This is a genomic window from Neobacillus sp. Fa239, from assembly GCF_055395235.1.
This window is the reverse complement of sequence record NZ_AP041612.1, coordinates 57,672-115,342: the sequence shown is the minus strand read 5'-3', so window position 1 is coordinate 115,342 and position 57,671 is coordinate 57,672. Positions and strand designations below refer to the sequence as shown.

General features: G+C 38.2%; 51 protein-coding genes and 4 pseudogenes (1 of these 55 only partly in view). 48 read left to right on the top strand and 7 right to left on the bottom strand.

Features of this window, described 5'->3' with window-relative positions; genetic code table 11:
- Window positions 1-179 precede the first annotated feature (179 nt).
- The 5 genes from ACZ5XR_RS28860 (at window position 180) to ACZ5XR_RS28840 (ending at window position 4,949) form a co-directional block, all read left to right on the top strand.
- Window positions 180-1,670, top strand: coding sequence for an MFS transporter (locus ACZ5XR_RS28860; protein ID WP_464502747.1), 1,491 nt, complete (start codon window positions 180-182; stop codon window positions 1,668-1,670).
- An 89-nt stretch (window positions 1,671-1,759) separates the two neighbouring features.
- Window positions 1,760-2,308, top strand: a complete 549-nt coding sequence (locus tag ACZ5XR_RS28855) for an NAD(P)H-dependent oxidoreductase (protein ID WP_464502746.1) — start codon at window positions 1,760-1,762, stop codon at window positions 2,306-2,308.
- Between the two features lie 55 nt (window positions 2,309-2,363).
- Window positions 2,364-2,786, top strand: coding sequence for a universal stress protein (locus ACZ5XR_RS28850; protein ID WP_464502745.1), 423 nt, complete (start codon window positions 2,364-2,366; stop codon window positions 2,784-2,786).
- A 67-nt stretch (window positions 2,787-2,853) separates the two neighbouring features.
- Complete coding sequence (locus ACZ5XR_RS28845; protein WP_464502744.1) at window positions 2,854-3,405, top strand: TetR/AcrR family transcriptional regulator; 552 nt, start codon at window positions 2,854-2,856, stop codon at window positions 3,403-3,405.
- Between the two features lie 611 nt (window positions 3,406-4,016).
- On the top strand, window positions 4,017-4,949 hold the full coding sequence (locus tag ACZ5XR_RS28840) for a LysR family transcriptional regulator (protein WP_464502743.1): 933 nt from the start codon (window positions 4,017-4,019) through the stop codon (window positions 4,947-4,949).
- 92 nt (window positions 4,950-5,041) lie between these two features.
- Here the strand turns inward: ACZ5XR_RS28840 and ACZ5XR_RS28835 are convergent, their stop codons facing one another.
- Window positions 5,042-9,424 (bottom strand): S8 family serine peptidase, encoded by a 4,383-nt coding sequence (locus ACZ5XR_RS28835; protein WP_464502742.1) that lies wholly within the window; start codon window positions 9,422-9,424, stop codon window positions 5,042-5,044.
- Between the two features lie 482 nt (window positions 9,425-9,906).
- Here ACZ5XR_RS28835 and ACZ5XR_RS28830 point away from each other — a divergent pair, with 482 nt between their 5' ends.
- The 4 genes and pseudogenes from ACZ5XR_RS28830 to ACZ5XR_RS28815 all read left to right on the top strand — a co-directional run bounded on the left by ACZ5XR_RS28830 (window position 9,907) and on the right by ACZ5XR_RS28815 (window position 12,988).
- Window positions 9,907-10,164, top strand: a complete 258-nt coding sequence (locus ACZ5XR_RS28830; protein WP_464502840.1) for a PaaI family thioesterase — start codon at window positions 9,907-9,909, stop codon at window positions 10,162-10,164.
- A gap of 520 nt (window positions 10,165-10,684) precedes the next feature.
- Window positions 10,685-10,909: a hypothetical protein gene (locus ACZ5XR_RS28825; protein ID WP_464502741.1), complete on the top strand. Its 225-nt coding sequence runs from the start codon at window positions 10,685-10,687 to the stop codon at window positions 10,907-10,909.
- A 1,045-nt stretch (window positions 10,910-11,954) separates the two neighbouring features.
- Window positions 11,955-12,083, top strand: a pseudogene (locus tag ACZ5XR_RS28820) (ketopantoate reductase family protein); the annotation flags it as partial.
- Between the two features lie 131 nt (window positions 12,084-12,214).
- Window positions 12,215-12,988, top strand: a complete 774-nt coding sequence (locus ACZ5XR_RS28815; protein WP_464502740.1) for a M15 family metallopeptidase — start codon at window positions 12,215-12,217, stop codon at window positions 12,986-12,988.
- Window positions 12,989-13,432: 444 nt separating this feature from the next.
- Here ACZ5XR_RS28815 and ACZ5XR_RS28810 read toward each other — a convergent pair.
- Window positions 13,433-14,348: pseudogene (locus ACZ5XR_RS28810) on the bottom strand (transposase); the annotation flags it as partial.
- A 1,023-nt stretch (window positions 14,349-15,371) separates the two neighbouring features.
- Between ACZ5XR_RS28810 and ACZ5XR_RS28805 the strand changes: the two are divergent.
- The 13 genes from ACZ5XR_RS28805 to ACZ5XR_RS28745 all read left to right on the top strand — a co-directional run bounded on the left by ACZ5XR_RS28805 (window position 15,372) and on the right by ACZ5XR_RS28745 (window position 31,466).
- Window positions 15,372-16,796 (top strand): aldehyde dehydrogenase family protein, encoded by a 1,425-nt coding sequence (locus tag ACZ5XR_RS28805; RefSeq protein ID WP_464502739.1) that lies wholly within the window; start codon window positions 15,372-15,374, stop codon window positions 16,794-16,796.
- A gap of 39 nt (window positions 16,797-16,835) precedes the next feature.
- Window positions 16,836-18,566, top strand: a complete 1,731-nt coding sequence (locus tag ACZ5XR_RS28800; RefSeq protein ID WP_464502738.1) for an acetolactate synthase catalytic subunit — start codon at window positions 16,836-16,838, stop codon at window positions 18,564-18,566.
- A gap of 18 nt (window positions 18,567-18,584) precedes the next feature.
- The gene (locus ACZ5XR_RS28795) at window positions 18,585-19,385 is read left to right on the top strand and encodes an SDR family NAD(P)-dependent oxidoreductase (protein ID WP_464502737.1); all 801 of its coding nucleotides are present in this window, start codon (window positions 18,585-18,587) and stop codon (window positions 19,383-19,385) included.
- Between the two features lie 588 nt (window positions 19,386-19,973).
- Window positions 19,974-21,383 (top strand): MFS transporter, encoded by a 1,410-nt coding sequence (locus ACZ5XR_RS28790; RefSeq protein WP_464502736.1) that lies wholly within the window; start codon window positions 19,974-19,976, stop codon window positions 21,381-21,383.
- Window positions 21,384-21,432: 49 nt separating this feature from the next.
- Window positions 21,433-22,371 (top strand): phosphotriesterase family protein, encoded by a 939-nt coding sequence (locus tag ACZ5XR_RS28785; protein WP_464502735.1) that lies wholly within the window; start codon window positions 21,433-21,435, stop codon window positions 22,369-22,371.
- A 203-nt stretch (window positions 22,372-22,574) separates the two neighbouring features.
- Window positions 22,575-23,348, top strand: a complete 774-nt coding sequence (locus ACZ5XR_RS28780; RefSeq protein WP_464502734.1) for an IclR family transcriptional regulator — start codon at window positions 22,575-22,577, stop codon at window positions 23,346-23,348.
- Between the two features lie 1,523 nt (window positions 23,349-24,871).
- The gene (locus ACZ5XR_RS28775) at window positions 24,872-25,060 is read left to right on the top strand and encodes a hypothetical protein (protein WP_464502733.1); all 189 of its coding nucleotides are present in this window, start codon (window positions 24,872-24,874) and stop codon (window positions 25,058-25,060) included.
- Window positions 25,061-25,578: 518 nt separating this feature from the next.
- Window positions 25,579-26,355, top strand: coding sequence for a sugar phosphate isomerase/epimerase family protein (locus ACZ5XR_RS28770; protein ID WP_464502732.1), 777 nt, complete (start codon window positions 25,579-25,581; stop codon window positions 26,353-26,355).
- Entirely contained in the window at window positions 26,352-27,311 is a 960-nt protein-coding gene (locus ACZ5XR_RS28765; RefSeq protein ID WP_464502731.1) for a sugar kinase, read from the top strand. The genes ACZ5XR_RS28770 and ACZ5XR_RS28765 overlap by 4 nt, the downstream gene beginning before the upstream one ends.
- Window positions 27,312-27,347: 36 nt before the next feature.
- Entirely contained in the window at window positions 27,348-27,824 is a 477-nt protein-coding gene (locus tag ACZ5XR_RS28760; protein ID WP_464502730.1) for a NanQ anomerase/TabA/YiaL family protein, read from the top strand.
- Between the two features lie 42 nt (window positions 27,825-27,866).
- Window positions 27,867-29,177: an MFS transporter gene (locus tag ACZ5XR_RS28755; protein WP_464502839.1), complete on the top strand. Its 1,311-nt coding sequence runs from the start codon at window positions 27,867-27,869 to the stop codon at window positions 29,175-29,177.
- Between the two features lie 41 nt (window positions 29,178-29,218).
- The gene (locus tag ACZ5XR_RS28750; RefSeq protein WP_464502729.1) at window positions 29,219-30,190 is read left to right on the top strand and encodes a Gfo/Idh/MocA family protein; all 972 of its coding nucleotides are present in this window, start codon (window positions 29,219-29,221) and stop codon (window positions 30,188-30,190) included.
- 298 nt (window positions 30,191-30,488) lie between these two features.
- Window positions 30,489-31,466 (top strand): LacI family DNA-binding transcriptional regulator, encoded by a 978-nt coding sequence (locus tag ACZ5XR_RS28745; RefSeq protein ID WP_464502728.1) that lies wholly within the window; start codon window positions 30,489-30,491, stop codon window positions 31,464-31,466.
- A 723-nt stretch (window positions 31,467-32,189) separates the two neighbouring features.
- Here the strand turns inward: ACZ5XR_RS28745 and ACZ5XR_RS28740 are convergent.
- Window positions 32,190-32,369: a hypothetical protein gene (locus ACZ5XR_RS28740; RefSeq protein WP_464502727.1), complete on the bottom strand. Its 180-nt coding sequence runs from the start codon at window positions 32,367-32,369 to the stop codon at window positions 32,190-32,192.
- A 110-nt stretch (window positions 32,370-32,479) separates the two neighbouring features.
- Window positions 32,480-32,692, bottom strand: coding sequence for a YolD-like family protein (locus tag ACZ5XR_RS28735; protein ID WP_464502726.1), 213 nt, complete (start codon window positions 32,690-32,692; stop codon window positions 32,480-32,482).
- Window positions 32,693-33,597: 905 nt separating this feature from the next.
- On the opposite strand from ACZ5XR_RS28735, the gene ACZ5XR_RS28730 reads away from it, so the two are divergent.
- From ACZ5XR_RS28730 to ACZ5XR_RS28710, 5 genes and pseudogenes are all read left to right on the top strand, one after another.
- Window positions 33,598-34,050 (top strand): JAB domain-containing protein, encoded by a 453-nt coding sequence (locus tag ACZ5XR_RS28730; RefSeq protein ID WP_464502725.1) that lies wholly within the window; start codon window positions 33,598-33,600, stop codon window positions 34,048-34,050.
- 845 nt (window positions 34,051-34,895) lie between these two features.
- Window positions 34,896-35,168, top strand: a complete 273-nt coding sequence (locus ACZ5XR_RS28725; RefSeq protein ID WP_464502724.1) for a hypothetical protein — start codon at window positions 34,896-34,898, stop codon at window positions 35,166-35,168.
- A 562-nt stretch (window positions 35,169-35,730) separates the two neighbouring features.
- Window positions 35,731-35,877, top strand: a complete 147-nt coding sequence (locus tag ACZ5XR_RS28720) for a universal stress protein (protein ID WP_464502723.1) — start codon at window positions 35,731-35,733, stop codon at window positions 35,875-35,877.
- Between the two features lie 238 nt (window positions 35,878-36,115).
- Window positions 36,116-36,793, top strand: coding sequence for a ribose-5-phosphate isomerase RpiA (rpiA, locus tag ACZ5XR_RS28715; protein ID WP_464502722.1), 678 nt, complete (start codon window positions 36,116-36,118; stop codon window positions 36,791-36,793).
- A 50-nt stretch (window positions 36,794-36,843) separates the two neighbouring features.
- Window positions 36,844-36,936 (top strand): annotated as a pseudogene (locus tag ACZ5XR_RS28710) (fructose-6-phosphate aldolase); the annotation flags it as partial.
- Between the two features lie 199 nt (window positions 36,937-37,135).
- Here ACZ5XR_RS28710 and ACZ5XR_RS28705 read toward each other — a convergent pair.
- Window positions 37,136-37,615: a hypothetical protein gene (locus ACZ5XR_RS28705; RefSeq protein WP_464502721.1), complete on the bottom strand. Its 480-nt coding sequence runs from the start codon at window positions 37,613-37,615 to the stop codon at window positions 37,136-37,138.
- A 244-nt stretch (window positions 37,616-37,859) separates the two neighbouring features.
- Between ACZ5XR_RS28705 and ACZ5XR_RS28700 the strand changes: the two genes are divergently transcribed.
- A complete protein-coding gene (locus tag ACZ5XR_RS28700) occupies window positions 37,860-39,185 on the top strand; it encodes a glycosyl hydrolase family 18 protein (protein ID WP_464502720.1) in 1,326 nt (441 codons plus the stop codon).
- Window positions 39,186-39,438: 253 nt separating this feature from the next.
- Here ACZ5XR_RS28700 and ACZ5XR_RS28695 read toward each other — a convergent pair whose 3' ends face one another.
- Window positions 39,439-39,933: a hypothetical protein gene (locus ACZ5XR_RS28695; protein WP_464502719.1), complete on the bottom strand. Its 495-nt coding sequence runs from the start codon at window positions 39,931-39,933 to the stop codon at window positions 39,439-39,441.
- Between the two features lie 250 nt (window positions 39,934-40,183).
- Here ACZ5XR_RS28695 and cdaS point away from each other — a divergent pair, with 250 nt between their 5' ends.
- From cdaS to ACZ5XR_RS28645, 10 genes and pseudogenes are all read left to right on the top strand, one after another.
- Window positions 40,184-40,810, top strand: coding sequence for a sporulation-specific diadenylate cyclase CdaS (gene cdaS, locus ACZ5XR_RS28690; protein WP_464502718.1), 627 nt, complete (start codon window positions 40,184-40,186; stop codon window positions 40,808-40,810).
- Between the two features lie 286 nt (window positions 40,811-41,096).
- Window positions 41,097-41,498, top strand: a complete 402-nt coding sequence (gene spxA / locus ACZ5XR_RS28685; protein WP_464502717.1) for a transcriptional regulator SpxA — start codon at window positions 41,097-41,099, stop codon at window positions 41,496-41,498.
- Window positions 41,499-41,774: 276 nt separating this feature from the next.
- Window positions 41,775-42,383 carry a flavin reductase family protein gene (locus ACZ5XR_RS28680; RefSeq protein WP_464502716.1) on the top strand — a complete coding sequence of 203 codons (609 nt, stop codon included), beginning with the start codon at window positions 41,775-41,777 and terminating at the stop codon, window positions 42,381-42,383.
- Between the two features lie 31 nt (window positions 42,384-42,414).
- Window positions 42,415-42,732 (top strand): annotated as a pseudogene (locus ACZ5XR_RS28675) (nitroreductase family protein); the annotation flags it as partial.
- Between the two features lie 527 nt (window positions 42,733-43,259).
- On the top strand, window positions 43,260-43,655 hold the full coding sequence (spxA, locus tag ACZ5XR_RS28670) for a transcriptional regulator SpxA (protein ID WP_464502715.1): 396 nt from the start codon (window positions 43,260-43,262) through the stop codon (window positions 43,653-43,655).
- Between the two features lie 439 nt (window positions 43,656-44,094).
- The gene (locus tag ACZ5XR_RS28665; protein WP_464502714.1) at window positions 44,095-45,033 is read left to right on the top strand and encodes a ring-cleaving dioxygenase; all 939 of its coding nucleotides are present in this window, start codon (window positions 44,095-44,097) and stop codon (window positions 45,031-45,033) included.
- Window positions 45,034-45,134: 101 nt separating this feature from the next.
- Entirely contained in the window at window positions 45,135-46,079 is a 945-nt protein-coding gene (locus tag ACZ5XR_RS28660; protein ID WP_464502713.1) for a ring-cleaving dioxygenase, read from the top strand.
- Window positions 46,076-46,681, top strand: coding sequence for an alpha/beta hydrolase (locus tag ACZ5XR_RS28655; protein ID WP_464502712.1), 606 nt, complete (start codon window positions 46,076-46,078; stop codon window positions 46,679-46,681). The genes ACZ5XR_RS28660 and ACZ5XR_RS28655 overlap by 4 nt, the downstream gene beginning before the upstream one ends.
- Before the next feature lie 109 nt (window positions 46,682-46,790).
- Window positions 46,791-47,456 carry an NAD(P)H:quinone oxidoreductase gene (wrbA, locus tag ACZ5XR_RS28650; protein WP_464502711.1) on the top strand — a complete coding sequence of 222 codons (666 nt, stop codon included), beginning with the start codon at window positions 46,791-46,793 and terminating at the stop codon, window positions 47,454-47,456.
- A gap of 132 nt (window positions 47,457-47,588) precedes the next feature.
- Entirely contained in the window at window positions 47,589-48,014 is a 426-nt protein-coding gene (locus ACZ5XR_RS28645) for an organic hydroperoxide resistance protein (RefSeq protein WP_464502710.1), read from the top strand.
- A gap of 191 nt (window positions 48,015-48,205) precedes the next feature.
- Here the strand turns inward: ACZ5XR_RS28645 and ACZ5XR_RS28640 are convergent, their stop codons facing one another.
- A complete protein-coding gene (locus ACZ5XR_RS28640; RefSeq protein WP_464502709.1) occupies window positions 48,206-48,799 on the bottom strand; it encodes a TetR/AcrR family transcriptional regulator in 594 nt (197 codons plus the stop codon).
- Between the two features lie 181 nt (window positions 48,800-48,980).
- On the opposite strand from ACZ5XR_RS28640, the gene ACZ5XR_RS28635 reads away from it, so the two are divergent.
- The 10 genes from ACZ5XR_RS28635 to ACZ5XR_RS28590 all read left to right on the top strand — a co-directional run.
- Entirely contained in the window at window positions 48,981-49,421 is a 441-nt protein-coding gene (locus tag ACZ5XR_RS28635; RefSeq protein ID WP_464502708.1) for a PaaI family thioesterase, read from the top strand.
- Between the two features lie 74 nt (window positions 49,422-49,495).
- Window positions 49,496-50,680 carry an acetyl-CoA C-acetyltransferase gene (locus tag ACZ5XR_RS28630; RefSeq protein WP_464502707.1) on the top strand — a complete coding sequence of 395 codons (1,185 nt, stop codon included), beginning with the start codon at window positions 49,496-49,498 and terminating at the stop codon, window positions 50,678-50,680.
- 272 nt (window positions 50,681-50,952) lie between these two features.
- Window positions 50,953-52,443 (top strand): MFS transporter, encoded by a 1,491-nt coding sequence (locus ACZ5XR_RS28625; protein ID WP_464502706.1) that lies wholly within the window; start codon window positions 50,953-50,955, stop codon window positions 52,441-52,443.
- Window positions 52,444-52,532: 89 nt separating this feature from the next.
- The gene (locus ACZ5XR_RS28620) at window positions 52,533-53,081 is read left to right on the top strand and encodes an NAD(P)H-dependent oxidoreductase (RefSeq protein WP_464502705.1); all 549 of its coding nucleotides are present in this window, start codon (window positions 52,533-52,535) and stop codon (window positions 53,079-53,081) included.
- A 56-nt stretch (window positions 53,082-53,137) separates the two neighbouring features.
- Window positions 53,138-53,560 (top strand): universal stress protein, encoded by a 423-nt coding sequence (locus ACZ5XR_RS28615; protein ID WP_464502704.1) that lies wholly within the window; start codon window positions 53,138-53,140, stop codon window positions 53,558-53,560.
- A 140-nt stretch (window positions 53,561-53,700) separates the two neighbouring features.
- The gene (locus tag ACZ5XR_RS28610) at window positions 53,701-54,513 is read left to right on the top strand and encodes an SDR family NAD(P)-dependent oxidoreductase (RefSeq protein ID WP_464502703.1); all 813 of its coding nucleotides are present in this window, start codon (window positions 53,701-53,703) and stop codon (window positions 54,511-54,513) included.
- 161 nt (window positions 54,514-54,674) lie between these two features.
- Window positions 54,675-55,514: an MBL fold metallo-hydrolase gene (locus ACZ5XR_RS28605; RefSeq protein WP_464502702.1), complete on the top strand. Its 840-nt coding sequence runs from the start codon at window positions 54,675-54,677 to the stop codon at window positions 55,512-55,514.
- Window positions 55,515-56,055: 541 nt separating this feature from the next.
- Window positions 56,056-56,772, top strand: a complete 717-nt coding sequence (locus ACZ5XR_RS28600) for a flavin reductase family protein (RefSeq protein ID WP_464502701.1) — start codon at window positions 56,056-56,058, stop codon at window positions 56,770-56,772.
- Between the two features lie 351 nt (window positions 56,773-57,123).
- Window positions 57,124-57,246: a hypothetical protein gene (locus ACZ5XR_RS28595; protein ID WP_464502700.1), complete on the top strand. Its 123-nt coding sequence runs from the start codon at window positions 57,124-57,126 to the stop codon at window positions 57,244-57,246.
- Window positions 57,230-57,671, top strand: the 5' portion of a protein-coding gene (locus ACZ5XR_RS28590; RefSeq protein ID WP_464502699.1) for an alpha/beta fold hydrolase. 341 nt of this gene lie beyond the right edge of the window; only the first 442 of its 783 coding nucleotides appear in the window; its start codon is at window positions 57,230-57,232; its stop codon lies beyond the right edge, outside the window. Before ACZ5XR_RS28595 ends, ACZ5XR_RS28590 begins: the two co-directional genes overlap by 17 nt.

The window sequence follows — 57,671 nt, the reverse complement described above, 5'->3', positions numbered from 1 at the left end:
CATGAGTTGGACCATGTATAAGAGGTACTTTGCAATATAAACGTATATTGGGAAAGAATGTATTCCCAAGTTCTGAATCAAATAAACAGTCTTTTTAAAAATTAAAACGCGGTTTTTCTAGGAATACAACTTACCAATTAGTAAGTAAAATAAAATTGAGAAAGTAGGAATTTTCTAAAATGAAAAGAATGCTTTGGGTTTATCTTATAATGTCCTGCTGTGCAACATTTATTACACCGTTATTTCCTTTGTACAGTGAACATTATCAATTGAATAGTCTGCAAATTACGATTTTGTTTGCCGTGTATGCCGCTATCCTACTGCCGACCTTGTTAGTTGTAGGAGCCAAAGGGAGCGCCTGGGGATTGAAGAGGGTGCTTCGCAGCAGTATATGGATTTCTATTGCCTCTACGTTGCTCTTTATTGCCCCTACGTTGCTCTTTCTAGGCAGTTTTGATGTTTGGATGCTCTATGCTGCAAGAATTTTGGAAGGTATTGCCTATGGTTCTTTTACAGGTACTGCCGCTGCCTTTTTAATAAAACAAATCTCTCCTAATAAAGTAAGTACAGCTATCAAGTTATCAGGAGCAACGATACTCATCGGATTTGGCCTGGGTCCAGCTATTGCTGGTTTAATATTGCAATATTTACATCTGCAGCCGCTTAGAGTACCATTCTGGTTTTTACTTGTAATGTTAATTACTTCTTTAATAATTCTGGAAACTCTTCCTAAGCATGAGGATTCCCTCATGCAGAAACCGTCTAAGACTAAGATATCACTTGGAGTGCCTAATAGTATTCGTTCACATTTTTGGTCATTTGTTGCACTGCCGATCTTTACAGTTTTCACAATTCAAGGAATTGCGTTGTCCCTAATACCTTCTTTCGTCAGAAATGTCATTCACACTTCAAATCTTGCCTTTTCAGGGATTATAGTCTTGTTGCTTCTTGGAGGAGGGGCTTTGGTTCAGTTCGTTCCTTGGCCGAGTCATCCAGTCTCACGGATGCGCTTTGGAATCTTACTACTTGCTATTGGATCATGGGGCATTGTATTTTCTGGTCTGACAGCGAATTTATTTTTGGTATGGGCCAGCATATTCATTCAAGCAATTGGCGGTGGGTGGACGTTTCAAGTTGCTTTAAGGTTTGCCAGCCAGTTGCCGAAACCGGAAGAACGTCCGCGAGTCATTTCGGCATTTTATTTATGCGCCTACTCCGGATTCATAATTCCGCCTATTGGAGTCGGAGTGCTGACTCAATTTTTTAGCTTGAACTTCTCATTGATTATTCTAAATTTGTTTGCTGCGCTAATCGTTATCTATGTATTGATTTATTCAGTCAGATTTAATCGTTATTATTCTAAAGTTACGGTTGAGGAAATCCAGGCAAAAAATGAAAAAACGCTTTCAAGTAAGGAAGCTGCTCCAAGTTTTGAAACAGTACCTGGTACTGAAACGTCTAACCAACGGAAAACTTTAAGCTATGCTGAAAAGAATGCTGATTTTGATTTCCGCAAGGCTATCCAAGAAATCAAACGAGGGACTTTACTTCCAAAAGCTTCGCTGGAACATGGAGACAGAATTATTAACGATGGGGAATTTCGTGAGGTTCTTAGAGCGTTAATCAAAAATGGAAAAATCCCAGAGGCAGATGAGCCCATGGATGATTAAATTTATCGGGATGCTATTCGAAGGTTCCAGCACAATTCCTAAATGAATTACTAAAATCAATTACTCAATTTAACGGAGGAGATACAATAATGAAAATATCTGTAGTATTTGACAGTGATAACGGACATACCCAAGCATTAGCGGAGGCCATTTCCGAAGGGGCAAAAAGTGTCAACGGTACGGAAGTATATATAAATCATGTCAATGATGCAAACGTAAATGACCTTGAAGATATGGACGCCATTATTTGGGGATGCCCGGGACACTTTGGAACGATAAGTGCAGGTTTAAAAACCTGGATAGATAAATTAGGTTATCTGTGGGCCCACGGGAAATTAGTAGGGAAAATAGGCGCTGTATTTTGTACCACGGCTACCACTCATGGCGGAGTCGAAGCCACCATGTTAAACTTGATTACTCCGATGCTGCATCAAGGAATGATCATTGTCGGATTACCCGGAAACATTCCGGAAAATGCCACCTATGGCTCCTATTATGGGGTTGGAATTACATGTCCGGTTGATGAATCTGACAACATCCTTAATCAAAATGATCTTGCTTTAGGAAGGGCCCTTGGAAAACGTGTGGCCGAAACAACCAAAAAGTTTGTTGGAAATTCTAAAGTTTCTTCACAATAATCACCGTCATGGGTTTTATTATAAAAATAGGATTTTATAAAAGGAGAGTGAGAACATGTATGAACGGTTTTTGGTTCCAGTTGACGGGTCCGAACACTCCAAACATGCATTGAAATCGGCTAATTGGTTGGCGCAAAACGTTGGGATAAATGCCCGTATAACGCTTCTTCATATCATTCCTAGTAAAAATATCAATACAGTTGCTTACGGAGTGGATAGTGAACAATTGCAAGTAGAGGAAGTTAGAAGGATTTTAGAGGAATCCGCACAAGTCCTTTCAGGGTCATCTATACAATATGATAGCGAATACCATATTGGAGATCCTGCAGAAATGATATGCAAGAAGGCAAAAGAAGGTGATTACGACCTGATCGTAATGGGCAGCAGGGGACTTAGCCTGTTTTCAGAACTGCTCGTGGGAAGTGTAAGTCATAAAGTGGTCCAGCATGCGCATTGTGGTGTAATGATTGTAAAGTAAATATGAGGTGATTTATTAAAACTCATTTTCATTATCGAATCATCTTTCAACCTAAGGAGGAGATAATATGATGGGAAACAGGAAAACACAAATTATCGATCTGGCACTGAAACTAATTCGTGAAAAAGGTTATGTAGCCATTAGCTATGATGATTTATCCAAAATATTTGGTGTGACGAAAGCAAGCATCCATTATCATTTTGAAAAAAAGGAGGATTTGGGAGTTGCCGTTACCGAACGGGTGCTTCAAAATTTGCAGGACTTTTCCTCGTTCATTACAAATTCTAACCTGACTGTTGAAGAAAAAATCAAGAATTTTTATGAGAGACAAATTGTTTTATGTGACGGTGGGATATGCGCCGTATCATCTCTTCAGTCTGATTATGAATCCCTTCCTGAAATGGTAAGGCAAAAAGTACGAGAAATCAGTCAGTTAGAAATAACGATTATTAAAAATATTCTTAAGGTAACACTGGAAAATAGGGCAGCCAAAGAAATTGAATCATTAGCTTTTGCCATCGTGTCTTGTATGAAAGGAGCAATACAATACGAAAGGGTACTGGGAAAGCAGATATTGACGCAAGCAATGAATGAAATATCCCGCCTTTTAAAAGATTGAAAGGTGGTTTTTAACTGATTTATTTTTTGAGGTATACTTACCTATTAATAAGTAATAAAGGCTGCTTTGCTTCATTGCAATTTCTGTGATGGGGCTTGCTTTATACGACGACGCTTGATAAGTGCTTTGTCTCATTTCAAGCATCAAAGGCGGTTTACAATGTAAACGAGTATTAAGAGTTTCCTTCATGTTTAAAATATTGGAACAACTTAAAGATCTTTTGAATTAGTTATGCGAGAAAGGAACCCTACACCCATTTGCCTGTGTCTAATGGGAGTTGTTCAATAAATCAGTTCGGTGGTTGGATCTAATTTATTTATTAATATCTAGGATAGGAGTCTCTAATGTAAGGTTAGTCTTACATTTTTAAAACTAAAAATTAATAATAAGACTCATAATAAAACGCCTCAGAACAAAATTCTGAGGCGTTTTAGACATAAATGCTTATCATAACTGGGGTATATCTGTGTGATTTGAACTAAGAAAACTAGACTTTAAAAGTCGTTCTTCCACGTATTTAAAGACAATATTTTGAGAACGTTGCCTTTTGCTTTTTGGTTTTTACCAACTGCGAATAGGAGTTGAAATAGGCGATAGAGAGAAGGGGAATTATGGAATTAAGGGAATTGGAATACTTTATGGCTATTTGTGAGGAATTACATTTCACACGAGCAGCAGAAAAATTAGGGATTTCACAACCTGCTTTGAGCCGACAAATGAGAGCCCTTGAAGATAAATTAGGAGTCCGTTTATTCGATCGATATAGTTTAGGAAAAATAGTCTGCATTACGGAAGCTGGTGAAATTCTACGAGAACAATCTGGAAAAATATTCTCCAATATTAAAAGTGTTTATGAACAAATAGATGAGCTTCGAAAAATAAAAAAGGGAAAGCTTATCATTGGGGCAATGTCAGAAGAGTTAAGCCAGCTTGCATCCGTCGTTTTCTTAGAATTTCATCGCAAGTGGCCCCAAGTGCAAACGAAGATCATAATGTCAGATAATATTGAAGAAAAGGTTATTCGAAATGAAATTGATATTGCTTTGACAGTCATGCCTATAGAGAGTGAAAAGCTAACGAATATCCCTTTATATATGGAAGAATATTATTTAGCAGTTTCATATGACCATCCATTGGTGGATAGGGATATAGTGGAGTTGGAAGAGATAAGGGACCTGTCTCTTGTATTATGTCCAATAAACCACAAGTGCCGAAAGTTAATTGATGCTGCTTTTGCCTCTGTGGGATTTGCCATCCAGCCAATCATCGAATTAACAGAGGTAAAATCTATATTGAGTTTAGTGAAAGCAGGTATGGGAGCAACGATTTTTCCCAGTACACTTCTCGATTCGGAGAAGGATGAGACTCTAAAGGTAATTAAAATAGAAAACCCAACAATTTGTAATGAAATTGCCATTGTACATCATAAAGAAAAGTATATTGGATCTGCTGCGAGAAGTTTTATAGAATTGCTGGTTACTTATGTGAAAAAAACAAAACTGAATGAGAGTGTGCATTCTGAAAATACTTTACTTTCATTCTGAAGAATTTTCCCTTATTAAAAAACCTTCCCCATTTATGAAGCGGAATGGGGAAGGAATAGAAGAGATTTCTATTAATTTGATGTGCTTTAACGTTATTTATTATGCAATTTCATACGATAGACACTGCCGCCCTGTGTGCCGACAAACAAATATTCTTCGTCTGGTGATAGTGCAAGGGCAGTTGCATTTTTGTTATCAAGGCCATCGGATATATTCTTCCATGTTTCCCCGCCATCCACACTCATTAACACACCGCGACCTCCCTTAAGGAGACCTCCTTGTCCCCCTTGATAAAAGGAACCAGTGGCTGCAAAGACGACCTTAGGGTTAGTAGGGGAAACAATGATATCATTGACATAAATGTTGAGCTCAGATTCAGCATACTTTGCTTTATCTAATGTTTTCCCACCGTCTGTGCTGACATATAAATGGTTACCTCCGACCACTAAATGGTCCGGATTGTGTGAGTCGATCGCTATCCTGCTTACAGGAAGGTCTTGAACTTTTTGGAATGATTGGCCCATGTCTTGGGACAGGAATAGCCCGTCATTTCCGCCAGCCCAAATCCGGTTAGGATCTTTGGGATCACCGGCTATGGCTGTAAACTGGTGTTCTTGCTTAATCTTTTTCCAATTATCCCCACCATCTTGGCTGACCCACACACCTATTTCGCTAGTGCCTGGGATATCATATGGGATCACGATTTCATTCGGGTTGGCTGGATGAACCAGAAGGGCAAGAGGGACTGAAGAATCTTCAAATTTCAAATCCCAGTTTTCTCCTCCATCATTGCTTCGGTACACATTCATCGTCCCAATCGCACTAAAGCGTATCTTGTAGACGACATTCGGTTCTGTTGGGGACGTTGCAACCTGCAACACTTGTTCTCCTGTCATTCCTTCCCCTTCAGCCGCTCCCCATTCGAGAGTGGAGGAATCAACTTTATTTTGATCTGGTAACATTGTCCGATACGTGTTAGAATCAGTTCCGGCAAGTAACTGGTATCCTTGGGCGTTACGAGAAATAGCCAAGCCATAAACCGTTGCTCCAGGAATACCGACCCGTTTATATGTTTCACCTTTATCCTGTGTTTCATATATTCCTGCCTGATCTGAAGAGACATAAACTGGGCGATTCCCGTTAGGGGAAGATTTTGCTCCTAAGGCAAAATCGATATCAAGGGACCTAGACCCTGGAAGCGGTTGTTTCCAAGATTCCCATGTTTTTCCGTAATCGTGACTTACCCAAATTCCATCATAACCCGTTCCTACATAAATACCCCCATCGAGAATCTTAACGCAAAATACATCATGAAATGGTACTTGATTATGGGTAACTTCATTCCAATCTTTACCTTGGTTATAGGACGCGTATAATCCACCGCCAAAAGTACTTGCAACAAGGATATCCTGATTGCCTACTATATCTTGTATCCCTCTAAAACGCGGCTGAAACAATTTCACAGATGTTGCCGAACCAGAAAATACATCTTTAACAGCGTAAACACCATCGTAGCCTGCTGAAAGGTATAGGTCGTTATTCAGAAGATGTGCTTTATTAAGATATGGCCAATTCCCAGACAATTTTTCCCAGCTCATCCCTCTGTTTAAGCTTATAAATACTTCATTACTGGAAATGGCAACCAATTTCTGCCCGCTCTCATCAGTGACTAAGTCAGATACTTCTATGTTAGGGAAAGGTAGTGTGCTCCATGTTATTCCACCGTCTTTGCTGGCGAATATCTTACCTAAATACGTTGGATCATTATACCTCGATCTAACAGGAACATATATATTTTTTTCATTAGTAGGATCAACGACGATTGCAGTTGGCGCTCCTCCTGCAACAGGAAAATTTCGAAACTCATGCCAAGTTTTCGCCCCATCCTCCGTCCGGAAAATGGAAGGTGACTGTGTTGATAATACTGTCATGACTTTAGGATTTTTTGGGTCAACATGCATCAGCCCTGCATTAGAGTAAGGTCCGACAGCTTTCCAGGTGGAAGAGTGTTCCTTATCGGCTGGTAATTTTTCCACGTAACCAGAGCCTATTATCGTAGATTCCTCACTAGAGGAATTTTTGACTGTAGAGCTAGCATCAATCCGATATATTCCCACTTCGCTAGTCTGAACGGGCACGTGCCACCAATGACCATGATCTAAGACAGAAGTCACTTGATTTGTCTTTCCGCTTGGAGTTCGTACTGTGACGATTGGAGCTTGTGACAAATCAACCGGACTGTAAATGAAGGCTTCCGTTTCACTTACTGTGGATGCAACTGGATCGGGAGATGCAGTGATTTGGAGATGCCGTACAGTCAACTGGTATGGCTCACGCAAATGCTGCGATTCTGTTCCGGATTGGATATTTCCTTCTATCCATCCGGAAATAACTGTATCCTGATCCGGCCGATTCATGTTGATGTTCACATCCACTTTGACTTGCTGACCTGGTTCAATATGAATATGGGATGGAGTTACTGTAACGGCTGCCCCGGATTTTGTATCGTCTTTTACAGTGAAATCCATATCAACCGGTTTTTCGCCGTGATTGTTTAAAGATAACGAAGCGCTTCTATGAATCTCTGAATCTTTTAAATCAGCTATTCCAAAATTTAAGCCATTAGGTGAGGCGACGACATTGGTTTCCGCTGCAGCCTTTACATCCAGTCTTCCTGCCCCTTGTGTAAGCACATCATATGATGCCAGCGGCTTCGCGGATTCTTTTAAAATACTGGCAATCTCGCTAGCTTTCCAGGAAGGGTGTAGTTGTTTTATGAGGGCAGCTGCACCTGCCACATGGGGGGCAGCCATGCTTGTCCCGCTCATTCTGGTGTAACCGGTATCATTATCTTGTGTCTTGATGTAAGTCGAATTGATTTCAACACCCGGAGCGACTAAATCAGGCTTTGCTCGGAAGTCGGAATTACCACGGGAACTAAAGTTAGCAATTTGATCCGTTGCGTCTTTTCCTGTAATCGTGATTTTAACGGGTCCTTTGGCCAAGTAGGACTTTAATTCCCCAGCTTTTGTTCCGGTAATTAGCATTGCGGCCAACGTATCCAACCGACCGTCCAGGGATGAATCTGTCTGGAATTGATCTTGAGCTTGTAACTTTTCAGATGAATTGGATGTATATTGAGATGGTATAGTATCTCCTAATTTAAAAACAGGGCCAGGTTGGTCAGGCAGGTAAAAGAGCACAGCATCGGCCCCTTTTTCTTGAGCTGTAGACGCTTCTGAAAAAGCTTGCGGTACAGTTGCACCTTGAGGCAATTGAATTAGGACAATCTTTCCTTTTACATCTAATCCATCGTAGCTTTCCGGTCCTCCTTCTCCAACGTCTACGAGCTCGCTGGTAATTGCTCCTTCAGGAGGATTAGCTGAAATCCCAAGGCGGGTAACGGCCAAATTCTCTTCAACTGGGGCAACCATTTTCGCGTCAGGCACTTTGATACCGCTTGTACTAGCGCCGACAGCAAGTACTCCCTCTGCCATAGCTGGAGCACCAATTGTTCCATATCCAGGGCCTGCATTCCCGGCTGCCGCTACCACTACTACACCGGCATCAACCGCATTTTGGGCAGCTTGGGAGATGGGATCACTGCCATCACCAGGGCCGCTTAGGCTCATATTAATGACATCAGCCGGGTTTGGATTGTCTGGAGAAATAGAGGCTTCTATTCCGGCAAGGATATCGGATGTATATCCTGATCCGTTATTATCTAGGACTTTATAGGCTGTTATCGAAGCATCAGGTGCCACCCCGGTCACTTTACCATGAGCCGCAATGATTCCGGCAACATGGGTTCCATGGCCGTAGTCGTCCATTGGGTCGTTATCATGATTGACAAAATCATATCCCCCGACAACTTTATGCCCTGGTCCGAATCCTCCTCCCAGGTCAGGGTGATTATAGTCCACACCCGTGTCAATCACAGCGACCGTTTCTCCTTTACCTGTAACTCCTTGATTTTCTTGGTCGTGCATGGACCAAACGTCAGGAGCACCAATCAAAGGAACGCTGTCGGCTAAGTCTGCGTGATATTCCTGATCCGGATACACCGCTTTTACGCCGGGAATCGAACGCAGTTCATCCAATTTGTTTTTGGGAACTTTTAATGAAATGCCGTTAAAGGTAAACGTATATTCGTTAGACTCTTTGAATGGAATCCCTTTATCATTTATTGTTTGTAACACTTTCCCGTGTGCCAGTTTTAAACTCTGGGTATGTTCTTTCAACATACTTACACTTGCTTTGGAAGCGGCCCCTATCCTTTCTGACTTCGGCAGTGTTTGAATGGCGGGTGCGCCGTCCATTTCGACCACAACACGTGTCATCGTATTATCCGAATCGTTTCCCTGTGCAAAACCAATAGGAGCATCAAATGCAAATCTCGCACTGGAGAATAGAAGGGCTGAAGCGACAATACAGGTTGCGGTCCTCCCCTTAAACCATTGATTTCTTTTTTTCATTTTATGTAATCACCTCTAATATGAATTGCATTTAAGGATAGTAAAATTAAACTATTAATAACATTGAAATAATTAAGACTATTCTAATATGCTAAAGATATTATATATGGCGAAAATTTTTTTGGTAAATGACATTCTTGTTATGATAGTAATTCATTTCAGTTATCAATAAAGAGGACTGATGCGGGGCCCAAAAGCGATATGTGCTATCAAGATGCTTTGATATAAAACTAATTCAATAATTATAGATATATTTTTTAATTTCCATTAATTAATTAGTAAGCTACTTATAATTGCAAATTATGCAAGTACTCAAAATATTATGTAAATACTTCCGTGTTGTAAAAATGAAAAAAGAGATCTTAAACTAAAGATCTCTTTTGATTAGTATTAAACCTTGAACTTTGACATCCCTGTTTTTGGAATCTCAACTACTACTTGGATGTCTCTCAGTGAATTCTTTGTGAAGGGGACCGCCGCCTATCGCCAAGTTAATTGGTGCAGAGCTGTTACAAATCGAAGAGGGTAAAGCAGTTTTTGAATTAAAGTGTAATACGGAGAAGCATGCAAATCCTATAGGAACAATCCATGGAGGTATACTATGCGATTTAGCCGATATGGCAATGGGCGTGGCATTTTCAAGTTTGTTAGAAATGAATGAATCCTTTACGACTGTTGAACTTAAAATCAATTATTTGAAACCGATATGGAATGAAAAACAGCAAAAGGTGAGGTTATAAAGAAAGGAAAGAATATTGGGCTTATCAAGTGCGATGTTTTTGATGAAGGTGGTTCATTAATTGCCCATGCATTAAGTATGTGTATGATTCTTCGTGGTGAAAAATCAGTAGGAAGATAAAAAATACCAAATAGAAATTTTAGGATTATACTGTGAATTATGTTTTAAAAAAGCAGAAAAAAGTTCTATCGTAAACTGAATAAAGCAAGTAAGGCCGGTCTCAATGAACTGAGAAGAGGAGAGTAATTCTGCTCTGATTTACTTGATACTTATCTACTAGTAAGATAAAATGCAGTAGTGGAAATCGAAAAACACAAATTTTAGACCTGGCGCTAGAACTTTTTCCGGAAAAAGGTTATGTTGCTATAAGTTAAAATGATTTGAACAATATATTAAGGTAACCAAGGCTTATTAAAAATTATAGGGCGGTTTTTCTACGAATATTACCTACTAACTAGTAAGTAAATAAATTAGAGAAAGAGGGAACTACTAATATGAAAAGAATGTTTTGGGTTGTTCTTATGATGTCCTGCGGGGCTACGTTTATTTCCTCATTATTCCCTTTATTTGGGGAGCATTATCGGCTGAGCAGTTTCAAATCACCATCTTGTTTGCCGTTTATGCCGCTATCCAGTGCCGACCTTGCTAATCGTGTGATCCAGAGGCAGCTCATGGAGATTGAAACGGGTACCTCGCAGCAGTATATGGATTTCCATCGCATCGACGTTGCAAGTTATCAGGAGTAACGGTAAACATTGGTTTTGGCCTTGGCCCAGCCATTTCAGGTTTAATCGTGCAATATGTGCATTTTCAGCCACTGCTTTTGCAGTATTGGTACCTGCTCGTCATGTTATTGAGTTCCTTGGTATTTCAGGAAATGTTACCGAAGCACGAAGATTCCCAAGCACAGAAACCGGATAAAACTAAAATTTCGCTCGGTGTTCCCAACAATATTCGTTCCCATTTTTGGTCTTTCATCGGACTTCCGATCTTTAATGTTTTCACGTTAGGCGGAATTGTGTTTTCTCTTATTCCTACTTTCACCAGAAACGTAATTCACACAACCAATCTCTCTATTTCCGGGTTGTTAATATTACTGCTTCTAGGCGGGGGGGCTTAATGCAGTTCTTTCCTTGGCCACGTAATCCTGTTACACGGATGCGTATAGGAATTCTGTTACTTGTCATTGGATCGTGTGTCATTGTTTTTTCCGGTCAGATAGCGAATTTAATTTGCTCTGGGCTGGTATATTCATTCAAATGATTGGTGCCGGATGTGCGTTTCAAGTCTCTATAATGATTGCCAGCCAGTTTCCGAAACCGGAAGAACGTCCGCGAGTCATTTCGGCATTTTATTTATGCGCGTACTCGGGATTCATTGGGCCGGTTGTTGCCGTCGGAGTATTGACTCAATTTTTTAGCTTGAACTTCTCATTGGTTATTCTATATTTGTTTGCTACGCTAATTGTTATCTATGTGTTGATTTATTCAATCAGATTTAATCGTTATTATTCTAAAGTTACATCACAATAATCACTATTATGGTTTTTTGAAAAACAAAAATTATGGATTTATAGATAAGAGAAGATCCCCTTTGATGTCGCAAATTATGGAAAAGTTGTAGATATATTGGAGAAATTGGGGTGATTTTATTAAAGAGATTCAAATTATTAACTTTAAAAATGCTATAAGTTATTGATCGAACGCCGTCAAGTTTTGTCATCAAAACGGGTGGATTAGGTCTAAATTATTAAAAAGGGAGAATGAAAACAATGAGTAAGTATAGTATATAATTCCAATACCTTTTAATGATTTGGTTGTAAAACTAGTCAAATTTGCCGAAGTATCTCAAACTGTGCCCAATTTTGATACAAATATAAAAGCATTTGAAGAGTTATTATGTATTCAAAAGGTAATGTAATATAGGAAATTAACAAATTCAGTAATAAATCATAATTTTGAATTTCAACATCCAAGTGTTCTTCATCTTAGTCAACAACTTTATCTTTAATAATAAAATCAATGAAAGTTTTTTAAAAAAGGAAGTTTAATATGCTTAAATTAATTTCAACAGGAATGTGTTGTATTGTCGTTACTATTTCACTAGCCGGCTGTTCGTTATTTTTATATAATACTGCTAAGCAAAATTCCTTGGTGGAGAATCAGCATAAAGAGAAGCAAATCAATGAGCAAAAACAAGCCCATTATAATTTCCAGAATAATCGCACTGTGGTTGTCTCATACCCTGAAAGCATTCCCGTACTGGTGAACAAGCAGAATAAACTGCCTGCCGGCTATGTGCCCAAGGACCTTGTTTTTACCCAAATACCGTTTGTTCCTACACCTGCTAATTCAGAAAAACGCGAAATGAGAAGTGAAGCTGCGGCTGCTATAAAAAAACTCTTTGATGATGCGAAAGCACAGGGTGTGAATTTCTTAGGAGTTTCGGCATACAGATCGGAAAAAACACAAACTTCTCTTTTTAATACTTATGTAAATAGGGATGGTTATCAAAAAGCGAGAACTTATAGCGCCCTTCCCGGGACAAGCGAGCATGAAACCGGACTGGCCATCGATGTGACAGAAGGAGATGGCAAATGCGCGGCAGCGGATTGCTTCGGCGACAGTACTGAGGCCAAATGGCTGCAGGGGCATGCAGCGGATAATGGTTTCATCATCCGCTATCCAATAGGTAAAGAAGCCATTACAGGCTACCAATATGAACCATGGCATCTTCGTTATGTCGGCAAAGAACGCGCAAAGGAAATCACTAGCCAAGGTATTACACTAGAAGAATACTACAATGCTGCTAAAGTAAATAACTAAAAGGGAATAAAAAGTGACAGGAACCATGTGAAGAATCCCCATGGTTCCTGTCACTTTTTCTAGCAGCTTGCTAGCAGGTTTATTGCCCTTTAAATTCCAGTGATATATGGATATGTGTGGTTTAGTAGCTATTAGTCTCTTTTCAATTGGACCCCAAAATTATCCTTGAATACACCTTTATTCCAGGCCACAAATTTTTTCATTAAAACAGACTACTACGTAATTTAGAGAAAACTATAGAAATCGGGAGATATTCCTTTCTATATAGAGGGAGTGGAATAGGACAGAATTATTTACCTAATCCTGTCCACTTAGTCGTAGCAGATCAACAAACAATAACTTATAGGGGTCCTTCCGACAAAACGTGGATATTATACGCTAAGACATTTTTTGGAAGTGAAAGCCCTAATTTTTCTACGCTAAGCAGAAAAATTAGGGCTATTTTTATGTCCTGAGTGGCCGGGGGGAATGAATGGAATCTGAATTCCTTGGATTAAAGGAATATTCTCCGAGAAAGTTAATATGTTCCCACCCTAACGGAGATAAATGAGGAAGCAAATCCTCTTTATATTTTCCTTTAGATTTCAAATATTCAATTGCATGAGATAGATAAACAGTATTCCAAATGCTAATCGCATTAATAATAAGATTTAATGAACTAGCGCGCTGCAATTGATCTTGTAATGCAGTTCTCTCAGCTCTCCTTGTTTTCCAAAGAATATGGCACGTGCTAAAGCGTTCATGGCTTCACCTTTATTTAACCCACGCTGGATTCGACGTCGTAAAGTTTCACTAGAAATATAATCTAATATAAACAGGGTTTTATCAATACGTCCCATCTCTCTTAATGTAGTAGCAAGGCTATTTTGTCGAGAATAGGAACCCAATTTTCCCATGATTAAAGAAGCAGAAACAGTTCCTTCACTAATGGAATATGCCAGTCTTAACACATCATCATAATTTTCCTGTATGATTTTTGAATTAATTCTTCCTCGCAGTAATTTCTCCATTTCTGGATATGGATCTGGTTTTTCAAATGTATAAAGTTTCGAATCCGTAAGGTCTCGTAGCCTTGGAGCAAACCGGAAACCTAATAATTTGTTAGTCCGAATACTTGGTCCGTGTAACCAGCCGTATCAGTATAATGTTCTTCAATATGTAAATCAGTCTCATGATGTAATAAACCATCAATGACATGAACAGCATCTCGTGCATTTGTATTAATCACTTTTGTGTAGAAGCTAGAAAATTGATCGCTAACAAAACGATAAAAAGTGGTACCTTTACCTGTCCCGTAATGTGGATTTGCGTCAGCATGTAGGGAGGAAACACCTATCTGAGCGGGAACATGTGCTGAGGAAATGAATGGCTGTCGGAGTTTTAAAGGAACCCGTCGATTTTTCGGATATGTTAAATCCAAAAAAATCTGTTGAGGTTAGAATTGTCTTTTTGCTTATTCTTCGAGACATATTGAAATCATGAAAAAGCTCATGGGATTATTCTATTACGAAGGCGTTCTTCTAAACTTCTTGAGAATATCTCAGGATTAATTATTCTCCTTCTTCGAGGAGTTGCTCTATAGTAGGTAAGCCTAAATAAATGAATGAGGAGAAACGAATGGGTAAAAAAGTAATCTTTGTTTGTGGCACTCTTGTTGTCACTTCAACTTATGTATCTCAGAGGGTTAACCAATATTGCGTGGAGCATGGAGTTCCGATCTATTATCAGCAACTAGCTAAAGCATAACCCTAAAAAAAGCCAAGAAAAGAAGAATATCTTTTCTTGGCTCAGATTGTAGACAAAAGGCACCCGAATGGACTCATTCGGATGCCTTTTGTCTACAATCTGAAATCCCCTTATGTTGAAGGGGATTTTTGTATTTGCGCTTGGTACATTCTTTAGGGTTGAAGCAACGTGCGATGAGGGCAGTAGTAATGCCTAGCCTAACACCAGTTAAAGGGGTTGATAATTGATATATTGGTAATTTGTTTTTGGTTTATAATTTTGGTTATGTAATTTAGTAGTTTTTGAGGTGAAAGAGACGGTCCTTGTTTTATTACCATAAACGATCGTTTTTGGTACTTTTTCTTTTGAGGTAGCGCCAACATAACATTCGGTCTAGAAACCTAATAAAAAAATTAAAACCCGAAATTAAGCCATAATCGGTTAAATTTCGGGTTTTTTATATAAACAGAGGTATTTTATCTATGCTTTAATTTAGTGTAATTAGAAATGATATGAAACATTAATTCCTTTGAATTTTCTAAATCAAAATATTTTTCTAAATTATGAGTTGACATTGAAAAATTAGTTTCTTAAAATTAAAGTAGGTTATCGAATATAGTAATTAATTACGATAATCGGAAAAACGGAGGTGGAGAAATTGAAAAATAAACTTTTTATTGATGGTAATTGGGTTTGCAGTGAGATATATAAAGATTTATATTCTCCTTTTTCAGGAGAAAAAATTGCTGAAATACCACAAGCCTCAATTCAACAGGTGGATGAGGCAATAGAGTCTGGAGCAAAAAATCAACATAAAATTTCTTCTATACCAGCATATGAAAGGGCTAACATTTTAGAGGAATTAGTGAGTTTACTTATAAGAGATCGAGAGGAAGCTGCAAGGTTAATTTCTCTTGAATCGGCTAAACCATTGAAAACATCCTTTGATGAGGTTGACAGAACCATAGAAACTTATAAGTTTTCTGCTGAGGAAGCAAAGAGAATTCATGGAGAGATGATCCCTATGGATTCAGCAAAAGGTGGGGTCAATAGATTGGCCTACACAATTAGAGAACCTATTGGAGTCATTGGAGCCATAACACCATTTAATTTCCCTATGAATTTGGTCGCCCATAAAATTGGTCCAGCAATTGCTTCAGGAAATAGTGTGGTTTTAAAACCCGCAGGACAAACACCATTAACAGCCTTTTTCATTGCGAAGCTTTTTGAAGAAGCGGGACTTCCTAAGGGTGTGCTAAATGTAGTGACAGGAAAAGGCTCAGTGGTTGGGGATCGTATTGTCACAAGCGAAAAGGTGAACATGATTACATTTACAGGAAGTCCTCAAGTTGGATTGTCGATTAAAGCGAAAGCAGGTCTGAAAAAGGTAAGTTTAGAGTTAGGTTCTAACGCAGGATTAATTATAGACGAAAATACTAATTTAGATAGAATAGCAAAAAGTTGTGCTGCTGGTGCTTTTTCTAATCAAGGGCAAGTTTGTATTTCCTTACAAAGAATTTATGTAATGGAAAGTGTTTATCATAAATTTATAGACAAATTTATTAGTGAGACAAAAAGTCTTATTTGCGGGGACCCATTTGATTCGGAGACAGATGTATCTTCCCTTATCACAAAGGGAGATTTACAGAGAAGTATTTCCTGGATCGAAGAGGCTGTAAAAGAAGGGGCAGTGGTCTTAAGCGGAGGTTTTGAAAAAGATAATGTCTTGATGCCAACCATTTTAACGAATGTTCAATCAACCTCCAAAGTATCGTGCCAGGAAGTTTTTGCACCAATTGTTACGGTCACTCCGATTAAATCAATTGGAGAAGGAATTGATTCGATTAATGATTCTAAATATGGATTACAAGCTGGTATTTTTACGAAAGATATTCAGACAGCTTTGGAAGCATCCAAAAAGTTACACGTCGGCGGCGTTATGATTAATGATATTCCAAATTATAGAGTCGATCAGATGCCATATGGCGGTGTAAAAGAAAGCGGAAACACAAAAGAAGGCATTAAATATGCCATTGAGGAAATGACAGAAGCAAAGCTAGTGGTGTGGAATCAAAATTTCTAATATTGTAATTGCTTAAATCCAAACAAAGGAGACAGTAAAATGACGAACAGCATAATTCAAGACCCAACAGGAGTAAAACAAGCTACAAATGCGATGAGAATAGCACTTTCTTTAAAACGAAATGGCGTAAAGTATATTTTTGGACAAAGTAATCCTCCAACTGTCACTCTTGCATGCTCGGATATTGGAATTGAACAAATTGGTTATAGACAAGAAAACTCAGGAGCGTACATGGCACAAGCATATGCAATGTGTACAAACACAATCCCAGTGGTCACTGCACAACATGGACCGGCTGCTACATTAGTAGTTGCAGGACTCGCAGAATGTTTAAAAGCTTCCTATCCCGTTGTTGCCCTTGTCGAAGAAGTATCTAGAGAACAGGAAGAAAAAAATGCCTTTCAAGAGATTGATCATCTTGAGCTGTTTAAAGGGGTTTCTAAATGGATTAAAAGAATACCGATTCAAGAAAGAATTGAAGATTATGTTGACATGGCATTTAAAATTGCTGCAAGCGGCAGACCGGGACCAACTGTTTTACTCCTGCCAAAAGATATTATTACAGACACAAAAGAATATGCAATCAATGAAAGAAGAAGCCAAAATTCAGGAGTATTCCCACTCGATCGAACTATAGCAGATTTAGCAAAAATTGATGAAGCTGCAGACCTTTTAATAGAAGCGAAACATCCTTTTATTTATGCTGGCGGTGGTGTTATTTCATCTGGAGCTCTTAATGAAATAAGAGAATTACAAGAAGAATGTTCGATTCCTGTTGCGACTACCACCATGGGAAAAGGATCTGTCGATGAAGAACATCCATTAACCATAGGACCAATTGGTTATTATATGGGAAAAAGAGGGGTCAGCAAACACTTAAAATCAATGGTACAAGAGGCTGACGTTATTCTATTAGTAGGAAACCGCACAAACCAAAATGGAACGGACAGCTGGACCCTTTTGCCAGAAGAGGCTAAATATATTCATATTGATATTGATCCTGTTGAAATTGGTAGAAACTATGAATCACTTAGACTTGTTGGTGACGCGAAATTAACCCTTGCTGCTTTAAAAGAAACCTTATTGAAAAAAGGTGTTCAAAAAAGAATGGCTATACGCGAAAGTGTGGAAAAGCGTATTCAATTGTCTCGAGAAATGCATCAAGAGGATATGCAGGAAATCTACTCAGTTGAATCTGGAAAAATAAAAGTGGAAAAATTCTTATATGAAGTGGAAAAAAGATTAGATGATGACCATATCATTGTGGCGGATGCCAGTCTTTCATCTGTTTGGAATGCCAACTATCTTAAAGCCATTAAGAACAGAAAGTTTATTTTCCCTAGAGGACTTGCAGGATTGGGCTGGGGATTGCCAATGGGAATGGGCGCTAAAATTGCCAATCCAAATAAGAAAGTGTTCTGCCTTGTGGGAGACGGAGGATTCGGTCATGTCTGGAGCGAGTTAGAAACTTGTAAAAGACTTGGTATTCAAGTAGTCGTAGCTGTTATTAATAACGGAATTCTCGGGTATCAAAAATATGGTGAAACAGCCATGCTAGGCCGATATACAAATGTTTGTGATTTTTCATTTGTTGATCATGCCAAGATTGCTGAGGCATGCGGTGTTAAAGGGATAAAAGTGATTTCTACAGAGGATATCCCAGCAGCCATTGATGAAGCATTCCAATCCAATGAAACTGTTGTGATTGATTTGTTAACTGATCCAAATAACATACCGCCAGTCGGGGTAATGGATGTACTAAATAATTAAAAAAGGAGAATAATTATTATGGGGAAATTAACAGGTAAAGTAGCGGTAGTAACTGGTGCTGCACGAGGAATTGGCCGTGCATATGCATTAAAATTGGCACAATTAGGCGCAGATGTTGGGGTAATTGATATCGATTTAAAATCTTATCAACATTTTGCAGGTGAGAGTATTGGTGAACAATACGAAACCGTTGTAGATGAATTAAAAGAATTAGGTGTAAAGGCTTTTGGTATGGAAGCAGACATTTCAAATCAAGAGCAGGTTCAAAATGCCTTTCAAAAAATTGTGGACAATCTAGGCGAAGTGGATATTTTAGTAGCGAATGCCGGAGGTGGTTCAGGTTCAATTCTTGAAAATAAAGCTTCTGAAATGGATCCTGAACAATTACAAACAGTTTTGGAAAGAAACCTATTTGGAACAGTCTATAGTGTAGCGGCCGTTGCGCCAGGGATGAAAAAGAAAGGGTACGGAAAAATTGTAACAGTTACATCAGTCACTGGTTTACAAGCAAATTCTGAGGGCTCTTATTCTCACTATGGTGCTGCTAAAGCTGCCATTGTAAACTATACAAAATTTTTATCTCAGGATTTAGGCCCATATAATATTACAGTCAATGCGATTGCACCAGGATTCATTGGAACTGGCCGATTAATAGAACAGTTTGAACAAGCTGGTGTTGAAACATATACTAGCCAAACAGCTTTAAAACGGTTAGGAACACCAGAAGATTGTGCAAATGTTATTGAATTTTTAACGACGCATCTATCAGATTATGTGACAGGATCTGTCATTGATGTAACTGGTGGACTTCTGAAATAAGCATTTTATTTTTTCAACTAAATGGAGAGGAGCCTTAATTACATAAATATGCTCCTCTCACTTTTACAATAATAAAAATACTAGAATGTATATTTAAATGGCAAGTATTTAATAATTATAGAAATTTTTTCGCGATAATTGATGCCATAAAATAATTGGTTTCGGCGCAAATTCGTAGCCTTTAGCATGACTGGCAGCATGTAAATCACTCCTGCAAACGCCGCAATACGAAAAGTTTGATATTATCTTTAAATGTTCGGGTTCTTCGTTCGCTGCGGAAACAGGTGTATTCAGATTGAAAAAGGCGGAACATACGTATTAGTCACATTATATGAACAAGAAGTGAAGTTTCCCGTAAACATTATGGTTAGAGGGGAAATTAATATATTGTCAAGCTACGCCTATGACCGTAATGATTTTTAGCAGTCTTTTGATCTATTAAACATTTATAAAGAACCGTTAAAAAATATTATTTCTATCTATCCATTGGAAGATGGCTCACTTGCTTTCTCCGATTCTAAACAACAGAAAGTATTAAAACCTATTATCAAAATGCCATAATGTTAAAATGAATAAGGGGGTAATTAATTGACGCAATCAAATAAGGACTTAGTTGAAAATGTGGAATTCGTAAACCAAGCTAACAGGCAAGCGAAAACAGGAATATTACCTAAAGCACCGGTAATTTCCTGGATAGCCCTGCTCTTATTATGGTTAGTATTCGCAATGAATGCCATAGATAGAGAAATTATGAATCGGGTAATGCCGTTGATTGTAAACGAATACAAAATTTCTGCGGATACCGTCGGTGGAATTGTTACTCTCATCATTATTTCTGGCTGTACCCTGACAATTTGGGGTGGAAGATGGTCTGATAGGGTAGGACAAGGTTGGGCCCGTAAAAAAAGTAATATTTGGATTGCACTCGCCTATACGTTATTTGTTTTCTTAACAGGGTTTTCTACCTTTACATCCGTTGTGGCTGGATTTGTTATTCTACAAATATTAAGAAGTGCATTTAATGCAGCTGGGGAGACGATCGAAGTTTCTTCAGTGGCAGAGTGGTGGCCGGCAGAATCACGAGGCTTTGCTCTAGGAGCCCATCATACAGCCTACCCATGGGGAACCTTACTTAGTGGACTTGCGATTTCCGCCATTTTAGCTAGTTCTGGAAATGATTGGCGACTCGTATTCTTAACTGTACCATTAGCGATCATCCCAATTTTCATTATTTATTGGATTTTTGCAACACCGCAAAACTTCAAGAAATATGAAGATCGGGCTCGTGAAATGGGGTTAACACCGACTACCAATTCGGAAAATACTGAAAATTTAAAGAAGAAGGGCGTTGTTTTAGAAACTCTTAAAAATCCTAATATTTTAGTTGGTACGATTACCCTAGCACTTGGATTTGCCGGGTACGTAGGAATAGGCTTTTGGCTCGCTCCCTATTTAGCCTTCGTTGCAAAATTTGATTTTGCTGCTGCCGCCGCTTGGTCCGTTGTATTCACCATTACAGGGGGAATCGGACAAATCGTTTGGGGGGCTTTATCTGATAAAATTGGCCGGCGCATGAGTTTGTTAATTAGCTTTGCTTGGCTTGCAATCGGTTTCTACCTTCTCCAATATGTTGGAAATGGGTTAGGTTGGTTGATTGGAATTCAACTATTTCTTGGCTGTTCTACGAACGCCATTTATCCAGTCTCCTACGCTCTAGTTTCCGATTCAGCCAAAAAAGGGTATGTAGGTACAGCAATGGGTATTTTATTGGCAGGTACCAGTTTTGGAGGTCTCAGTCCGCTCGTTCTTGGTATTTTTATCAATGCTGGCGGCGGATGGGAAGCACATCAAGGATATATAACAGGTCTATACTTTCTAACAGCTTTAATGGTCATTTGTTTCTTTTTAATTTTACTGTTTACCCGAGAAACTGTGGGGAAAAAACGTGGGAAAGACTGGTCCCTTGTTAGTTTAAAATCATGTGGGATCGAAGAATAACTGGTTAATAAAAAATGATAATACTAAATCCCGAGAGGAGTTTTAAAAAATGGGTTTCGTTAATACAGTTACCGGAAAAATTGATAGTAAAAATTTGGGTTGTACGCTTGTACACGAGCATCTTCTTCTACGTTCAGAAGCAGTAGCTGTTCAATTTCCTCATCTATATGATGAAGAGGAACTTTATCAAAAAGCTGTCAACGCAGTGAAGGCAGTTAAAGCACAAGGTGTACAAACAATATGTGACCCTACTGTAATGGGGGTTGGCCGTGATGTCCGATTTTTAGAAAAGGTAGCCTTAGAAACTGAAATGCAAATTATTACGGCGACAGGTATTTATTCTTTTACAGAAATCCCAGCCCATTTTCAAAACCGCGATATTGATTATTTGGCTGAAGCTTTTATTAGGGATATTGAAGTGGGGGTACAAAATACATCCATTAAAGCGAGCTTTTTAAAGTGTTCGGCCGACGCTCAAGGAATTACTACAGATCTTGAAAAAGTCTTCAGAGCAGTGGCGCGTGCTCAAAAAAGAACGGGTGTACCAATTATGACTCATTCCCACCCTGCTAGCGGCAATGGCCTTAAACAATTGGAAATTTTCCAAGAAGAAGGGGTTAACCCTAAGTCCATTATGATTGGACATACAGGGGATACAGAAAATTTAGATTATATTCACCAAGTATTGGACAGCGGGGCATATATCGGAATGGACCGTTATGGACAAGGTCTGCCTTTTACGGAAAGAAACAAAACACTGCTTGAACTTTTAAAACAAGGTTTCGCTAATCGGATGTTCCTTTCCCAAGATTATTGCTGCAGCATTGACTGGTTCCCAGAAGAAGAAATTGCTAAATTGGTTCCAAATTGGTCCATTACCTTTTTATTAGATGAAGTGATCCCTCAATTACGTGAACAAGGGGTATCGGACGAACTAATTAAGACAATGATGGTTGAAAACGTTATCAATTGGTTTGAAGGTAAATAATTGCCTTAGTTTGATAAAGTGAATTTATTCCTTCATTAAAAAACCTTCTGTATTTTAAATTTGCACAATATTGTGCAAAGTAATTTAAAGAAGGTTTTTTTTCTTGGATTCATATTTTTTTCAGCATTTGTCCAAAAATTATATTCTAGTGATATAATGACAGAAGCTGCTATAAATGAAAGATTTTTCAAGGGGTGTGTTTGATGGATAATTCATATAAAGGATCATTGGTTGCTGAAAGAACCCTAAAAGCACTAATGTTATTTTCTAAGAAAAAATATTTATCGGTGGCAGAGATAGCAGATTCATTGAAAATTAGTTTAACAGCTGCTTATCGGCTTGTGGACACTTTACATACAACAGGTTTTATAAAGCGAGAGCAATCAAAAGAATATTCTCTAGACGCACCAAATATTTTACTATTATACAATATGGTTGAGCAGGACCTTAGAGAGGTCGCTCGTCCTATTATCAAGAAATTTGCAATGGAATTTAGGGAGTCTGTTTATTTAAGTATCGTTCATAGTGACAATTCCTATTATTCATTTATAGAAGGAGAAGACAGTCCTTCTCAAGTAAAATGGAGCGAACATATAGGCACGGCCTTTTCACTTCCTACTGGGACTGCAGGCAAAACGCATCTAGCTTATTTAATTAAAGATTTAAATGAATCGGAAAGAGAAGCATTTATTTCAAAGATGGAATTAACTTCATATACCGAAAATACTATCGTTACAATTGAGAAATTAAAAAAATCCTTAGAGAAAATATTAAATGAAGGATACTGCTATACGAATAGCGAGCATTCTCCTGGGGTAGCAGGTATATCTGTTCCGGTTTTTAATTTTAAAAAGACCAGTGTTGTTGCGGTTTTAAGTGTATTTATGCCTAACTCACATTTTGATGAAAGTGAATTAAAGAATTATGTTACATCTCTAATTGCTGGGGCAAATGAGATTGGTAAATCAATCCTATAAAAATAAACTTTTCTGATTCTGACCTGATTCTGGTGAAAAAATAAAGGAGTGCAAAATAGGATTGTTGTGTTTTACTCCTATGTTGAAGGAAAGGCCAGATATCAGTATGTTATGGAAAATAACCTCTGAAACAGGGGTTTATCTACTTATAGCCTATTTGCCTTTGTTATATGGGTACACCGTACTGAAAGATAGTTTAATGAATGTTAAAAAGTAAATTTATCAAAGGACAACCCGTTTTCTAAATGATTTTATATAACCTGATGACAATGGAATTCTTATGCAATTCACTATTCGGCATAAGAATTCTTTTTGTATTTCCTCTATTTTGAATCGTAATCAAAAACGGTCCCATAGCTAATGTTCTTCTTCAACTCCCTCAGTTTAATACGATTTTCTCCCGAATGCTCACTTATTCGCAGGATTTCATGTACCTTGATATTTTGTAACGATAGAAAATAGGGGGCCAGAACCATTAATAGCTTCGTGGAGGATAATGAAATAGAGGAGTATAATTGTACTCCACATTTTACCATATGATGTGCATTCTCCACGCCGCCCCTGGAGGCTTTCCCTCCCATGTCTCAACGGATCAATTGCCCTATCATTGAAAATATATATCCTACCATTTTTTGAGGCGATGAACGAAAAATATAAACCTACAAAAAATACAATGATCTTATCAGTCTAAATGATGAAATCTATAAAAACATCGGCTGGATCAGCGCCGATGTCGGTCCACGAATGGATAAAAAACATCCGTTTTTTCTTGATCATATGACGCAGGCATTGAGCCTGCTTGGCGGTTGCTGAGGCAACCTTTTGAAAAATTATTCGAGGAAGTAGGAAAACCACTTGCCAGAGCAAATCGTTCTTTTCATTAATTAAGTGATTTATTACATAAGGAATGCCTGAAGATGCACTAATTGTCCTGATAACTCAATAGTTTAATGAAAATACCTTTATTCTAAATTTTATTATTCTATTTTTTGTTATCCATACAGCCTTAAGGCTGTGTTTTTTCTTTAGAAATCATGACTTTAAAGAATTCATTCAAAAATATACAGACCTTACTTCGGGCGGCAGCACTACAGACTGGTCAGAAAGCAAAGTACACTTTCTGTCATTCTGTACGTGTCGCGTTGGCACTAAATGGCCCGATAACCACGGTCTGTACGGCTAACGCCTACATTCCGTAGGTTCCTGTTCCATTTACGGCAGGCCGCCGTACCAAACGAGCCGAAAACCTATAAGACCTTGGGCTCCTTGCCCAAACCCAGCCAACGGGAGCCCGTTGGATCGCAATATACGCTCGGACTCTATAAATCTCCTTCTTTGTTCTCCTTATTGTAATCGTTTGCTCATAAGGGCAGTCAAGGGTGCTACGCTAGCGCTTCGCAAACTTTGTGAAATTTTTTAAGAAGAGCGTATAAAAAACTTCACAAACTTCACAAACTTCAAGCTCGTTGACAGCCCTTTTCGCAAAGATTCGGAGAGGTCAAACAAAAAAGGAGTGATTGTGAATGAAAGTAAGTTTTCATGGATTGAAGGTAGCAAAATCAAGCACAGGGTTTTATGTAGGTAGATACTTTCAGGAAGACGAAGTCACTTCACAGTTTGTACGACTAACCGATGATTTCAGAGGCAAACAAGAAGCTATCGAGTGGATCGAATCCATCATGGAAGAAGTGGTAGAGAGGGAAGAGGGGTAACTCCCTCTTTTGTTTTTTTGTTTTAAAAAGCGTACCGAAGAGAATGGAAAATTCCCGGCTACGCCAGGATCGTGTCGCTTGCTTTGTGTTTCTCCTAATGATTGAAAGATTGCTGGGAGCTTTTTTGGGGGGCGATGCTCCCAATAAGAGAGCTGAATCTATGCTAGCATAGATTCAGAAAAAAATAAGCTAATAAAAATAGATATTGTTATTAACTCAGAAAAAGGAAGAATTTATTCAGCGATTATACCAGCGGGGCAAAGGACATTAGTTCTGATTTTTGATTTGGAAGGATTGAAAGACAATGCTGAGAAAAATAATCGAAAAAAACTATTGAAAAACGCTTACAATCGGATTATACTATCGATAAATCGATTTACTAAACCGATTTATATTTAGGCTCATCTTTTTCAAAATTTGTCTATTAAGCAAACTTATTTTTTTAATAGTTTACTAAACCGGTTTATTAATACGAGATATAGCACTAATATAAATACATCAAAGAAAGGATCTTGGCAATGAAAAATGTGATTGTCCCATTGAATGCTTTTGATAGTGTGGAAGTGATAAAGAATGGACAAGAATCCTTTGTAAAGCTGATAGCGGAATCCGGAGCGTTTGGAATCGAGGTCCGCCGTGAATTGCTGCCGAAACCAGTCCAAGAAAGACAGCATGAGCTCATTCGAGATGAAATTAAGGCATACAGACTTTTTACCGTCTATTCTGCTCCGATTGAATTATGGAATGAAAATCACCAGCTAAACAAAGAGGAATTGACCGATGTTTTTCAAGAGGCAATCGCCCTTGGTGCTGACTGGATTAAGGTATCGCTGGGCCATTATCATCGGGAAGATTCCGATATTGTTAAACTTAATAATTTTATAAACCAACACCAAGGATTTCAATTATTGGTTGAAAATGATCAAACGCTTTATGGCGGAAACGTCGGCAGATTAAAATCCTTTTTTGAAAGCGCTGACGTTCTCAATGTTCCAGTCAAAATGACCTTTGATGTTGGGAACTGGTATTACACTAGCCAAGATGCGGTGGAGGCTTTACACCAGCTTGCCCCCTATGTGATTTATCTCCATTTGAAGAATGTGGAAAAAAAAGGTAATGAGCTTATTACTGTGCCGCTTGAAAAGGAAGGGGAGCAGAGCTGGAAAAATGTCATGCAGCATTTTCCTGGCGGCATGATGAAAGCGCTTGAATTTCCGATTGAGCCGAAAGAGAAAACGAAAGATTACATTCATATGATCAACGAATTCATGTTAGAAAGTGAGGGTATATCATGAATCAGTTTGATGTGATCACCTTTGGCGAAGCGATGGCGATGTTTATTGCCAATCAGCCGGGCCCGCTTCATACTATTGACCAATTCATGCTTGAGCTTGCGGGTGCGGAAACCAATGTGGCGATCGGACTGGCACGGCTAGGTCTTCGGGCAGGCTGGGTCAGTAAAGTGGGCAATGATGCGTTTGGAAAATTCATTACCGAACGTCTTCATAATGAAAACGTTGACATCAGTCAAGTTCTGACTGATGACCATTATCCAACCGGTTTTCAATTAAAAGCGAAGGTGGCAGAAGGGGATCCTGAGGTTCAATATTTCCGGAAAAGGTCCGCGGCAAGCCACCTGCAAATCGCCGATTTTAATGAAGCGTATTTTCAATCAGCTAAGCACATGCATCTGACAGGAATTCCTTTTGCGATTTCCAAACAGGCAAGGTCATTTGCCAAATATGCCCTATCGTTTATGAAAAAGAACGGCAGAACCGTTTCCTTTGACCCGAACTTAAGGCCTTCCCTATGGGTTTCAAAGGCGGAAATGGTCGAGGAAATCAACGCGGCAGCCTTTCAAGCCAACTATGTCCTTCCGGGGATTACCGAGGGTGAAATTTTAACCGGCTATACAGATCCGCGTGATATTGCTTCCTTTTATTTAGAAAAAGGCGTTGAGCTTGTTGTGATCAAGCTTGGTCCTGAGGGAGCGTTTTATAAAACCGCTCTAGAAGAAGGAACGGTTCCGGGTATTAAGGCGAAAAAGGTTGTGGATACGGTGGGAGCAGGTGACGGTTTTGCGGTTGGAGTGATTAGCGGTTTGCTCGAGAAGCTTTCACTGGAAGAGACGGTATTAAGAGGAAATGCCATTGGAGCATTGGCTGTTCAGTCACCTGGGGACTCCAACGGTTATCCAACGGAACCAGAATTAATAGATTTTATAAAAAATCATGTAGAAACAGTCGTTTAATAAACAGATTTACTTGAATTTAAAGGAGAGTTAACCATGTTTTTCTCAAACATTCATGCAAATGAAAACATCGAAAAAAAATATCCCAAACCGATTGCCAAGGCTATTCAATATTTAAAAAACAAACAAGATGAGTTTATCCATATGGAACCTGACATTTATCCAATTGAAGGGGGGGATATTTTTGTTCAGGTGTTCGACCGTAAGACAATGAAAAAGGAGGAGGCGAAGCCGGAAGTGCACCGCAAATATATCGAAGTGCACTATTCGGTGGAAGGAAAAGAACGGGTCGGTTTTGCCGTCGATCTAGGGAATAACCCCGTGATAGAAACATTGTTAGAGACGAAAGATGCAATCTATTATGGAGAAGTTGAAAATGAACATGAAATGATTTTTCAACCTGGCGATTATTTTGTTTTTTTTCCAGAAGACGTTCATCGGCCAATATGGGAAAATGGTGGAAGTACAATGATACGGAGAGTTGTTATCAAGATCAAAGAATCTGTTATGTAAACGGTATCAATAAAAAAGGCAGGACACATTTAAAGGAGGATAATTGAGATGAAGAGTGAACTTAGCAAGTTACACAATAGCCGGTGGAAACGTATTCTACCTCCATTGTTAATCGTTTGTATCATTGCTTTTATGGATAGGGTTAATATCAGTTTTGCGATATCGGGCGGAATGGATAAAGCCTTGGGGATGACAGCCAGCATGGCTGGACTAGCATCAGGCATCTTCTTCTTTGGATATTTATTTTTACAGGTTCCAGCCGGACAAATTGCAGCGAAGCGGAGCGGAAAAAAGGTCATATCGATCATTGTTCCAATTTGGGCATTGATTTCTATCTTAAGCGGTTTGTGTACCAATTCGACTCAACTGCTGATTCTTCGTTTCATCTTGGGAATCGTTGAAGGCGGGATGCTGCCGGTTGTTCTCACAATGGTTTCTAACTGGTTCCCGAACGAGGAACGAGGCCGTGCTAACGCAATTGTCTTGATGTTTGCTCCAATTGCGTCGATTATCACCGGACCAATTTCGGGTTACATTATTTCTTTCGCGAATTGGCGTTTCATGTTTATTTTGGAAGGAATCCTTTCTCTTATTGTTCTCATTCCATGGTTGATTTTAGTGAAGGATCGCCCGGAACAAGCACCTTGGATTAGTGATGAAGAGAAAAAATACATTTTGGATAGTTTAAAAGAGGAACAAAAAACACTGGCAGAGGAAAATAATATTAAGCAGGCATCACTGAAAGATTTGCTCCCGAACACGACTATGTGGAAATTAATCATCTTAAACTTCTGCTATCAATCAGGGGATTACGGCTTTTCGATGTGGCTGCCGACGACGCTGAAGAAATTAACGAACAGCGGGATGGGCATGGTCGGCCTTCTTTCAAGCTTACCATGGATTGCCTGTATCGCCGGGATGCTGCTCTTCTCCAAACTTTCTGACCGGACTGGCCGCAGAAAAGAATTTGTGGCAATACCGCTTATTGGTTTTGCGTTATGCTTGTTACTGTCGACTACGATACATGCTAATGTGTGGCTTTCTTACATTTTCCTAATCGGCGCTGGATTTTTTGTTAAAGCAGCAGGTGTGGTATTCTGGGCAATTCCATCCCGTATCTTTAGCAAAGAGGTGGCAGGCGGTGCCCGAGGTGCCATCAATGCTCTTGGAAATATTGGTGGATTCTTCGGACCTTACATTGTTGGCTTCTTCATTCAGTATTTTAACTTTAATGCAGGTATTTACAGTTTAGTTGTCTTACTTTTTGTATCCGCCTTCATCGCATCCACATTACCAGCCATCGTTCAGGCACCTGTTAAAAAGGAACATAGTAATCTTAAGCAAACAGTATGAAACTTTTTTTCAAAATACATTTATGAAAAGGATGATGGAAGATGACTCAATTGAACTGGGGGATTCTTGGACCTGGAATTATCGCAAAAGAATTTGCAAACGCAATCATAGATGTAAATGGTAAGGTATCAGCTGTAGGCGCCAGAAACCTTGAAAAAGCGCAAAAGTTTGCAAATGAATATAATATTGATCGGGTTTACGGCAATTATGAAGACTTATTAAATGACGATGATCTTGATATTATTTATATTGCAACACCACATACTTTCCATTATGAATGGATTATGGAAAGCCTAAAACGAAACAAACATGTTCTTTGTGAAAAGTCGATTACAGTAAATGGACGGCAATTAAAGGAAATCGTTGACTTAGCCACTGAGAAGAATTTAATCGTTGCAGAAGCAATGACCATTTACCATATGCCAGTCTATAAAAAGCTGCGTGAGATTGTAGACGCTGGAAAAATAGGAAAGATCAATTTGATTCAAGTTTCTCACGGCAGTTATAAAGAGCCTGATCCAATGAATCGCTTCTTTAATCCGGATTTAGCGGGTGGGGCCATGCTGGATATTGGTACGTATACCCTATCGCTTTCGAGATATTTCCTTTCTGAACAACCAAATCAGATACTATCAACCGTGAAAAAATTTGAAACAGGGGTAGACGAGCAAGTAGGAATTTTACTGAAAAATGCCTCCAATGAGATGGCGGTTATATCCATGACACTAAGTGCCATTATGCCAAAAAATATAATTATCGCCGGTGAAAAGGGTTTTATCTTTGTGGAAGATTATCAAAGACCTACAAAAGCAACGATCACCTATACAGAAGATGGCCATGTAGAAGTAATTGAAGCAGGCAGTACTGAAAAAGCCTTCCACTATGAAGTGGAAGATATGAATAATTATGTACTCCATAAAAGTAAGAATGATACTTTGCAATTGTCCGTAGATGTGATGCAGCTTATGGACGAGGTTCGCAAACAATCCAGTGTCTCTTACTCCTTTGAATGAAACCCGGACGAGGGAACAGGTTTGGTGTCCCACTCCTGCCTTACTGTGATGGGTTAGGTGGAAATAATAGGTCATGGTGTTAAGCATGATAAGACACAGTATCCAGTTCCATTTTTTACGAACGGGTATTGTTTTTCTAGACTTATTATTGATTATAAAAACGATTCCCGAATTTCATACTACTTGCGGGCGCTCGGACTCCAACGTTGATAAACGGCTGCATGCTCTAACGAAACTAGAAAATACATGAGTTTATGGATAAAATGGAGTTAGCGAAATAAAAAAAGAGGAAGATAGTATGAAAAACGTGACAATGGCCGATGTAGCGAAAGAAGCCGGTGTATCCAAAAGCACCGTTTCACAATTTTTAAATAAGCGCTTTGAATATATGGGAGAAAAAACAAGGCTCAAGATTGAAGAAGAGATTGAGCGCCTTGGCTATCAGCCCAATTATCTGGCGAGAAGCTTGAAGCAAAAACGTACTTCGATGGTGGGAATTATCGTTGCCAATATTATGCATTATTTATCGACGGAGATTAGCCGGGCGATTGAAGACTTTTGCCAAGGTCATGATTTGCATGCGATTGTTTGCAATGCCGATGATGACCCGGAAAAGGAAAAGAGATATATTGAAATGCTGCGGGCTAAACAGGTTGATGGCTTGATCATTTTTCCAACCGGACAAAATCAGGATTTATACAAAAGCATGATTAAGGCAGGTTACCCCGTTGTGTTCGTCGATCGAAAGGTTGAAAAACTGGATTCCTTTTCGGTGTTAACCGACAATTTCATGTCAACATATAAGGCGATTCAATCTTTCATCGAAAAGGGCCATCGAAACATTGCCTTTGCCGTGCAGCCGTTAATCGTCAGTACACGGCGAGATCGATTGGAAGGCTATAAAAAGGCGATGACCGATGCTAGATTAAAAGTGAATCCTGAGTTCATTATTGAATCCAATATTGATGAAATGAAGGGCCAACTAGAGAAACTCTTTTCTTCGGGGGAACGGCCGACAGCCTTATTTGCCGGAAATGACCGGGTTTTTCTTGTCTTGGTGAAATTTTTACGAGAAAAAGGACTCAAAGTTGGCAAGGATATTGAACTAATTGTTTTTGATAATATTCCGTTTGCCGATTTAGTCGAAACACCGATTTCTTTTATTGTCCAGCCAGCCTCTGAAATGGGACATAAAGCAGCGGAATTGTTGTTTGATCAAATCAATAAAGTAAAACGGGAGCCGGAAGAGTTTGTGTTCCCAAGCCGGATGGTGTAGGCAGGTGCCTGAAACCATCAAAAAACAGATTTTAATAAACCGATTTAGTAAATCGATTTATTTTGGAAAGGAATCCCTTCCTGAAAAGTACGAGAAATCAGTCAGTTAGAAATAACGATTATTAAAAATATTCTTAAGGTAACACTGGAAAATAGGGGAGCCAAAGAAATTGAATCATTAGCTTTTGCCATCGTGTCTTGTATGAAAGGAGCAATACAATACGAAAGGGTACTGGGAAAGCAGATATTGCCGCAAGCAATGAATGAAATATCCCGCCTTTTAAAAAGTTAAAAGGCGGTTTTAAGCGAGCAAACTTACCAGTCTCCAAGAAGGTAAAAAAATTAAAACCATCCTTTTCTATAATTCTAGCTTCGGCTGTCTTAACAATTTACATATGGAAAATAGCATGGGCAGCTATGCCACAGAATTTAGTAAACGGAATCCGGAAACGGGGAAATTGATGGTCTAACATGAAGAATGATTATGCAAAAGCCCCAGAAGGCTGGAGTAAAAACCTAAGCACTGTTTGATCAAAAGCCTGCTTTTACTGAAGATGAGTGGAAGGTGTTAATCAAAGGGCTGCATCTTCTTGGTGATTTGGCAACTGAAAAGGATATGAAAATCGTGTATCACCAAAAGGTTATTGATTGTGTATAAAGTGAAGTCTAAATACCTGATTTTTCAAGAACTCTTTGGTAATAAATCTAAAAATGTAACCGTTTTCTATACTAGTAAATAGCGAAGGGTATCCATGAGTGCATTTTTATCGATTTCTTCCATTTGCTTTAATCTATTCTTTATGTGTTGGTTGGAAATAAATAACATTGAGATGAATAAAATTAGACATCCACCCATAATCAACAAGAAAAATTGCAACCAAGTATTGAGAACTGAAAACTCCATTCAAATCCCCCTCGATTTAATGACATGTCTCTAATTATTTCTATGTATGTAAAAAAAATCCTCCTATTGAAGTGCAATAATTATAGGTTTGACCTTTTTAAGGTAAGTATTTATTTGACCTTTACATTGGTTATGGAAAAGAAATCAAGATTGAGTATGGATTCAAATTCATCCTGATGTTGAATCTTTTTATTTAAAGGATCGATTTTCGTTACAAATCCAACACGGGAAGTAAAAAATCCGTTTTTCCATGTAGTAATTTCTAAAAGTAATTTGGTTTCCATGCTTTTAGATAATAGTTGTTCCATCTCTTCTATTTTCATTTTATCCAGCAGTGGTCTAGGCGTTTTTTGATCATCCTGCCAAAGATCCTATAACAATTTTATGGATTCCGGCATGAAAAAACCATGCCACTTCTTTTATTCCACGATCTTTATGATCTTTATTCATTAAAAAATTCCCCTTTTTATTTATTATAGGAACATTTGTTCTTGTTATTCAATGGGTATGTTTTAAAAATTTTATATATGTCTACATCCTCTTTTCGATTTTTTATCAGTCATGCAGCCTTAAGGCTGCGATTTTTCTTCAGAAATTAGGAAGTTAAAATTCTAGGTTAAATGCATACAGAAAGACATTGGACGGCCAGCACTACGGACTGATATGAAAGGAAAAGACGCCTTTCTGTCATTCCGTACGTGTCGCTTCGGCATTAAATGGACCGATAACAACGGTCTGTACGGCTATCGCATACATTCCGTAGGCTCCTGTTCCATTTACGGCTAACACCGCCATACCGAACGAGCCGAAAACCGGAAAATCAAAAGATTAAAAGAAAAAAATGAAAGATCAAAAGAATAACAGACAAAAGGAGAGCAGCCGAAAAAACGGCTGCTTTTATTGTTGATTTTTCCCTTTTGCCTTCCGAATCGTAAAACAGCGCAAGCTTTCTAACCTTCCTGCCGGTAGGGCACCCGAACCTTTCCGGCTAAAAGCCAAGAAAGCTAGTCAATCGGTCAAGGGGCAAAAAACTTTTTTGCTTAAAGGCGCTAACGCAACAGCAAAAAACTTTTTGTGCGAAGTGAGCCTTGACCCATTGCCTATGCGTGTTTTTCGTTCTACTTGCAAAAGGGGAAAAATCATCCCCCTTTTGGGGAACGAATTCGCTTCGGAATCCAAAAAGAAAAAATGAACAAAAAAAACAAAAAATGAAAAGGAGTTTTGAAAAATGGAATTCATGTCAATCTTCGAAGTCGTTAGAATCAAACAAGAAATTAAGGAATCCTCTGAACCGTTTGTACAGTATGTCATTCGTTCACCAGAAGATGCTCAAAAATTAGCGGCCTCTTATATTGCAGATGACGACCGGGAAGTGCTTTTAGTGATGATGCTCAATACGAAAAATCAGGTAGTGGGGCTACATAGAGCTCATGTAGGAAGCTTGAATGCGAGCGTAGTCCATCCTAGAGAGGTCATGAAATGCTCGATTCTCAATAATGCGGCATCCATTATTGTTAGTCATCAGCACCCTAGCGGAGACCCCACACCAAGTCGGGAAGATATCGATATAACCAAGCGGCTTGCAGAAGCAGGGAGAATTTTAGGCATCGATTTGCTGGACCATGTGATTGTCACCTACACCGGGAAGCATGTCAGCCTTAAGGAGAAAGGCTATTTATAAAAATACCAAAATAGCAAAGGGGGATTTTCCCCTTTGCTTGAAAGGAGAAATTTATCATGATGATATTCGTATCTAATTTTTATAAAGATGAGGCAAAAGCAATTGAAAAGGCAGGTCTGAAAGAGGAAATCGAATAACCAAAAAAACATCGGCTGGATCAGCGCCGATGTCGGTCCACGAATGTATAAAAAACATCCGTTTTTTCTTGATCATATGACGCAGGGATCGAGCCTGCTTGACGGTTGCTGAGGCAACCTTTTGAAAGATTACTCGAGGAAGTAAGAAAACCACTTGCCAGAGCAAATGGTTCTTTTCATTAATTAAGTGATTTATTACATAAGGAATGCCAGAAGATGCACTAATTGTCCTGATAACTCAATAGTTTAATGAAAATACTTTTATTCCAAATTTTATTATTCTATTTTTTGTTATCCATACAGCCTTAAGGCTGTGTTTTTTCTTTAGAAATCATGACTTTAATGAATTCGTTTAAAAATATACAGAACTAGCTTCGGTCGGCAGCACTACGGACTGATCAGAAAGCAAAGTACACTTTCTGTCATTCTGTACGTGTCGCTTTGGCACTAAATGGCCCGATAATCACGGTCTGTACGGCTAACGCCTACATTCCGTAGGTTCCTGTTCCATTTACGGCAGGCCGCCGTACCAAACGAGCCGAAAACCATTAAGACCTTGGGCCCCTTGCCCAAACCCAGCCAACGGGAGCCAGTTGGATCGCAATATACGCTCGGACTCTATTAATCTCCTTCTTTGTTCTCCTTATTGTAATCGTTTGCTCATAAGGGCAGTCAAGGGTGCTACGCTAGCGCTTCGCAAATAATTATGTGGAATCAGCTTATAAGGGCAACACTGTTTCTGTAGCTGAACAAAGACGTAAGCTGTTCGAGCTTCTTTTCTCTACCCTAAAAGAATTGGCGATAACGAATTATAACAAAACAGAACTGCATGAAGCGCTCGTTATACTCCAGGAGGAAGTAGAGCGAGATCAGCCTAGATCTGCACTAATCCTTGCCATGCTTCAGTTTTTGAAGAAAGAGCATGAGCTTAAAAGCATCATTGAACAATTGAGAAAACTGTGCTTCAATTTGGATGAGTAATTATTTTTTAAGTTGCTAATGTGAAGAACAGCTAAATATCTGGTTTTGGGATATGTCCAATGAGCATTTGGTTACATGGGTGCATATTAATGCTTGACACTTACCTACTAGTAAGTTAAAATGCAGTGGTGGAAATCGAAAAACACAAATTTTAGGCCTGGCACTAAAACTTATTCCGGAAAAAAGGTTATGTTGCCATAAGTTATGTTATCCATGTATAACATAACTTATTGATATCCATATTATACTCATAGCAACCAACATGGCGTTTCTTGAATCCATGAGCGGGACCATGTATAAGAGGTACTTTGCAATATAAACGTATATTGGGAAAGAATGTAATCCCAAGTTCTGAATCAAATAAACCGTCTTGTTAAAAATTATAGGGCGGTTTTTCTAGAAATATAACTTACCAACTAGTAAGTAAAAAATAAGAAAGTAGGAATTTCTAAAATGAAAAGGAGTGGATAGTGAACAATTGCAAGTAGAGGAAGTTAGGAGGATTTTAGAGGAATCCGCACAAGTCCTTTCAGGGTAATACCATATTGGAGATCCTGCAGAAATGATATGCAAGAAGGCAAAAGAAGGAGATTACGACCTGATCGTAATGGGCAGCAGGGGACTTAGCCTCTTTTCAGAACTGCTCGTGGGAAGTGTAAGCCAAAAAGTGGTCCTGCACGCTCATTGTGCTGTAATGATTGTAAAGTAAATATGAGGTGATCGTTACCCCAAGTACTAAGAGAAAAAGTATAAGAAGTAAGCCAGCTCGTATTTACCATCATGGTACAAATTCTATCGAAAGCCGAATTCAAATGAAATGTACTAATTGTAAAAAGAAAGAATTATGTTACATCTCTAATTGCTGGGGCAAAGGAACAAATTAAGAAACAATGGTGAAATAAAAAATGATATATCTCCATGTCTTTGATTGAAAGGAGCAAAATGCCTTGAATGAAAAAAAAGAAGTTGGAGAAAAAGCTGTAGAATATGTTAAAGAAGGAATGGTAGTTGGACTCGGAACGGGGTCTACTGTATTTTATACCATTACTAAGCTTGGGAAATTAGTTCAACAAGGACTTTCTATTAAAGGAATCCCTACTTCCAAACAAACTGAAAAATTGGCAATAGAAGTAGGGATCCCACTCGTTTCATTTAATGAAATCAATCAAATTGATGTGGCAATAGATGGTGCTGATGAAGTTAATCGAGATTTAGATCTCATTAAAGGTGGAGGCGGTGCCCTTTTAAGAGAGAAAATAATTGCGAAAGCAGCAAAAACTTTTATAGTTGTTGCCGACCCACACAAAATTGTGGATAAATTGGGATCTTTCCCACTACCAGTTGAAGTGGTGCCTTTTGGATTTGAAATGACAAGAAAATATATTCTTGACCTTGGAGGCAGTCCACAGTTACGGCAAAAAAATGGGATTCCTTTTCGAACAGATAACGGTAACTATATTTTTGACTGTAGCTTCTCAAATATTACCTTTCCTAGAGATCTAGAGAGAGAGCTTAATCTGATCCCGGGTGTTGTTGATAATGGACTATTTATTGCTATGGCTGAGATAATCATCACCCTAAATAAAGATAAGGAAATTATCATTAAAAAGCGAAGCGTAGGATAAAAAAATATTTGATCACTTTTAAATATACAGTTTAAGGTACAATAGCTTTACGAATTGCTGAATTATTCCGTATCCAAAATTTAGATTCACAAATTATTGTGGCATCTGTTCGGCACCCAGCCCATGTGACCCGTGTTCGCATTACTTGGAAAGCCTGGTTATGAGGCTGAAAAAGCTGAATTACTTAAACGCATTTCTAAATAATTATCTACACCCTTATCTAACTCTTTAAGGTTAAGGTAAGGGTGTATCTTCAGTACACAAAATTTTTTTATAAAAAGGGTTTAATTGTAAATAGTAAAGGGAAAAGCTCAAAATAATTTATGCTTTTCCCCGAATTACTCAAGTTATTTTCTGTTTTGTAAATTTAATATTTTCAATATGTACATTTAATAGTCGTTCTAAGAGTACCTGTTTTGCATTAACTTCGTTGGTTTCCTTATCGCAAACTTCATTTTGATTTTTCAAATTATTAATCATTGTCATTACCAACTGCTTGAAAATGGGTGAAGTAGTTAATACATAATTAATTAATTCTGTTACTGCTTGCTTTTCCAGTTCATTCTTTGCGGCAAATATATTGTACTTATCCGGCTCAAATACGATTAAAGATTGCTGATCTTCTGTAAAACGTATGCCAAAATATCTTTTTTCAGTTCCATAATATTCATTTTCCCTTATCCGAATAAATTCCAAGCCAACCACAAATTCAAATTTAGTTTCTTGAAATTGAAAAATTTTTAGTTCAATGCTTGAGCTTTGATCTATAAATATTTCCTTTTCAAACTTTGTTTGAATAACTTTGGATTCTAGTAAGTTCATATTAATTACCTCACTTTTTTATATATTTAGTTAACCCAGAACTCCAACTGCTTATTCAATCAATAATGGTTTACAAGATACTCTAAACCAATATTTGAAAGTAAACACAGGATTTTTCTTGCCAGAAATATTTAAGTAATTAGTAATGAGTTTTTAAATATTTGACTCTTTATTTTTTTGGTTACATTTTCCTTTTAAAACTTTTAATAAAATAACAAATACTATCTATACAAGGAGGATGCACATGCTCAAAAAAATTATGTTCTTTTTAATTGCAAATTGTATTATTCTTTTGACTCCAATATTAACTTATGCTCAAGTAATTCATGAAGTCCAACCTGGGGATAGTCTAACTAAAATATCAAATGGATACAAAATCGATAAAGATAACCTTGCTAAGCTAAATGGATTAGCTAGGAACATCCAACTAGTCCCTGGTCAGGCATTGTTAATACCGAGTTCCACTTATATTGTTCAACCAGGAGAAAGTATGTGGGAGATTGCTAACCGTCATGCTATTAGTGTGGAAACATTAATGCGACAAAACCATTTAAACAGTCGAGTAATTACCCCATATCAAAAATTAAGTATACCTCGGCCACCCAGAATGAATATTTGGACCGGAACTTATTTTGTTCCAAAAGATAGAAATACCAATACATGGATGCTAAATAACTATAAGAAGACTCTTAGTAGTATATTCGTATTTGAATATGGATCTGATGAGCAAGGGAATATTATTGAAACACCAGAACACCAGGCACATAAGATTGCTTGGAAAGACAACCTTCCTCCATTTGCTACAGTAACAAATTTAAGTGAAAAGGGATTTGATCCTAGCCTTACACATAAGTTAATCAGCACTCCTTGGCTGCGACAGAAGTTTGTAAATAATATTTATTCTTTATTAGATAGTCACGATTATAAAGGCGCAGTTATTGATTTCGAACAAGTATTTCCTCAAGATCGAGCTAATCTTAACCAGTTTATAAAGGAATTAGGTGCAAGGCTTCATCCTGCGGGAATGCAAATTATGATGTCCGTTCCTCCAAAAGAGGGAGAACTTAAACCTGCTTATGCTGCAGCTTATGATTACAGTACGCTAGGAATTTATTTAGATAAGATGTTTTTGATGACTTATGATTGGCATTGGCCAGGAGGTCCATCCGGTCCAATTGCCCCTTTAGACAGAGTAAAAGCAACACTTGATTACGCTGTTTCTGTCGTAAATAAATCAAAATTGATGCTTGGAATTCCCCAATATGCTTATGATTGGGTTATAGGAAGTAATAAACGCTTAGGAACTGCATATTCCACCCAACATGCAATCGATTTATATACAGGATATCAAAGTCAGGTTCACTATGATGAGGAAGCTGCAGAACCTTGGTTCCGTTATGTAGATAATAAAGGAAATTTACACGTAGTGTGGTTTGAGGACCCTCGAAGCTTACTTGTTAAGTTCCGTCTTGTCCGACAATATGGATTAGCTGGAATGGGGTGCTGGCACCTAGGTTTAACCATGCCTCAGACTGAAAAAATGTTACTAGAGGAATTTAATGTACATTAAAAGTTCATAATTGAAAGTCCTTAAGGGTTGAATTTTTTCTTAAAACACCATAATAAAATTTCTCATTAAGGTCCCCTTTATAAAAATTGTGAAAGGGGTCTTTACTTTGTCTGAATGTTTATTTAGAAAGATTTTTAAGAAGAAATAAAGGGGATTAGATGAATAGGGGAAAAGAAGTTGATTAATTTCTAGGCTTTTCCCCAAACTAATGTAAATGAATTCGAATCAATAAAAATATCATAAATTAAACAATTCAAGCTGTAATTTTCTTTTGTATTTCAAATATAACATCTTCAAACCTGATATTTAATAAACTTTCTAATAACGCCTGTTTTGCTTTTAATTCTTTAATATCCTTTTCACAAACTACATCTTCCTCTTTGAGATCATGGATCATTTTCATTACCAATTGTTTAAAATTGGGGGATTCAGTTACTAAATAATTAATTAATTCTATTACGGCTTGGGTTTCCTGTTCGCTCTTAAGTGCAAAAATACTTTGTTTATCCGGTTCAAATACGATTTTAGATTCCATTTCTTCTGTAATTTTTAGTCCAAAGTAGGCTTTTTTAGTTCCATAAAGTTTATTATCCCTTATACGAATTAATTCTAAGCCAACCATAAATTCATAATAGTGAAAGGTCGTTCCAGGATAATGAATACTTTTAAGTTCTATGTTTGAACTTTGATCGATGAATATTTCTTTTTCAAATTTTGTTTGGATCACTTTGGATTCTAGCAAGTTCATTTTGCTTACCTCACTTTATTATGTTTTATAAAATAAATAATTTGATTAAAAAGTAATTAGTTAACAAAAAGTAACCTAGTTGCATTTTTTATTATAGTTAATAGGAGCAAATAAATCAATTAATAAATTTACCTTTTTATATTATCAGAACTAATTACTTATACTATTTATAGTAAATTTTAAAGATGGATGTATTTAAATTTAAGTATCTGTAGTTAACCGGATAAAAGGTGAATGGAGGGATTTTTAGATGGACAATAAAAAATGTGATTTTTCACCTATGAAACAGCATTTAGAAGATGGTATTCAAAACCTGATCCTTCTGCTCCAATCTAATTTGGAAAAACTCGGAAATGAAAATTATTGTGTATTGGGTAGTCTAGAGGATGTTAAAGATCGTTTAAATGAAATTGAAATGATGGCTGCTTCATTTTATTTAAATTGTTATTTATCATCGTTTACTGACACTTATGAAGATTTATCCGCTACTGTTCAGCAGCTTTCGAAAAATATGCATGGAGCCTTAATTGTAGTTGAACGCCGTGATTCGGTGGAGCCGATTATTCAAAAAGGAACAACAATAGGAGCTTTAGTAACGCCTAAATTAATGGAATCTATTTTTTACCCAGGAAACCCGTTACATGATGGGGCGGTTTTAATCCGGGGAAACGAAGTAGTTTCTGCTGCCAATGTACTTCCTTTAACAACAATGAATATTGAGGGAAAAAAGCTTGGGACACGTCACAGAGCTGCCCTTGGAGTATCGGAACGTAGCGACGCACTTGCACTAGTGGTTTCAGAAGAAACGGGGAAAATATCATTTGCCTTAAACGGAAAACTATATCCTATTAACACTTCACAGCCTATTGTCTTTTAATGTCATTCAAAAAATGTACCATTTACTAATAAAAATGATGGAAGATAACAAAGGGATTATACTCTTAGCAAAAGGCGGGTGTAATAGATTGTTGACAATTTGTTTAAGTTAGTTATAATAACTTTATCTCGAATTTGAGATAATTGAATTAGAGATAATGTGAATTAGCTTTTAAAAATATATTTATCTTTTCCAAGGTGTAAAAAATACTCCGGTATATACCAAAGTTTTTTAATTATCTATTAAATCCAGTAATGATGATAATATTAGGGAAGGTTATGTTAAAATGGTAACTTTATATACAACACCCAGTTGTGGATCTTGCCGTAAAGCAAAAGCTTGGCTTGAGGACCACCAAATTGATTATATAGAAAGAAACATTTTATCGGAACCGATTACGATTGAGGAGATTAAAAATATACTTCACCTGACAGAAAATGGTACAGATGATATCATTTCAACAAATTCGAAAGCTTATCAAAGATTGAATATTAACTTTGATACTTTATTACTTCAAGAATTGTATAAGCTAATTAAAGATAACCCAGGATTATTACGAAGACCTTTAATCTCTGATGAAAAAAAATTACAAGTCGGGTTTAACGAAGAAGAAATTCAAAGATTTTTGCCTCGTAAAATGCGATCATTCCAACTTCTTGAAGTTCAAAGGATGAGTAATTCAATATGAAGGGTAAAATAAATAAGGAACCCTAGATATATTAACGTGAGATATTTCATGTAGGTGGTGATTTAAACAGAAAAAAGATTGTACGAACAAGCCATTTTTAGAATTAATTCATACATCTTAACCTTGTTAGTGGTTAACATTGACATTGCTTTGATTGGTCCTGGTCAATAAGTTTTAGTCGATTTTTTATTCTAATATATCTCGAATTAGAGAATATTGAATTAAATAAATTTGAAGTAAGAGAATTAGATTAATTCACGAAAAGGAATGATTGCTTTGCTTTCAATAGACCCAGTCAATAACAACGAAAGAGAAAATTATAAATTTTTAATCGGAAGCATCATACCTAGACCCATTGCTTTCGTCACAACTATTTCAAAAGATGGTATTTTGAATGGTGCACCATTTAGTTATTTTAATATTGTTACATCGAATCCCCCAATGATTTCATTAGCGATTCAACGGCCTGAGGGAAGACAAAAGGATACAGCGAGAAACATCATCGAGTCTAAGGAATTTGTTGTCCACATTGTGGATGAACAAAATGTTGAAAAAGTGAATGAAACAGCGGCAATTCTGCCTCCAGATCAGAGTGAGATTGAGTTAGCAAATTTAACTCCTACTGAGAGTATAAAAATTTCTGTACCGGGAGTTAAGGAAGCGAAAATCCGAATGGAGTGTATATTAGAGCATTCCTTAGAATTAGGAGGTTCGGATTCACCGGGCTGCGACCTTATTATAGGAAAAGTGGTTCAATTTCATATAGAAAATGAAATATATGAAAAGGGAAGAATAAACCCGAGGGGATTAGCCGCTGTAAGCCGATTGGCTGGTAATAATTATGCGAAAATTGGAGAATTTTTTGAAATAGAAAGACCTAAATAGGTTTGCAGTGAAAATGAAATAAAAAAATTGCACCGTATTATTTTTTGAAGATATGGCAGTAATTGAATCTTATCAAAAACAATTTTCATCGTATGCCGAAAATTTCCCTGTTTGGGCTCAACAATCAAATGCGATGCTTCAATTTGTAGTATGGACCTCGTTGGAAATTGAAGGGTTTGGTGCTTCATTACAACACTATAATCCACTTATTGACGATGAAGTTAAAAAGAAATGGGGAATTCCAAGTAGTTGGAAAATGATAGCCCAAATCCCATTTGGTAAGCCAACTGCTCCACCTAAAGAGAAACAGTTTCAACCATTAGAAGAACGTGTTAAAGTTTTTAAATAAAATTAAGGCTCTGTTAAACTTGCATGTTGATTGGAGCGAAAGAAGCTCATATTAGGGGTGCAATGAAAAAACTAATCGGATACATTTCCGATTAGTTTTTTATATTTTTATTTGTCGTTTAGATTGGTTCGAGAGTAATTCATTATGATTTTAATAAATTACCTCAAATACTATATTATGGGAGCTGTAACTTAAAATTCAAAAAAACGGTATTAGATGCCGCTGGTTTCCCTTTTTAAAATAGATAAAGGGATATTTATTGTTTGTAAAGGTCATATAATACATATTTCTTCAGTTTTGTTCCTTTGATTATTTCTCCAAATTTAAAAAATAGAGCGTTGACAAATTGATTATATTATTTATAATTAAGTTATCTCGAATTTGAGATAACTGGATTTGAGATATTTTTTTAAAAGTTATTAAATAAATCATTGTATTTTTTCTTAGGTTTAAAAATTGGTTTTGTAATTTTTTTCACAATTTCTATGATTGACATTTATTGTTAATGTTAGGAAGGTATTGCTAAAATGGTAACTTTATTTTTAACACCTAGTTGTGTATATTGCCGTAAAGCTAAAGCTTGGCTTGAGGATCACCAAATTGCTTATGAAGAAAGAAACATTTTATCTGAACCGATTACGAACGATGAGATTAAAAAAATTCTTCGGCTAACAGAGTATGGTACAGATGAAATTATTTCAACACATTCGAAGGCTTTTCAAAAATTGAATGGGAACATTGAATTTCTATCAATTCAAGAATTGTACAAAATAATTAAAGCTAACCCAGAATTATTACGACGACCGTTAATCATAGATGAAAAAAGGTTATTAGCCGGGTATAACGAAGAAGAAATTCGAAAATTTTTACCTAGGAAAAATCGATTATTCCAACTTCAAGAAGCTCAACGAATGATTAATTAAATCTGAAGTTCAATACAAATAAAAAGAGAATGAATAAAATATTATTATAATATTATTATTTTTATAAATATCTCGAATTCGAGATATACTAAAATAAGATATTTCATTATAGGAGGTGGTTGTCACTTTAACTTAGGCTGGAATTGCTTTGATGAAAAAAATAATGCCAAAACATCAAGAATTGGTGGAAAAAATTTTCGGTTCCTTAAATAATGATGAGGCTCAGATAATCTTCGATCTTTTGAAAAAAATTAATAATTAAGTGATAAAATGAATTTTTAGGTAAAATATCTCGAATTAGAGATTTTCGAATTAAAAACAGTTGATATCAAAAGAGTTCAATCTTATCAAATGTACAAAATAAATATTAAGGATTAGCCTAAGTATCAGACAATTGAACATGATTTAAAAAAATCATTAGAAAATGGAGTTGACAAAAATGACTAAAAAAACAATGGGTATTCACCATATAACAGCAATCGTAGGACATCCACAGGAAAATCTTGATTTCTACGCTGGTGTTCTAGGGTTACGATTAGTGAAGCAAACGGTAAATTTTGATGATCCTGGTACTTATCATCTTTATTTCGGTAATGAAGGTGGAAAACCGGGAACAATTATCACATTCTTCCCATGGCCTGGTGCTCGTCAGGGAATCATTGGAGACGGTCAAGTAGGGGTAACTTCTTACGTTGTTCCGAAGGGTGCAATGGAATTTTGGGAAGCAAGACTTGAAAAATTCAACGTTTCATTTACAAAAATGGAACGCTTTGGCGAGCAATATTTGGAATTTGATGATCCGCATGGACTTCACTTGGAAATTGTGGAAAGGGAAGAAGGGGAAGTCAATTCATGGACATTCGGAGGAGTAACTCCTGAAGTTGCCATCAAAGGGTTTGGCGGCGCAACTCTTTTATCGGCACAACCAAACAAAACAGCTGAATTGTTAGAAAAAGTAATGGGACTCGAATTAATCGGAAAAGAAGGAGATTTTGCCCGTTACCGTTCTTTAGCTGATATCGGAAATATTATCGACGTTAAATTAACTTCTATTGGACGTGGTCAAATGGGTGTAGGAACAGTGCACCACATCGCATGGCGCGCTAAGGATGACCAGGATCAATTGGATTGGAAGAAGTTTGTTGAGTCGAATGGTTATGGTGTTACACCAGTTCAGGATAGAAACTACTTTAATGCCATTTACTTTAGAGAACATGGGGAAATTCTATTTGAAATAGCAACTGATCCACCAGGATTCGCTCATGATGAATCATTAGCGACGATGGGAGAAAAATTGATGCTGCCTTCACAATACGAATCTCATAGAGGACAAATTGAGCAAGTATTGATACCGATTGAAGTAAAAGAATTAGATTAATTTACGAAAAAGAATAATTGATTTGCTAACGATAGTTCTATCCGCAAATTCCGAAAGAAGAGGTTACACCCAATCCCATTGATGAAATGGAGTAGATAAAAATGCAAAAAACAACTGGTATCCATCATATTACAGCGATGGTTAACGATGCACAAAGGAATATTGATTTTTACGCCGGTGTACTTGGATTAAGACTCATTAAAAAAACGATAAATTTTGATCGTCCAGAGGTTTATCATCTCTATTTTGGAAATGAAACGGGTCAACCTGGAACTGTGATAACTTTTTTCCCTTGGCCGAAACAACTAAAAGGTCGAATTGGAACAGGACAGGTTGGGGTGACAAGTTATATTATTCCGAAGGGCTCGATTCAATTTTGGAAGAGCCGACTGCAAAAATTTAATATTGAATTTAGTTCATCCGTTCGTTTTGGGGAAAGTTATTTGAAATTTTATGATCCAGATGGACTTCAACTTGAACTGATTGAACGAGAGGAAGGACCAATTAATAATTGGAACTTTGGAGGAGTTCAAGCAGAGAATGCTATTAAAGGGTTTGGCGGTGCTGTTCTTATTTCTGCTCAGCCGCATAAAACTGCGGATGTCCTAGAAAGTATTTTGGGATTGGAATGCATTGGGCAAGAAGATGAATATTTACGATTTAAAACGGAAGGACAATTTGGAAATACCATTGATATCATGCTAAATCCCTCAGTCCGTGGGCTGATGGGGGCTGGAACGGTTCACCATATTGCATGGAGAGCGAAGAATGACGAAGAGCATAGCAGGTGGAGAATACTTCTTCAAGAAAAAGGGTATCATCCGACAGAGATTCGTGATCGAAACTACTTTAAAGCTCTTTATTTTCATGAAGAAGGGGGAATCCTCTTCGAAATTGCAACAGACCCACCGGGCTTTTCGGTAGATGAACCTGTCGCTGAACTTGGGAAAAAACTCATGTTGCCTTCATGGTTAGAGTCAAAAAGAGAAGAATTAGAAGAAAGCTTACCTCCTGTGGAGGTCCGCGTTCTGGAAGGAGATAAATGATGAAACATATATTTAATAAAGGGACTGATTCTTCAAAACCAACTTTACTATTGCTTCACGGTACAGGTGGAAATGAATTAGACCTTCTGCCACTTGCAGGAAGAATTGATGATGAGGCTTCAGTATTAAGTGTCCGTGGGAATATATTAGAAAATGGTATGCCTCGATTTTTCCGAAGATTAGCTGAAGGTGTATTTGATGAAGAGGATTTAATATTCCGTACAAAAGAATTAAATGAGTTTCTTGACGAAGCATCACAAAAATATGATTTTGACCGAAATAATATCATGGCTATCGGGTATTCAAACGGTGCCAATATTGCGGCCAGTTTATTATTCCACTATCAAAATGCATTGAAGGGGGCCATTCTTCATCATCCAATGGTGCCGCGAAGAGGTATTGATCTTCCAGATTTATCAGGAAAGTCAGTATTTATTGCAGCTGGAACAAATGACCCAATCTGCTCCCCTCTCGAATCTGCTGAACTACAATCGTTACTTGAGCATGCCAACGCAAAGGTTGAGCTCCATTGGGAGAATAGAGGCCATCAGTTAACGGTCGAAGAGGTAGAAGCAGCAGCACAATGGTATCGAAAACTATAATTTAATAATGTAAATCAACTGTTTTTTAATGAGAGTCAAAAAGATAAAAAGATCGGCTTTATTATGAATAATTAATGAAAACGATTGAGAAAATAGGAGATGTATTAAAATGGGTATTTTATCTAAACTATTTGGAGATTCATCAGAAAAGGAGATAGAAAAAATGGCAAATGTAAAATTAGCCGTAATTTATTACAGCATGGGTGGAACAAACTATCAACTAGCAAAATGGGCTGAAGAAGGAGCAAAAGAAGCGGGGGCTGAAGTAAAAGTATTAAAAGTACCTGAGCTTGCGCCACAATCCGTTATTGAAGGTAATCCAGGTTGGAAGGCTCATGTTGAGGCAACGAAGGCAGTACCTGAAGTAACATTAAATGATTTGGAATGGGCAGATGCCATTATTTTCAGTGTACCTACTCGATTTGGTAATATGCCTGCACAAATGAAGCAGTTTTTAGATACAACTGGAGGTTTATGGTTTAACGGAAAGCTTGTAAACAAAGTCGTTAGTGCCATGGCTTCGGCACAAAATCCTCATGGCGGTCAAGAGGCAACGATTTTATCACTTTATACAACGATGTATCATTGGGGTGCAATTGTAGCAGCTCCTGGTTATACAGATCCAGTCACCTTTGGAGCAGGTGGTAACCCTTATGGAACAAGCGTTACTGTTGGACAAGATGGGAAAATGATCGAAGATGTTCAGGCAGCTGTGAAACATCAAGCTAAACGTACAGTGACAGTTGCAGAATGGGTAAAAAAGGCGAATCAATAAAATACTGATCAAAAAGAAGAGCTAGTCGGAAATTTCCGATTAGCTTTTCAATAATTATTAGTTTTGAGGAAATGGTTATAGGCTCACTCTTCGTAAATATTTAAAACGTTACATATAAAAAGGAGAAAATCGATGACTACACAACCATTATTCACATCATCTGCAACTGCTATCGGAGGAAGACAAGGCAGAGTTGAATCTTCTGATGGAAAGTTAAAACTCGATTTAGCAATGCCAGGATCCCCAAGAGCGAAAGAGTTTCCAAATGCCACAAACCCAGAACAATTGTTCGCTTGCGGTTACTCCGCTTGTTTTGATGGAGCGTTACAACATATCGCAAGGAAGGAACATGTCAAATTCGAATCACAAGTAACGGCAAATGTAGATTTCTTAAAAGATGAGGCTGATCAAGGATTCAAAATTGCCGTAACGCTGCAAGTAAAAGGGACTAATATAGAAAAGGAAAAGTTAGAAGAGCTTGTACATAAAGCCCATGAATTCTGTCCATACTCAAAAGCAACTAGAGGCAATATTGATGTTACTCTTCAGGTTGTTTAATATAGCATCGAATTAGATGGTTGGAATTTATTTATAAGTAAATAAGCCCTATCAAAGACAGAGGGGTCTGCAAAGCAAGTTTGTCTTAAACCAACAAAGTCTAAAAATTAATAATAAGAATTATATTAAATGCCTCAGAATAAACTCTGGGGCATTTAAATCATTTTTAGCTTCTAAATAGAAGGAAATATTTAAGGAGTTTCGAATTTTGAAAGGTAGTCTTTTAAAAATCCAATCGATCGATTTATATAAATGGTGTCGTTATAAAGCTTTGTCATCATAAGGGCTCCTTCAATTGTAGATAAAATAATAGTGGTGAATGTTTCCGAATCTATTGTAGAGATTATTTCATTGTTTCTTATCCCAGCTCGAATAATTCGAAGGATCATAGAATAAAGATCATTCATTGCTTCTCTGGTCGCATCACGTAATGCTGGGTGCGCATCATCGGACTCGATTGCTGCATTAAGAATTGGACATCCGCCGGGAATTGGCTTGCCTTCTGCTAATAACAAAAAGACTTCAAGAAGTGCGTTCAATTTTTCGATGGAAGTATTTTTGCTCATAATTGCTTCTTGGATGGTTGTGGACATCTTTTCGATAGAAAATGAAAATGCATCCAATGAAAGCTCTTGTTTGCTTTTAAAGTGATTATAAATCCCTCCTTTTTCCATACCAGTCTCTTTCATAATGTCTGTAATGGAAGTTACCAAGTATCCTTGGGTATTTAGAAGTCCAGAGGCCTTTTCAATAATCATCTGTTTTGTTTGTTCTCCTTTACGCATTTTTAACCCTCATTTCATTAGAATTTTAAAACCGAACGGTCTTGTTAATGTAAGTATAACCTTTTATGTAATTTACATCACCTTTTTTTGTTAGAATATTCAAATCATATTGACGAATATATCTTAGTTGAGTGTATAATAAAAACAGACCGGTTTGTATTTTTTAAATGGAGGGATTTATATGAACGAGAAAATTTCAAGTATGCAAAAAATAATTAATCGCGAGGTTCCGCCGCCGCCTATCGCGAAGTTAATTGGTGCAGAGCTGTTACAAATCGAAGAGGGTAAAGCAGTTTTTGAATTAGAGTGTAATACGGAGAAGCATGCAAATCCTATGGGAACAATCCATGGAGGAATACTATGTGATTTAGCCGATATGGCAATGGGCGTAGCCTTTTCAAGTTTGTTAGAAATGAATGAATCCTTTACAACTGTTGAACTTAAAATCAATTATTTAAAACCGATTTGGAATGAAAAAATTACAGCAAAAGGTGAGGTTATGAAGAAAGGAAAGACGATTGGGCTAATCAAGTGCGATGTTTTTGATGAAGGTGGTTCATTAGTTGCCCATGCATTAAGTACGTGTATGATCCTTCGTGGTGAAAAATCAGTTGGAAGATAAAAAGTACCAAATAGAGATTTTAGAATTAGACGGTGAATTATTTATGATAAAAGCAGAAAAAAGGAGTAATGAAAATGAATAAAGAGATTGTTATTGTAAGTGCCGTTCGTACAGCAATTGGAAAATTTAATGGAAGTTTAAAGAATGTGTCTGCAACTGAACTGGGCGCAGTCACGATCAAAGGAGCACTTGAAAAAGCAGGAGTGAAGCCGGATCAGGTAGACGAGGTCATAATGGGTAACGTTCTTCAAGCAGGTAATGGTCAAAACCCAGCTCGACAAGCACAGATAAAATCAGGTATTCCAGTGACGTCTTCGGCCCTTACAATTAATAAGGTTTGTGGTTCTGGTATGAAGGCCGTTCATCTTGCCATGCAGGCGATCCTTTCAGGAGATGCTGAAATCATTGTAGCAGGCGGAATGGAAAGTATGAGTCAGGCACCATACTTATTAAAAAATGCACGCGATGGCTTTAAAATGGGAGATCAAAAATTAATCGACAGCATGATCAATGATGGTCTATGGTGTGCATTTAATGATTACCATATGGGGATCACAGGTGAAAACGTTGCAGAGAGATATGAGCTGACCAGAGAGCAGCAGGATGAGTTTGCGGAATGGAGCCAGCAAAAAGCAGTTCAAGCGATCGAAACAGGAAAATTCAAAGATGAAATTGTTCCGGTTGTCATTCCACAGCGTAAAAGTGATCCGATCGTTTTCGATACAGACGAGGTTCCAAGAAAAGGAACAACAGCAGAGAAGTTAGCGAAGTTGCGCCCTGCATTCAAAATGGACGGAACTGTAACAGCAGGTAACGCTCCAGGGATTAATGACGGAGCAGCAGCATTAGTTATTATGAGCAAGCAAAAGGCAGAGGAATTGCGACTTCAGCCATTAGTTACGATTAAAGCAACTGCAAATGCCGGGGTAGACCCAAGCATTATGGGAGTTGGCCCAGTACCAGCGGTGAAAAAGGCATTGGAAAAAGCAGCAATTTCAATCGAAGATATTGATTTAATCGAAGCGAATGAAGCATTTGCTTCCCAAGCCCTTGCAGTAGGAAAAGAATTAGGCTTTAAAGATGAAATTTTAAATGTTAACGGCGGTGCCATTGCACTTGGACACCCAATTGGTGCCAGCGGAGCCCGTATTCTTGTTACCTTGATTCATGAAATGAAACGCAGAAATGCCAAAACTGGTTTAGCCACACTTTGCATTGGTGGCGGTCAAGCTGTTGCTACAATTGTTGAATTGGCGTAATTTGCTCCATTTTAACATTAAATATGTATATTTATATGAAACTTTATGGAATGAGCTATTACAATTCGAGTTGGTATATATGGAGAATTTGGTTACATGGGTGCACATTAATGCTTGACACTAACCTACTAGTAAGTTAAAATACAATAGTGGAAATCGAAAAACACAAATTTTAATCAAATAAACCGTCTTATAAAAATTATAGGGCGGTTTTTCTAGGAATCTAACTTACCAACTAGTAAGTAAAAAATAAGAAAGTAGGAATTTCTAAAATGAAAAGAATGCTCTGGGTTTATCTTATAATGTCCTGCTGTGCAACATTTGTTACACCGTTATTTCCTTTGTACAGTGAACATTATCAATTGAATAGTCTGCAAATTACGATTTTGTTTGCCGTTTATGCTGCTATCCTACTGCCGACCTTGTTAGTTGTAGGAGCCAAAGGGAGCGCCTGGGGATTGAAGAGGGTGCTTCGCAGCAGTATATGGATTTCAATTGCCTCTACGTTGCTCTTTATTGCCTCTACGTTGTTCTTTCTAGGCAGTTTTGATGTTTGGATGCTCTATGCTGCAAGAATTTTGGAAGGTATTGCATATGGTTCTTTTACAGGTACTGCCGCTGCATTTTTAATAAAACAAATCTCTCCTAATAAAGTAAGTACAGCTATCAAGTTATCAGGAGCAACGATACTCATTGGATTTGGCCTAGGTCCAGCTATTGCTGGTTTAATTTTGCAATATTTACATCTGCAGCCGCTTAGAGTACCATTCTGGTTTTTACTTGTAATGTTAATTACTTCTTTAGTAATTCTGGAAACTCTTCCTAAGCATGAGGATTCCCTCATGCAGAAACCGGCTAAGACTAAGATATCACTTGGAGTGCCTAATAGTATTCGTTCACATTTTTGGTCATTTGCTGCACTGCCGATCTTTACAGTTTTCACAATTCAAGGAATTGCGTTATCCCTAATACCTTCTTTCGTCAGAAATGTCATTCACACTTCAAATCTTGCCTTTTCAGGGATTATAGTCTTGTTGCTTCTTGGAGGAGGGGCTTTGGCTCAGTTTGTTCCTTGGCCGAGTCATCCAGTCTCACGGATGCGCTTTGGAATCTTACTACTTGCTATTGGATCATGGGGCATTGTATTTTCTGGTCTGACAGCGAATTTATTTTTGGTATGGGCCAGCATATTCATTCAAGCAATTGGCGGTGGGTGGACGTTTCAAGTTGCTTTAAGGTTTGCCAGCCAGTTGCCGAAACCGGAAGAACGTCCGCGAGTCATTTCGGCATTTTATTTATGCGCCTACTCCGGATTCATAATTCCGCCTATTGGAGTCGGAGTGCTGACTCAATTTTTTAGCTTGAACTTCTCATTGATTATTCTAAATTTGTTTGCTGCGGTAATTGTTATCTATGTGTTGATTTATTCAATCAGATTTAATCGTTATTATTCTAAAGTTACGGTTGAGGAAATCCAGGCAAAAAATGAAAAATCGCTATCAAGTAAGGAAGCTGCTCCAAGTTTTGAAACAGTACCTGGTACTGAAACGTCTAACCAACGGAAAACTTTAAGCTATGCTGAAAAGAATGCTGATTTTGATTTCCGCAAGGCTATCCAAGAAATCAAACGAGGGACTTTACATCCAAAAGCTTCGCTGGAACATGGGGACAGAATTATTAACGATAAGGAATTTCGTGAGGTTCTTAGAGCGTTAATCAAAAATGGAAAAATCCCAGAGGCAGATGAGCCCATGGATGATTAAATTTATCGGGATGCTATTCGAAGGTTCCAGCACAATTCCAAAATGAATTACTAAAATCAATTACTCAATTTAACGGAGGAGATACAACAATGAAAATATCTGTAGTATTTGACAGTGATAACGGACATACCCAAGCATTAGCGGAGGCCATTTCCGAAGGGGCAAAAAGTGTCAATGGTACGGAAGTATATATAAACCATGTCAATAATGCAAACGTAAGAGACCTTGAAGATATGGACGCCATTATTTGGGGATGCCCGGGACACTTTGGAACGATAAGTGCAGGTTTAAAAACCTGGATAGATAAATTAGGTTATCTGTGGGCCCACGGGAAATTAGTAGGGAAAATAGGCGCTGTATTTTGTACCACGGCTACCACTCATGGCGGAGTAGAAGCCACCATGTTAAACTTGATTACTCCGATGCTGCATCAAGGAATGATCATTGTCGGATTACCCGGAAACATTCCGGAAAATGCCACCTATGGCTCCTATTATGGGGTTGGAATTACATGTCCGGTTGATGAATCTGACAACATCCTTAATCAAAATGATCTTGCTTTAGGAAGGGCCCTTGGAAAACGTGTGGCCGAAACAACCAAAAAGTTTGTTGGAAATTCTAAAGTTTCTTCACAATAATCACCGTCATGGGTTTTATTATAAAAATAGGATTTTATAAAAAGGAGAGTGAGAACATGTATGAACGGCTTTTGGTTCCAGTTGACGGGTCCGAACACTCCAAACATGCATTGAAATCGGCTAATTGGTTGGCGCAAAACGTTGGGATAAATGCCCGTATAACGCTTCTTCATATCATTCCTAGTAACAATATCAATACAGTTGCTTACGGAGTGGATAGTGAACAATTGCAAGTAGAGGAAGTTAGGAGGATTTTAGAGGAATCCGCACAAGTCCTTTCAGGGTCATCTATACAATATGATAGCGAATACCATATTGGAGATCCTGCAGAAATGATATGCAAGAAGGCAAAAGAGGGAGATTTCGACCTGATCGTAATGGGCAGCAGGGGACTTAGCCTCTTTTCAGAATTGCACATGGGAAGTGTAAGCCATAAAGTGGTCCAGCATGCGCATTGTGCAGTAATGATTGTAAAGTAAATATGAAGTGATCGTTACCCCAAGTACTAAGAGAAAAAGTACAATTCAAAAAGCTAAAAGTTATTGATCGATCGCCGTCAAGTTTTGTCATCAAAATGGTGGATCAGGTCTGAATAAATAAAAAGGGAGAAATGAAAACAATGAGTAAAGTATGGTTTATTACAGGAACTTCGTCAGGATTCGGACGGCAATTTGTGCAGCAGCTGCTTCAAGCAGGAGACAAAGTGGTCGCAACGGCACGCAGACTTGAATCTATTCAGGATTTTAAAGAACTGGCACCGGATCGTGTTCACCTAGCAGCTTTGGACGTAACAAACAAGGAGCAAATCCAATCGGCTGTTCAAGAAGCCGTTGACGTTTTCGGGAAAATTGATATTGTCGTGAATAATGCCGGATACGGACTGTTCGGTATGATGGAGGAGTATACGGATGAACAAATCCGGAAGCAGTTCGACGTTAACGTGTTCGGTGTACTAGATGTCATCAGAGCAACACTCCCCGTCTTTAAACGTCAAGGATCGGGCCATTACGTTAATTTTTCATCCTTCTTCGGAACTTGGTCCATGCCTCCGTACAGCCTGTACGCTGCATCTAAGTTTGCCGTTGAAGGATTCTCCGAAGCGTTCGCGCAAGAGTTTGCAAGCTTTGGGATCAAGACGACGATTGTGGAGCCTTCTGTGTTCGCAACTGAGTTTTTCGGTGAATCGATGCAGCATACCGAGAAGACACAAGAATATGCGCCGCTTTATAAAGCATACGAGAAAGGTATGTCGAACATCAAGACCGGCGACCCGGCAAAAGCAGTGCAACTGATTATTTCCATTATAAAAAGCGACAATTCGCCGCTTCGTTTGGCAGTTGGATCTCAAGCTGCGTATACGATACGCGAAGCTTATACCAAACGGCTAGAAGAGGTCAACACATGGTTTGAGCGTTCGGCTGAAGCTGACTAAATGAATAACAGGCTGAAACAGCGGTAGTTTAAGACTTGCTCTTTAAGGCCTTTAACCGACGCTGTTTCTTTATAATGAATCAGTCTAAAAACAATTTTTACATAGACACTAGCTTAAGCTTATTTACTAGTAAGTTAAGCAAAAAAATAAGGGTGGTTAAAATGTCAAACTTACAATTCGCTGAATTATGCGTAAAACGTGCCGGTCTCACAAGAAACCTGCCAAAAGGAAAAGAAGAACTTCAATGGGTTTCCAATACTGCTACTTTAATTTATGGAGAAAACGACGCAGTATTAGTGGATACTTTTACTACAATTGAACAAAACCAAAAATTGATTGATTGGATAAAGTCTTTTAATCGTAACTTGAAATACATCTATATTACGCATGGTCACGGGGATCATTTCTTTGGAATCAAACAAATAAAAGAGGCCTTTCCCAATGTCAAAGCACTAGCAACAAAAGGATCAGTTGAAGTGAGTTATATACAAGGAAGTCTAAAACATATTGAAAGTTTTTGGGGTAAATTATTCCCTAATCAAATTCCTCAACCCCAAGTTTTTCCTGATGTAATCGATTCAAATTCTTTTGAACTTGAAGGACATATGTTAGAAATCATTGAAGCTGGATTTACGGATACAGCAAATACAACATCCTTATGGATTCCAGATATTGAATTACTAGTGGCAGGTGATGTTGTATACAACGGAATCCATCAGCATCTAGCTGAAACAACAGAGAGTTCACGACTTGAATGGATTCAAGCGATCGATCGCTTGAAAGAACTAAATCCCCAATTTGTTATTGCGGGTCATAAAGTCCCTGAAAATGATAATAACCCAAAGATTTTGGATGAAACTAAACAATATCTATTAGACTTTATTCGTTTGGATAAAGAAGCAGTCACCGTTTTAGATTTATACAATGAAATGCTTAATCTTTATCCAAATCGAGTAAACCCTGGAGCCATTTGGGGATCAGCAAATGCTGTCAAAGCTTAATTAAAAGGGAACTTCGTTTGCACAATGGCGGTCATAAAAAGATGAAACTTAGGATGCTTTAGCTTTAGTTTCCGCTGTGGACGATGCACATCCATTTGTTTGCATAGACGGTAGACTTTCTTCTTGTTGATCTTTAATTGATGGCGTCTTTTAAGAAGCACTGTTAGCGCAAGACATCTTGAAATTCAAGGCTTGGGATATTGGAGCTTTGTGCAGGCGCTTCGCGCCGAAGGAAATTGGTTCCTCCCACTTGAAAATAGGGGCATATAAGACTATAATGGTATTATGTCAAACTTGGAAGTGATTTAACGTGAATAGAGGGCGCCGGAGCTATCGCATTTTAGTCGTCCGGAAGCACCGGGTTACCAAGAACACGCTGCGATAACGGTGCGATACGGAGACATGCTATTCACCATTGAGCGAACAAGGGTGGCATTGTTTTTTTGAAGTTTTGCAAACGCTTTCGAAATGCAGTCGATGCATTGCATTTCTGTGCGGCTGAGGATCAGCCCACAACCAAACTTAAATCGGAGGTAGTCTTATGATTCTAAATGCAGACGAGCTTGACGCAGCCCGCAATTACAAACTCTTGAACGCGACGGTTGTCCCGAGGCCGATTGGCTGGATCAGCACGCTTTCAGCGGACGGCATCGCCAATATTGCACCGATCTCCTTCTTCACGGTCGTCGGTCGAAAGCCCCCGATGCTGTCGATTACCATTCAACACCGTTCGGACGGTACGCTGAAGGATACATTCGTGAACATCCGCGATACGGGGGAATTCGTCTTCAATCTTGTCACGATGCCCCTCGCTGACAAGATGCACAGATCGGCGTTTGAGCACGCGTCGGAGGTCGACGAGTTCGAAGCCGTTGGGCTTGAAAAAGCACCCAGCGTCGTCGTGAAACCACCGCGAGTCGCGCTCACGCCCGTATCCATGGAATGCAAGCTCGAACGAGTGTTTACGGTTGGCGAATTCGAGGATCATGTCATTTGGGGCCGTGTCGTCCGCTATCATATCCGTGATGACGTTTACGACCATGAGAAAGGCCATGTGGATACGGCAGCTCTTGCGCCAGTAGGTCGCCTCGCCGCTGAATACACCCTCGTTGAAAATGTGTTCATGACGCCATTGGATCCTGAAGTTCTTAAGAGTCGCGAGGGCTCGCGTATGCATCGCCTCGACGGCCGGCCTACCGATTGGGCGGCTATCAATCAGAAGAACTGGTCACCTTCCGGCAGCGTTATGGAGGAGTAGTTCCAGCGTTCTGCATAACCTGTATATGCTCCAAATTGCCCGGCGATAAACCTTGTCGATAAGCAGTAGAAGCTTCTTGTTTGTTCGGTCTGCCTGGAAAGCTTTAAGCCCGAAAAGGGGGCGTACACAACTGATTGCACTCATGACGAGCCTCTCATTCGGGAACATCCGTGCACCATAGAGCCGAACGAATGAAAAGCAAGGTTTGATGGACAAAAGGGGCACAAAACAAAGAAACGCAGCGTTCCGATTCAAGAACTGTTAAAAGGCGAAAGCGGCCGGAATTTCCTGCAGGTTTTCGTGCTGATGACGGGAATCTGGACCACGAATACGGGCATATAAGACTATAAGATGACTATGTTTATTCCTACCCAGTCAGATGGCTATGAACATGAGTCACGTGACGGACATGCTCCCGTTTTTGCGATTATTATGCTCACACAGGAGGAAAGAAGACATGAACCGATTGAATGATCAGAAAGCAACCATTCCTTTTACGACGTCCGGCAACGGTTCTCGCGCCATTATTTTTGTGCATGGCTTTATGGACGCCAGCGCGGTTTGGAACGATGTCGTCGCCTTAATTGCGGAAAAAGATTTACAAAAAGTCTACCTCGATTTACCTGGGATGGGGGCGCTAACGGCTGTAGAAGGAGAAATAACGCTTGATCGCTATGCCGCAGATGTTGCTTCCGTCATCGAAGAGATCGGCAAACCCTTTGTCATTGTGGGGCAAAGCATGGGAGCGCAAATCGCAGAGCTCGTCACTCGATTGCATCCGGAACTTGCTCGAGGATTGGCGCTGCTTACGCCCGTCCCGCTCGGAGGGGTCAAGGCGCCGGCTGAAGTGGTGGCTCCTTTAAAGCAGCTCGGCGAGCACCCCGAGATCGAGATGGCCG

Coding starts and splice junctions, on each gene's coding strand:
- ACZ5XR_RS28610 (WP_464502703.1), top strand. CDS start 53,701: ATGAGTAAAGTATGGTTTATTACAGGAACTTCGTCAGGATTCGGACGG.
- ACZ5XR_RS28640 (WP_464502709.1), bottom strand. CDS start 48,799: ATGCGTAAAGGAGAACAAACAAAACAGATGATTATTGAAAAGGCCTCT.
- ACZ5XR_RS28815 (WP_464502740.1), top strand. CDS start 12,215: ATGCTTAAATTAATTTCAACAGGAATGTGTTGTATTGTCGTTACTATT.
- ACZ5XR_RS28615 (WP_464502704.1), top strand. CDS start 53,138: ATGTATGAACGGCTTTTGGTTCCAGTTGACGGGTCCGAACACTCCAAA.
- ACZ5XR_RS28600 (WP_464502701.1), top strand. CDS start 56,056: ATGATTCTAAATGCAGACGAGCTTGACGCAGCCCGCAATTACAAACTC.
- cdaS (WP_464502718.1), top strand. CDS start 40,184: ATGGACAATAAAAAATGTGATTTTTCACCTATGAAACAGCATTTAGAA.
- ACZ5XR_RS28845 (WP_464502744.1), top strand. CDS start 2,854: ATGATGGGAAACAGGAAAACACAAATTATCGATCTGGCACTGAAACTA.
- ACZ5XR_RS28760 (WP_464502730.1), top strand. CDS start 27,348: ATGTTTTTCTCAAACATTCATGCAAATGAAAACATCGAAAAAAAATAT.
- ACZ5XR_RS28635 (WP_464502708.1), top strand. CDS start 48,981: ATGAACGAGAAAATTTCAAGTATGCAAAAAATAATTAATCGCGAGGTT.
- ACZ5XR_RS28625 (WP_464502706.1), top strand. CDS start 50,953: ATGAAAAGAATGCTCTGGGTTTATCTTATAATGTCCTGCTGTGCAACA.
- ACZ5XR_RS28855 (WP_464502746.1), top strand. CDS start 1,760: ATGAAAATATCTGTAGTATTTGACAGTGATAACGGACATACCCAAGCA.
- ACZ5XR_RS28735 (WP_464502726.1), bottom strand. CDS start 32,692: ATGAAAATAGAAGAGATGGAACAACTATTATCTAAAAGCATGGAAACC.
- ACZ5XR_RS28740 (WP_464502727.1), bottom strand. CDS start 32,369: ATGGAGTTTTCAGTTCTCAATACTTGGTTGCAATTTTTCTTGTTGATT.
- ACZ5XR_RS28750 (WP_464502729.1), top strand. CDS start 29,219: ATGACTCAATTGAACTGGGGGATTCTTGGACCTGGAATTATCGCAAAA.
- wrbA (WP_464502711.1), top strand. CDS start 46,791: ATGGGTATTTTATCTAAACTATTTGGAGATTCATCAGAAAAGGAGATA.
- ACZ5XR_RS28795 (WP_464502737.1), top strand. CDS start 18,585: ATGGGGAAATTAACAGGTAAAGTAGCGGTAGTAACTGGTGCTGCACGA.
- ACZ5XR_RS28800 (WP_464502738.1), top strand. CDS start 16,836: ATGACGAACAGCATAATTCAAGACCCAACAGGAGTAAAACAAGCTACA.
- spxA (WP_464502715.1), top strand. CDS start 43,260: ATGGTAACTTTATTTTTAACACCTAGTTGTGTATATTGCCGTAAAGCT.
- ACZ5XR_RS28660 (WP_464502713.1), top strand. CDS start 45,135: ATGCAAAAAACAACTGGTATCCATCATATTACAGCGATGGTTAACGAT.
- spxA (WP_464502717.1), top strand. CDS start 41,097: ATGGTAACTTTATATACAACACCCAGTTGTGGATCTTGCCGTAAAGCA.
- ACZ5XR_RS28655 (WP_464502712.1), top strand. CDS start 46,076: ATGATGAAACATATATTTAATAAAGGGACTGATTCTTCAAAACCAACT.
- ACZ5XR_RS28780 (WP_464502734.1), top strand. CDS start 22,575: ATGGATAATTCATATAAAGGATCATTGGTTGCTGAAAGAACCCTAAAA.
- ACZ5XR_RS28700 (WP_464502720.1), top strand. CDS start 37,860: ATGCTCAAAAAAATTATGTTCTTTTTAATTGCAAATTGTATTATTCTT.
- ACZ5XR_RS28860 (WP_464502747.1), top strand. CDS start 180: ATGAAAAGAATGCTTTGGGTTTATCTTATAATGTCCTGCTGTGCAACA.
- ACZ5XR_RS28765 (WP_464502731.1), top strand. CDS start 26,352: ATGAATCAGTTTGATGTGATCACCTTTGGCGAAGCGATGGCGATGTTT.
- ACZ5XR_RS28835 (WP_464502742.1), bottom strand. CDS start 9,424: ATGAAAAAAAGAAATCAATGGTTTAAGGGGAGGACCGCAACCTGTATT.
- ACZ5XR_RS28620 (WP_464502705.1), top strand. CDS start 52,533: ATGAAAATATCTGTAGTATTTGACAGTGATAACGGACATACCCAAGCA.
- ACZ5XR_RS28720 (WP_464502723.1), top strand. CDS start 35,731: ATGATATGCAAGAAGGCAAAAGAAGGAGATTACGACCTGATCGTAATG.
- ACZ5XR_RS28770 (WP_464502732.1), top strand. CDS start 25,579: ATGAAAAATGTGATTGTCCCATTGAATGCTTTTGATAGTGTGGAAGTG.
- ACZ5XR_RS28745 (WP_464502728.1), top strand. CDS start 30,489: ATGAAAAACGTGACAATGGCCGATGTAGCGAAAGAAGCCGGTGTATCC.
- ACZ5XR_RS28825 (WP_464502741.1), top strand. CDS start 10,685: ATGATGTCCTGCGGGGCTACGTTTATTTCCTCATTATTCCCTTTATTT.
- ACZ5XR_RS28730 (WP_464502725.1), top strand. CDS start 33,598: ATGGAATTCATGTCAATCTTCGAAGTCGTTAGAATCAAACAAGAAATT.
- ACZ5XR_RS28605 (WP_464502702.1), top strand. CDS start 54,675: ATGTCAAACTTACAATTCGCTGAATTATGCGTAAAACGTGCCGGTCTC.
- ACZ5XR_RS28695 (WP_464502719.1), bottom strand. CDS start 39,933: ATGAACTTGCTAGAATCCAAAGTGATCCAAACAAAATTTGAAAAAGAA.
- ACZ5XR_RS28665 (WP_464502714.1), top strand. CDS start 44,095: ATGACTAAAAAAACAATGGGTATTCACCATATAACAGCAATCGTAGGA.
- ACZ5XR_RS28630 (WP_464502707.1), top strand. CDS start 49,496: ATGAATAAAGAGATTGTTATTGTAAGTGCCGTTCGTACAGCAATTGGA.
- ACZ5XR_RS28705 (WP_464502721.1), bottom strand. CDS start 37,615: ATGAACTTACTAGAATCCAAAGTTATTCAAACAAAGTTTGAAAAGGAA.
- ACZ5XR_RS28595 (WP_464502700.1), top strand. CDS start 57,124: ATGACTATGTTTATTCCTACCCAGTCAGATGGCTATGAACATGAGTCA.
- ACZ5XR_RS28850 (WP_464502745.1), top strand. CDS start 2,364: ATGTATGAACGGTTTTTGGTTCCAGTTGACGGGTCCGAACACTCCAAA.
- ACZ5XR_RS28645 (WP_464502710.1), top strand. CDS start 47,589: ATGACTACACAACCATTATTCACATCATCTGCAACTGCTATCGGAGGA.
- ACZ5XR_RS28775 (WP_464502733.1), top strand. CDS start 24,872: ATGAAAGTAAGTTTTCATGGATTGAAGGTAGCAAAATCAAGCACAGGG.
- ACZ5XR_RS28785 (WP_464502735.1), top strand. CDS start 21,433: ATGGGTTTCGTTAATACAGTTACCGGAAAAATTGATAGTAAAAATTTG.
- ACZ5XR_RS28840 (WP_464502743.1), top strand. CDS start 4,017: ATGGAATTAAGGGAATTGGAATACTTTATGGCTATTTGTGAGGAATTA.